The organism is Kushneria avicenniae, assembly GCF_900112585.1.
Taxonomy (GTDB): domain Bacteria; phylum Pseudomonadota; class Gammaproteobacteria; order Pseudomonadales; family Halomonadaceae; genus Kushneria; species Kushneria avicenniae.
The window spans coordinates 114,159-171,295 of the sequence record NZ_FOLY01000005.1; the positions used below are offsets into that span (position 1 = coordinate 114,159).

Below are 57,137 nucleotides of genomic sequence, written 5' to 3' on the forward strand. Positions count from 1 at the left end.
GCGCAGGGGCTGGGGCGCGGCATTTTGACGGCTGCCCCCTGGCTGATGAAGCTGCTATCCATTGCCGGGACGGCGGCGATGTTCATGGTGGGTGGCGGCATTGTGACCCATGGGATACCGGTGCTGCATCACGCCATCGAGGCGCTGACGCTGGCCGAGGGAGAGATCCCGGGCGTCGGCGTCATTTTGCAGCCGATCACGCCGACGCTGATCAATATGCTGGTGGGGCTGGTGCTGGGCGGGGTGATTCTGGGCCTGGTCACGCTGGTGAAAAAAGGGCGCGGCGCCCACTGACATTGCTTCTGGTGACACGATATTCACTGCCCCGGGCGACGGGGCCGGAATCAGGGAGAAAGTGCACATGACCATACCCGACAGCGTTGTCCCCGAGCGCAGCGAGCTGGAGTCCAGCAAGGGGCCGGCCGTGGTGGAGTTCGGAACACCCTGGTGTGGCTACTGCAAGGCAGCGCAGCCGCTGATCGACGACGTGATCGGTCAGGCTGCCGGGGTGTGGCATGTACGCGTCGAAGACGGCAAGGGCAAGCGGCTGGGACGGAGCTATCAGGTCAGGCTCTGGCCGACGCTGATCTTTTTGAAAAACGGCGAGGAAAAAGCCCGCTGCGTGCGGCCCGAATCACGTCAGGCGCTGGAAGCAGCGCTGAAAAGCATTGTTTAAAACGCGCTGAGGCGTTAAACGAGTCACGGTGTCAAACGAGTCGCGCTGACGAACGAGCAATGCGGGATGACCCGACAGTGTCATCACTGACAGCCATGACCTCCTGTCATGGCGCTCCTCCCTGAGTCCTGTCGGGTCGACGCGGTCTGCCTCCCTGCCGCGCCCTTTCTTCCCTTGACGGACACCGCCGGGTGCCCCGGTCAGGTGCCGGGCCAGAGGAACATGATTCCCTTCATCAGCCAGGTCCTTCTGACCGGGCGCCTTCCTGGTACCCTCTCAAGCCACGTTCAATATATCGACGCCGCCATGGGGCCAATAGATGCAGATGCATGGGTCAGCCGGATGCATTTGCGGGACCGTTGTGGAATGCGCCATGGCGGGTCAGGGGCGCTTTTTGACCTCCGGAGCGTGATCCAGCCCCTGACGGCGCGCGACGATGATCGCTTCACTGCGGCTGTGCACTTCCAGCTTGCGATACAGGCCGGCCACGTAGTTGCGTACCGTGCTGTGGGCCAGCGACAGCTCGGCGGCGATGCGCTTGTCGGAGCGTCCCAGACACAGCAGGGCCAGCACGTCATGCTCGCGGGCGCTCAGGGGAGTCGTCTGCGGTGTCTCCGGGGCCGCGGTACGGGGGTGGCGGACGCTGGCGAGTTTGTCGACCAGCGTACGTGTAAACCAGGAGGCATCCTGCATGACGGTATCGATGGCGGCGAAAAGCTCCGCCTCGCTGCGCTTGCGTTCGGTGATGTCCACCATGGTCAGCAGCACCCGATCCTGCTCCTCGATGCTGACCATGGTCGCCGAGATCAGCCAGGTCAGCGGCTCGCCGTGCGGGGCGATCATGTTGCTCTCGAGACCGCTGATGCTCTGACCGGCATCCAGCGCCGTGAGAATGCGCCTGCGAACCGCCGGCGGCAGGGGAACATGATCCTCCAGCGCACCGGTGGCCGGTACGTCGGGCGTGCGGTTCAGCGCGCTGTTGAAGGCTTCGTTGACCTCCAGCAGTGCCAGCGTGTGATGATCTGCCAGCGCCGTAGGCACTGGTGACATGTGAAACAGCGTTGAAAACTGCGCTTCGCTGCGGCGCAGGGCGCTGCGCGCGCGTCGCGCCGGCTCAAGGTCGGTAAAGGTCAGCAGCATGCAGGCCTCATGGCCGACCTCGATGGGTTGACCGGCCACCACCACGCACTTGCTCTCGCCGGTGGTGCCCGGATGCAGCACCGCCTCCATCTGCGGAATCATCAGCCCTTCATCCAGCCGGCGAATGGCCTGCTCCCTTTGATCGGCACCGGCGAAGACGTCCAGCTCATAGATGGAACGCCCGAGCACGGCCTCGCGAGGCAGGCCGGTCATCTCCAGAAAGCCCTCGTTGACGCGCACAAAGCGCTGATCACGCAGCCGACAGATCAGGGCCGGCGCCGGATTGATGCTGAAGGATTTCTCGAAGCGTTCCTCGGCGCTGGCCAGGGCGGTGATGTCCTCGACGATCAAGGCGGCCACGTGCGTGGTCGGGTCGAGACTCAGGACCCGACCGCGGGAGCGATGCACCCGCAGCTGGTCGTCCCTGCCGGACAGCATGATCTCGATGACGACATCATCGAAGGGGGTGCCTGCCAGCAGCTGAGCGACAGGCGATGTCGGAAAATCGTGCGATGACTTCAGGCGCATCTGAAAGCGCTGGCGGTACTCATCGACACTTGCCCCAAGGGCATCAATACGATCGACATCATGCATGGTCAGTGCCGCTCGATTGGCCCAGCGCAGCGTGCCATCGTGATCGAGCAGGATGACGCCCTCTCTCATCTCCTCGATCAGCTGGGACAGAGGCGAGGCGAAAAGGTCATCGAGGCTTGGCAGGTCGGTAATGGCAAGCTGATCGGACATGGCGCTCCCCGGCAAATGAAAGCATTGATGATGCAATGGCGTCGCGATGGTGAACAACACACGATTCGTCGTAATGACCGCTATGCTTGAAACGCCTGCCTGACCGGGCAGGGCACACCATCCTCGGGAGCGGCATGACCATGACAGAACAGGGCGGCGATCTCTGGCAGCATCGACTGAGCGATTTTCGCGACACCGTGGCGCGCGAGCCGATGCCGGGCTGCGGCGCCACGGCGGTGATCAGCGCCGATCTGGGCCTGGCGCTGGTGCTCAAGGGGCTGCATCTGAGCCAGCAGCACGATGCCAGCGCGCCGCGCCGGGCGCTGGTCGAGGAGTGCGAGTCGCTCAAGAAACGTCTCGCGCCGTTGGCTGAAGAGGACATTGCGGCCTTTGAAGCCTTCATGGCCGCCGTGAGTCGTGACGAGAACGATGACGGACGCCGCGACACCCGCCATGAGGCGGCCGAAAACGCCGTCGAGGTGCCATTGAAGACCGCGCAGCTGTGTGATGCGGCACTGGCACTGGCGCATCAGGCCGGTGATCACATCGAGGCGCAGTTTGTCAGCGACGCTGTGGCCGGTGCCCGGCTGATTCACGCCGCGCTGCACAGTGTGCTGCTTAACGTGAGCGCCAATGCCGGGCAGCTCGGCAGCGACGCCGCGCGTGACCGGGCGCTGTACGCCCGTGATGGTCTGGCCCGTCGCGCCGATGCGCTGCTGGCGACCATCACGGCGAACGCCTCGGACTGAGCCTGCTCAGCTCATGGCCCAGGCACGGCGTCGACGCTGGGCCAGCGCCACTGCACCGTCGATCAGTACCAGTACCCCAAGGCTGACGCCCAGCACCGGCAGGGCCAGCCCCAGAAGCACCGAGGCCACGACCACCCCCAGCGCCGCCGGGCGCGGCGCCCGGGACAGCGCCTGAATCAGCGTGACCGGCGTCATGGCGGTGCTGGTACGTGTCGGGCGTCGCCGCCACCACATGGCATAGCCCAGCACCAGCATGATCACCAGCGCACTGGCAAACACCACCAGCACCAGCTGATTGATCACGCCAAACAGCACGCCCATGTGTAGATCGATGCCCCAGCGCGTCAGCTTCGCCGCCAGCGGGAAGGTCTCGAAACGGGTGCGATCGATCACGGCCATGGTGGCCGGGTCGATGGCCGCTTCATCCACCTCGGTAGGCCATTCACGGCCGATCTCGCGCACCTTCCAGGCGTTGCCGGGGCCGGCGGCGGGGATAATCTCGATTTTGCCGGCGTCAAGCCCCTCGTCACGCGCTGCGGAGAGCACCCGATCATAAAGCGCCGGGTCGAAGGCGTGAGGCATCCGGGGCATGTTCTGGCCCGAGTGATCGGCATGCTCGGCATTCGGGCCCAGCTCGGCTGGCGTGGCGCCGCCCAGTTGGGTCGACACCGTCGGCGTCTGCCAGCCGAACATGTGACGCAGCTCGCCGATATTGCCGCCGGCGTATTTGGACCAGGTCAGCCCCGTGGCGGAGAAAAATACAAAGCCGATCAGCGCCCAGGGGCCCAGTCGGCTGTGCCAGCGGCTGGCGCGCTGGCCGTTGTCATTGTGTCCGGCGCGCGAAACGCTGTGCCGGCGCTTGAACCACAGTGCCAGTCCGCCCAGCGCGGCGATCCAGAGCCAGGAGGCGGCCAGCTCGCTGTAGAAGCGTCCCGGTTCGCCCAGCAGCAGGCTGCGGTGGAACTTGTCGATGGTGATACGAAACGCCGAGATCCCGCTGGTGCCATAGACCGGCAGGGCGCCATGTACCTCACCGGTCACCGGGTCGACAAACATCGCCAGATGTTCCCACTGGCCCACGCTCGGGTCCGAGAACATGACCCGGGTGGTCTCGCCCGGGGCGGGAGCCGGACGCACCGCCATGGGCGCTTCATCACGCCCCAGCGCCTGTCGGGCGGCGCGGATCTGATCGGCCAGCGGCAGCGGTGTGCCGCCATCGCTTTCGGTATAAAACTGCTTGTGATAGAGCGCCTGCTCGATCTGCGGAGTGAGGGCGTAGACGATGCCGCTGAGGGCGGCGATCAGCAGAAACGGGCCGACCAGCAGGCCGATGTAGAAATGCAGTCGGGCGATGAAGGCCCAGCCCCACGGTCTGTGACCGGGAGATGCAGCAGTGTCAGGATGTGTCATGAAAGCACCTGTCATGGCCATGAGCGGCGATTCTCATGGCGTGTCCGAACGGCCCCGCCGTATTCAAGCGTCGCGGCGGGACACAATCTGATGATGTGAAATGTCAGACGGACAGGGGCGGGGCGCGCGACAGGGCGTTGGGAAAGTGCGGGTGGCGGGCGTGGCCGGCCCGTCGGGCCGGAACAGGCGCGTGCGCCGGGCCGGCGCGGCTGGGCGGCAGCGCCAGGGTGGTTTCGAGAATCAGCGGCGTATGGGCCAGCAGCGAACAGTAGCCGCACTGGGCCAGATCGAAATGGCCGGCTGGATGGGTCTCGCGCCGCTGGTGCGTGGACGCCTGATGATCGTCATGTGCCTGCTGCTCGGCCATGACATGCCCGGCATGCATGCCCATGCCCTGATGATTCTGTCGAGGCGAAGCGGGCGCGCCGCGATCACGCTCGTGGGCCAGCGCCAGTGTCTGCGACAGCACCGGGGCCAGAAAGATCACCAGCATGGCGGCCAGGGCAAGCCAGGCCGGGAAAGTACTGCGCAGACGAGTCATTAATGAGAAGCGATAGCGCCCGGGGTTGGTACGTTCAGGGCCTGAAACCTTACCGCAAAGCGGCGAGGGATAACATCCTGCAGACAGGCGATGACCTGGGTGACACTGAACGCTGTTGAGGCGTCGTCAATGACGGGCCGGTACGACGGCGCGTGTCACGCGCCCTGATCGATCCGCGAGGTGGTACGCGGGGGCTGAGCGGCAGGTGTCTCTTCGGTCTGAATGGCCTTCAGAGTGACGGGGACATGCAGCGCCACGGCACCGGACTGAACATCAAACGGTTCGTTGGCGGCGCCGGTAATCAGGCGACGACGCTCAAAAGCGAGATCGCTGCGACGACCCAGATAGGTATCGCAGTCGCGGCAGTGCACGGGGTCATCGACCGGGCGCATATGGCCGGCTCGAACGGTCATGCGTCGGCTGCCACAGTGAAAACAGCGGATATTGATGTCTGTGGGCCTCATGAAACACCTCTGTAATTTATTGCTACATGTTATGGGATAACGCTTGCCCTCCCTAGCATGAAATTACCTTTTCATACTTCAAGCTCAGGCCACTGAACCGCTCAATTCATGCTTTTAATGCGAATGCTCAGGGGATGCACCCACCGGCGCCTGCGTGCCTTCACCACCCAGGAGATGACCGTCCGGGGCCGGCACGCCGTTGCGAATCATGGCGGAAAAGCCGGGAGCGGCGTGCCCCCAGTTATCGGCCGCCAGGGCGCGGGAGTTGATGGCGCCACGCGACTTTAGTTCTACAAGGGGGCGGGAAGTGTCCAGGGCGCCAAGGTCATACAGGTAGCCGGGCAGATAGCCCGACAGCAACAGGCGATAGTTGCTCGGCAGGCCCGGGATGATGCGTTTGACCATGTCAAAGACCAGCGTGGTGCAGTTGCTGGTCAGGGTGTTGTAAAAGGCCGGCGCCCGGCGCAGCGCATCGGCCTGGTCGAGATAGGCCAGAAAGAGCTGTCGGGCGTCGTCCTTGGGCAGTGCCACCCGATACAGATAGACACTCTCGCCGCGCACGTTGGAGCGGGTGCGCACGATGTCGCGCTCGTCGGCGGCGATCAGGGCCAGTTCAAACTGCTTGAAAAAACCGCCAACGGCGGAGAAGGCTTCGCCGCGCTGACGGCGAATCTCGACGGAAAACACCAGCTGCCGGCCGTCCTCAAAGCCGAAGCTGACCAGCGTATGGGCGATGGCGGGCCCCATCCAGTAGGAGACGATCAGATCGGTGGAGACCAGTTCGGACAGGTTATAGGTGCGGGTTTCCCAGCGCTCGATATAGTGATCCGGCGTCTGCCACTCGAAGTGGCGCACGTTGTCGATCGTGACCCGATCGCCCTGAACCTCGGCGCGCGGCAGGCGCGCCACATCGTCGGCCCAGTCGCGATCACCCCGCGGAGTAATGGTCTGCCACCACACCAGCAGGACCATCGCGGCGATCAGCCAGAGGCCCGACAAGCGCCGACGGTAACGGCGCACGAGGAAAAGCCTGAGCGTGGCAAGCGCTGCGGCCAGACCGAGAAGCCCCCAGCCGGCCATGACCGCAACCACCACGGCCATGGGGGCCGGCAGTTGATACCACAGGGCCATCACGCCCCACAGGCTGGCCAGCGCCATCGACAGCGCCACGAGCATGCGCCATGTCCAGCGCAGGGCAGGGCGCCACCAGCGTGTTGAGCAGGAAGGCATGGCAGGGCTCCGATCTCTCGAGGGGAAAATTTTTGAGCCGGGCATGAGGTCGGATCCGCTGTCATGCGCCAGGCTTGAGGCGAGAATAACGCATCATTTGAATCCGAGCCTGCCAGGAGAGCGCCATGGCCGTACAGTCCCCCGTTGCCCCGGATATCCGCCGCACCATGATCGCCGCCATCCTGCTGGGCATCGGCTTCATGGCGGCCATCGACGAGATCATCTTCCACCAGCTGCTGGCCTGGCACCATTTCGTTGATACCGGCTCCACAGCGCTGGCGCTGGCCTCCGATGGCATATTGCATACCATGGAGCTGGTGTTTCTGGTAGTGGGCGCCTTTTTGATGATCGAGCTGCATGGGCGTCGTGCCCAGGCGCCCGGCTATCGCGGCCCGGGCTTTCTGCTCGGCATGGGCGGCTTTCAGACCTTTGACGGCATTGTCGACCACAAGATTCTGGGTCTGCATCAGGTGCGCTACGTCGAGCATGTCTGGCTCTATGACATCGCCTGGATCGGTGCGGGGCTGATCATGCTGGCCATCGGCTGGAAGCTTTTACAGCGTGCCCGGCAAGGGCAGGCCACCAGCCAGCAGTAAGGCTTTGAAAAAGAACAGCAGCAAGCGTCTGGAAAAAAGCCGTGATCCATCATTCGAGCCTGCATGACCCCATGGCCATGGGCGCGACCTCTGCGGTCGCGTTCGGCCTGGTTGCGCTGTTATGGCTGAGCTATCTCGGTGGTGTATGGCGCACGCGCCGGCAAAAGCCCTGGCCCTGGTGGCGTACGCTTTTGTTCACCGCCGGCTGTCTCACGCTTGCCGTGGCGTTTGTGCCCGCGCTCATGCACGCCGCCCATCAGGATGTGCGGATGCACATGGTGGTGCATCTGCTGCTGGGCATGTTTGCCCCGCTCGGTCTGGTGTTTGCCGCGCCCATGACGCTACTGCTGCGTAACCTGCCTGCCGGCGGCGGTCGAGCGCTGGTGCGCTTTCTCGGCACCCGGCCGGTGCGCGTACTGACCCACCCCGTCACCGCCGCGATGCTCGACATCGGCGGCATGTATCTGCTCTACATGACGCCGCTCTACGTCATGAGCATGGCAACGCCCTGGCTTTCCAGTCTGCTGCATCTTCACTTTGTGATCTCGGGAACGCTTTTTACCTGGTCGATTGCCGGTCCCGACCCGGCGCCGCACCGCCCGCGCTGGCGCACGCGCATGGCGGTGCTGTGTGTGGCGATGGCTGCGCATGCAACGCTTGGCAAGCTTCTATATGCGTTTGGCTGGCCACGCGGGACCGGTGCCGATATCGAAGAGCTTCAGCAGGCGGCCATGTGGATGTACTACTGGGGCGATCTGTCCGAGGCGGTGCTGGTTGCCGCGCTCATGCTGGTCTGGCTGCGGCGCCGGCGGCGCCTGATGGCTCCCGATGGCAGTACTGTGCACATGAGCGCGACATGATCTGTGCCACAGCGGGTCGATGATAGCCGTAAAAAGGCGTAAACTGCGCCGCAGTTTCCTTACCCCCTCCATGAACTGCACGCCAGCCTGACACTGCGTGTGTGGTCGTGACGTTACCGTGCGGGCCCCGTCTTGCAACTCGACACCCGAAAGCTTGGCTGCGAGCGCGATGAGCGCTGGCTTTTTCATGATCTTGACTGGCAGATCGGCCCGGGCGAACTGTGGCGCGTTGAAGGGCCCAACGGGGCGGGCAAGACCACGCTGCTGCGCATTCTTTCCGGTCAGATGGCGGATTACACCGGGACATTGCTGTGGCATGGCGAACCACTTTCCCACTGTCGCGAGACCTTCATGGCCTCGATGCTTTATATCGGCCATCGTCCCGGGGTCAAAAAGGCGCTCACGCCGCTTGAAAACCTCGACTGGTATCAGGCCATGCGCGCGACAAAAGGACGCGCTCGAACCCGTCGTGACACCTGTTTTCAGGCGCTTGAAGCGGTCGGGCTGGCAGGTTTTGAAGATACCCCGGTGGCGCATCTTTCTGCCGGTCAGCAGCGCCGCGTGGCGCTGGCAAGACTGGCGCTGGGGCACCAGAGCCTCTGGGTTCTTGATGAGCCTTTCACCGCCATCGACCGTGAGGGCGTGCGCCAGCTGGAAACCTGGATGATGACGCACTGCCAGGCGGGTGGCAGTGTGATTGTGACCTCGCACCACGACAGCGGGGAACTTTTCCCTTCTTCAGATGTTCTTAAGAATCTGCGGTTTGATGGTCATGGGGGCGTTCACATTGAGCGATGAACGCACCGCTGCCGGGCGCCTGCCGGGGCTTTGGCAGGGGTTTGCCGCCACGCTGGCCCGCGACTGCCGACTGCGTTTTCGACGTCGCAGCGAGCTGGCCAATCCGCTGATCTTCTTTGCGCTGGTGGTCACGCTCTTTCCGCTGGGACTGGCGCCCGACAGTACGCTGCTGGCCAGCATCGCGCCGGGGCTTTTATGGGTGTCGGCGCTTTTGGCGGTGCTTTTGTCGCTGGACGGGCTGTTTCGTGACGACTTTGATGACGGCACGCTCGAGCAGCTTCTGCTGGCGCCGCAGCCGGCCGGCGTGCTGGTGCTGGCCAAGATCGTGGCGCACTGGCTGACCACCGGCCTGCCGCTGGCACTGATCTCGCCGCTGCTGGCGATCATGCTGTCGCTGCCCGGTCACAGCATGGGCGTTTTGATGATCACGCTGCTGCTGGGCTCGGCCACCCTGAGCCTGATCGGCGCCATCGGCGCGGCCCTGACCGTAGGGCTTCGACGTGGCGGCGTGCTGCTGTCGCTTCTGATCCTGCCGCTGTACACGCCAGTGCTGATCTTCGGGGCCGGCACGGTGCGTCTGGCCATTGAGGGCGCAGTGCTCACACCCTGGCTGGCACTGATGGGCGCCATGCTCGCTCTGTCACTGCTGGCGGCGCCCTGGGCGGCGGGCGCGGCCCTGAAACTCTCGCTGGATGGCTGATTCCTCCTCGATACCGACCTGAACAACGTTGACCGATAACCATGTGGCCCATCATTCATAAACTCGGCTCCCCCAAATGGTTCTACACCATGAGCGGGCGCTGGCTGCCGTTTCTCTGGGGGAGCGGCGCCCTGCTGATCATTGCCGGAAGCGTCTGGGGGCTGGCCTTCGCGCCGCCCGACTATCAGCAGGGCGACAGTTTTCGAATTATTTACGTGCACGTGCCGGCGGCCATTCTGGCTCAGTCGTGTTTTGCCATGATGGCCGTGTGCAGCGTGATCTTTCTGGTCTGGCGCATCAAGCTGGCCGACATGGCCGCCGGCGCCGCGGCGCCCTTCGGCGCGGCGATGACCTTCAGCGCACTGTTTTCCGGTGCCCTCTGGGGCGTGCCCACCTGGGGCACCTGGTGGGTGTGGGACGCGCGACTGACCTCGATGCTGCTGATGCTGTTCATCTATCTGGGCATCATGGCCCTGCGCGGCGCCTTTGCCTCCCGCGATGGCGGCGCCCGGGCGGCGGCCATTCTCACCCTGGTGGGGGTGATCAACCTGCCGATCATCAAGTACTCGGTGGTGTGGTGGAACACGCTGCATCAGGGCGCCACCTTCAGCATCACCGAAAAGCCGGCCATGCCGGCGAGCATGTGGCTGCCGCTGCTGCTCATGGTGCTCGGGTTCTATCTGCTCTTTGCCGCCGTGACGATCGCCCGCACTCGCAACGAGATCATCAGACGCCAGCCAAGCGCCCGCTGGGTGCGCGCACTGGCGCAGGGAGGACGCAATGGCCTTTGATTCGCTGGCCGATTTCTGGGCGATGAACGGCTACGCCGTCTATGTCTGGCCGGCCTTTGCCGTGGTGCTGGGCAGCCTGGTGGCGTTTGCCCTGGCAAGCGTTGTGGAGCAGCGTCGGCTGCTTCGTCACGTGGCCGCACTCGAGCGCCGCGAGGCCCGGCGCCCGGGGCGCACCGCCGCTGCTGACGAGGAAGTGTCATGAAAGCGCACCGTCGACAGCGGCTGATCATCCTCCTCGTGCTGGTGGCCCTGGCAGGTGTGGCCGTCGGCCTGACCCTCTACGCGCTGCGCGCCAACATGAACCTTTTCTACTCGCCCACGCAGATCAGCAGCGGCGAGGCGCCCCAGGGGCGGTCGCTGCGCGCCGGGGGCGTGGTGCGCAATGACAGTGTTCATCGCGACCAGGACACACTGGATGTGACCTTTACCGTGACCGACTTTGAAGCGGACGTGCCGGTGCACTATCGCGGCATCCTGCCGGATCTCTTTCGGGAAGGGCAGGGCGTGGTCATTGTCGGCACGCTCGATGAGCGCGGCTGGCTCCAGGCCAGTGAAGTGCTGGCCAAACACGATGAAAACTACATGCCGCCGGAAGTGGACGGGGCGCTCAAGGCCGCCGAGGCCCGCAGGGCGATCCCCTCCGAGACCGCCGCGGTGGCGGATAGTCGTGCCTCGAAGACGCTTTGAGACGAGAACGTCATGCTGATTCAGACCCTTCCCGAAATCGGGCTCTACGCCATGATGCTGGCGCTGGCCATGGCGCTGGTGCAGGCGGTGGTACCGCTGGCCGGCAGCCTGACCCGTCGCCCGCTGTGGATGAGCTACGCAGTCCCCATGGCCTGGGGGCAGGCGCTTTTCCTGTTGATCGCCTTTGTCTGCCTGGCGCTGGGGTTTTTGTTCAAAGACTTCAGCGTGGCCTACATTGCCGACAACGCCAATTCACGGCTGCCCTGGTATTACCGCCTGAGCGCGGTATGGGGCGGTCATGAAGGTTCGGTGCTGCTGTGGTCGATGCTGCTGGCCTTCTGGGGGCTGGCGGTCAGTATCTTTTCGCGCCATCTGCCGCGCGACATGCTGGCCCGCGTGCTCGCGGTGCTGGGCATGATCAACGCTGGCTTTCTGCTGTTTATCCTGGCGACCTCGAGCCCGTTCGAGCGCCTCCTGCCGGTGCCGCCGGCGGACGGTGCCGATCTCAATCCGCTGCTGCAGGACCCGGGACTGATCATTCATCCGCCGATGCTCTACATGGGCTATGTCGGCTTTTCGGTCGCCTTTGCCTTTGCGCTTGCCGCGCTGATGGGCGGGCGTCTGGATGCGGCCTGGACGCGCTGGGCGCGCCCCTGGACCAATCTGGCCTGGGCCTTTCTGAGTGTGGGCATTGCGCTGGGCAGCTGGTGGGCCTACTACGAGCTGGGCTGGGGGGGCTGGTGGTTCTGGGACCCGGTCGAGAACGCCTCACTGATGCCCTGGCTTGCCGGCACGGCGTTGATGCACTCGCTGGCGGTGACCGAAAAGCGCGGCGGCTTCAAGAGCTGGACGATCCTGCTGGCGATTGTCACCTTCTCGCTGTCGCTGCTGGGGACCTTTCTGGTGCGCTCGGGCGTGCTGACCTCGGTGCATGCCTTCGCCAATGATCCTTCCCGCGGCACCTTCATCCTTATCCTGCTGGGGCTGACGGTGGGCGCTTCGCTGACCCTTTATGCCTTCCGGGCGCCCCGGGTCAAAAGCCCGCTGGGCTTTGGCTGGCGCTCCCGCGATGCGATGCTGCTGCTCAACAACATCCTGCTGCTGGTGATGATGGTGACGGTACTGCTGGGCACGCTCTATCCGCTGATTCTCGACAGTCTGGATCTGGGCAGGATCTCGGTGGGCCCGCCCTATTTCAACGCGCTGATCGTGCCGCTGACGGTGGCGCTGGGACTTTTCATGGGGGTCGGGCCGGTCACACGCTGGAAGCAGATGGCCACGCGCGAGCTGATCAAACGGCTGTGGCTGAGCGCGATCGTCTCGCTGGCCATCGCCCTGGCGATGCCCTGGCTTTATGACGGCGCCTGGTCACTGCCGGTCAGCCTGGGCCTGCTGATAGCGGCGTGGATCGTGGTGCCGCTGGCTCGCGAGCCGTTGACGCTGATGCGTCGCTTCGGTCTGCGCGGGCCGGCCAGGCTCTCGCGCAGCCACTACGGCATGGTGCTGGGCCATATCGGCATGGCGGTGACCATCGTCGGGGTGACGATGGTCTCCAATTACGATCATGCCGATAACGTTCGCATGAGCCTTGGGCACACGGTCGAGGTGGGTGGCTACCGCTTTACCATGACCCAGCTCAACGAGACGCGCGGGCCCAACTACGTCAGCGACCGCGCCACCATCCGGGTCACGCAGGGGGATCGGCTGGTCACGTTGCTGCATCCGGAGAAGCGCTTTTTCGACGTTCGCCGTCAGGCCATGACCGAGACCGCGCTGGATCACGGGATGACCCGCGATCTGTATGTGGCCATGGGCGAGCCGCTCGAGGATGGCGAGTCCTGGGCGATGCGCATTCAGGTCAAACCCTTTGTTCGATGGCTGTGGCTGGGCGCGTTGTTGATGGCCGCGGGTGGCGTGCTGGCCGTCTGCGACAAGCGCTACCGACACCGCAGCCGAATCCGCCATCGCAATCGAACCCGACAGAACCTGGAGGCCCGGTCATGAAAAAACGCTACTGGCTGTTCGTGCCGCTTCTGATCTTCGCGGTGCTGGCGGTGCTGCTCTGGCAGGGGCTGGGGCGCGACCCGTCAAGCCGCGAGTCGGCGCTGCTGGAAAAGCTCTTCCCGGCCTTTTCGCTGACCACGCTGGAAGACTCCGACAAGGCAGTGGATGCCTCATTGCTGAAAGGACAGGTGACGCTGGTCAACGTCTGGGGCGAATGGTGCCCGACCTGCAAGCGCGAGATGCCCCAGCTGCTGGCACTGGCCGAGCGCGGCGTGCATCTGGTCGGGGTGGACTACAAGGACACCCGCGACAATGGGCAGCGCTTTCTTGATGAGTTCGGCAACCCTTTCGCGCTCAATATCTTTGATCCGGAAGGCTCACTGGGCTTTGATCTGGGCGTCTATGGTGCGCCCGAGTCCTTTATTGTCGACGCCAACGGCAACATTCGCTATCACCATACGGGCTATATCAAGCCCGAGGATATTGATGACGTGATCATGCCGGAGATCCAGCGATGGCAGTAATTGCGCGAGGACGGGTAGCGCCCCCCAGGGCGCTGATGCTGGCGCTGGTCGCCACCGTGCTGGTGGTGCTGGCCGGCGTTGTCTGCGCCGATGATCTGCATCACTTTGACGACCCCGCCCTGCAGTCGCGCTATGACGCGCTGACCGAAACGCTGCGCTGTCCCAAGTGTCAGAACCAGGCGATCGGTGATTCCGGCTCGCCGATTGCCGGGGACATGCGCCGCTACGTGGATCGCGCCCTGAGGCGAGGCGACAGCGACGACGATATTCGCGATGCCATGGCCGAGCGCTTCGGGGACTACGTGCTGTATCGCCCGCCCCTTGAGTGGCGCACCGTGGCCCTCTGGGCCGGTCCTGGCGTTGTCGTGTTGCTGGGGCTTCTGGCCATCGCCGCGGTGATTCGCTCGCGTCGCGGCGAGCAGGCGCCGGCGCTGGATGAGAACGAGCGACAGCGGCTCGAGACGCTGCTGTCACGCCATGACCGCCTCGATAATCAGGACAGGAGTGATCAATGACGGCGTTATGGGTGGGCCTGGCCCTGCTTTTGAGTGTGGCCATTGTGTTTTTGCTGTTGCCGCTGTGGCGCAGCCGGGGCCTGCGCGCGGCACAGTCAGCGCTGGAGACGCGTGGTGACGAGACGCGTGACAACGTCACCGTCTTTCGCGAGCGGCTGGCGGCCCTGGATGAGGAGCTTGCCCGCGGCGAGATCGATCAGGCGCGTTATGACACGCGACAGCTCGAGCTGGAGCGCGACCTGCTCGCCGATACCGATGCCCGGGCGCCGAAGGGGCTGAAATCGACCTACAGTGGCCTCTGGCTGACGATCATCGTGGTGGTGGTCGTGGGTTTTGGCTCGCTGTATGCCTACTACCGCGAGGGCAGTCTGAATGACCTGTCGCTCTATCAGGCCCGCGAGCAGGTCGAGCAAAACGGCGGCCAGCCGCAGCAGTTCATCGCCCGTTTCGAGCAGGAGGCGCAGCGCCAGCCGGACAACCCCAACGTCTGGGCCTCGCTCTATCCGCTGTATCGCGACAGCCAGCAGTACGACAGGGCGGACCACGCCCTGACCCGGCTGATCGAGCTCAAGGGGCGCGAGCCGTCGCTGGTCTCCGAGCTTGCCCAGATTCGCTTTGTCGAAAACGACCGGCAGATGAACGATGAGATTCAGGCGCTGGCCGATGAGGTGCTGGCCGATGACCCGCGTCAGCCCACGGTTCATGGGCTTCTGGGTTTTGCCGACTTCAGTGACGGCAACTATCAGGGGGCGATCGACCACTGGCGCATCGCGATTGCCGGCAGCGACAGCGAGGGCAGTCAGCAGGCGCTGCGCCAGGCCATGGCTGCCGCCCGAGCGCGCATGGGCCCGACGGCCGACGGCGCGCCGGTCGAGCAGGACAGCGAGGCTCGCAACGAGCAGGGCGGCCAGCGCTGATCCGGGCCGGTATCAACCTGTGCTCGGCGCGCATCGTTATCGGATCGCAGGCAGGAAAGAAGCGTCTGGCCTGAAACAAGCACCAGGGTCGGGTATCAGCGCGAGGCGAGCTGGCGCACGGTGTCGCCGGTCAGAAGGCGGCGTGCGCCCAGGTAATGACGCTGCCAGTAGTCGCCGGCCAGCGAGCTGATGCGGATGTTCTCGCCGGTGCGCGGTGCCTGGATGAACCTTCCATCGCCCAGATAGACGCCGACGTGGTCGGCGGCGCTGGCGGCCTTGATGCGGAAAAAGACCAGGTCACCGCGCCTGAGGGAATCCGTCGTCACCGGGGTGGCCTGCGACCAGTGATACATGCCGTTGGCGGTGCGCGGCAACTCACCGGAGAGCAGATCACGAAAGGCGTAATAGATCAGCCCGCTGCAGTCGAAACCGGCCTGGGGCGTGGTGCCGCCCCACAGATAGGGCCGGCCGAGCTGGTCGGTCACGGTGTCCATGGCGCGGGCCATCGCCAGCTCTCCCGGGCGGTCGGTCTCGCCGTTGAAGGCGTACTTCTTGTAGTTGAAGTTATCCACACCCGGTGCCACGCCCTCGGGCAGCAGCGAACGCCCCTGCGCCACGGCGCGTTTGCGCTGCTGCTCGGAGATACCAAGTCTTTCGGCGCGCGCCTGCTCGCGCTTGCGCTTGGCCCGCAGCTCGCTGGCGGTGCCGTGCTCCGGCTGGATCAACTGACGGGCGCTGGCCTGGTCGGCCGTCCAGGGCAGGGCGGTGGCCAGTAGCGTCGTGACCAGCAGACCGGCAAACAGCTGGTTCAGGGCGTAACGAGTTGCGCTTTGAGAAGGCATGTCGGGGCTCATGAAATCGATGTCGTGTCGGAAGGTCGACCGCGGCTTGATCAAAAAGACGCTGTCAGGGATCACGGCAGCGACATTGATAACATTGAGTCCGGGGTTCGTAACATGATCGATACGCGCATCGGGGTCTTGCGCCTGCCGTCGCCGGGGTAACCTGGGTTATGGAAGCCCCGCAGGCCCCATGTTCCCGTGGTGGCCTCGATGGCCAACGACTGCGGTGGCATCGAGCGTTTCTGAAAGGTTCAGGCGATGGTCAGAAACTGCCGACGTTTCAATACCCGGAGCAGTGATCCACGGGCGCGAAAAGCGCCGGATACCCCGCATTGAGAGGGGGTGACGTCAGGCAGGATGCCGTCGTGTTGTATTGATCAAGGAGGTCACATGTCAGCTGTCAATGCGCAGCGTCACCATACACTTATGGAAGACCCGTACCCTACGCGCCTGGCGACAGCGCCGGAGCGACCCTGGCTGCCGCGTCAGGAAAATATTCTGCGCGGGCCGGAGGAAGGGCCATTGACGTTGGATCAGCGTGAAGCGTTTCGGCGCAAGGGCTTCGTGTTCATTCCGAACTTTCTCGACGACACCGAGCTTGAAGGCTATCAGCGCGAGCTTGAGGCTCTGCTCGAGCGTGACGACTACCGTGATCAGGACTTCACCATCACCGAGCCGAGCAGCAACGACATTCGCTCGGTCTTTGCCATGCATTTTCTCTCGGAAAGGTTCGGACAACTGGCGCAGTCCCCGAAGCTGGTCAAAAGTGTCGAACAGCTCATCGGGGAAGACGTCTACGTCATGCAGGGGCGCATCAACTACAAGCCCGGTTTTGAAGGCAAGGGCTTTGACTGGCACTCCGATTTCGAGACCTGGCACGCCGAGGACGGCATGCCGCGCATGAATGCCGTCAGCGCCTCGATCGTGCTGACCGACAATCACGAGTTCAACGGCCCCCTGATGCTGATTCCGGGCTCGCACGAGAAGTTTGTGCCGTGTATCGGTGAGACGCCGGCGGACAATTACAAGCGTTCGCTGAAAAAGCAGGAAGCGGGCGTACCGGGGCGCGAAGCGCTGGCCGAACTGGTGGCCGAGCATGGCATCGAGGCCCCCAAGGGTCGCGCCGGGGGCCTGCTGCTGTTTGACTGCAATACGCTGCACGGTTCCAACGCCAACATGTCACCGGATGCGCGCAGCAACATCTTTTTCGTGTTCAATCAGCGCGATAACGTCCTCGATACGCCGTTTGGTGCCAGACATCATCGACCCGACTTTCTGGCCCATACGCCGGACGGTCGCTGGCGCGATCTGACCCTGTAGATCTGCCCGGGACGGTCTGGTCCGTGCTCCGCCCCGTGACACCAGAGGGCAGACAGGACCCGCAGGCGGCAGGGCATTGATCACGCCCTGCCGTTTTTTTATGGCAATAGTTTCGTGATGGCCGTGATAAAGCGTACATTGCATCAATAAAGACGCATGGATCTTCAAGAGGAACAGACCATGGCCTTCCAGCCCGGTTTCACCGATGGGCGCACGTTCGATGCGCCTCTGGGCAAGATTGTCTGTGTCGGGCGCAACTATGCCGCCCACGCTCGCGAGCTCAACAACGATGTGCCCACCGCGCCGCTTCTGTTCATCAAGCCGGCCACCAGCGCCACACCCATGCGCGAGCGCATAAAGGTGCCACGCCATCTGGGCGAGGTGCATTTTGAAATCGAGGTGGCCCTTTTGATCCAGCGGCGACTGTGCCGGGTACGACCGGAGAAGGTGCTGGAGGCCATTGCAGGTGTCGGGCTGGCGCTGGATCTGACCCTGCGCGACGTTCAGTCAAGACTCAAGGACAAGGGCCATCCCTGGGAGCGGGCCAAGGGCTTTGACGGCGCCTGTCCGCTGAGCGAGTTCGTGCCCTTTGATGCCACGCAGATGAATCTGGACGATCTGCGCTTTACCCTGACCATCGACGGCGAGCGCCGTCAGACGGGACACACCGCGCTGATGCTGTTCAAGGCGGCCGAGCTTGTGGCGGACATGTCGCACTCGTTTACGCTCGAGCCCGGGGATGTGATCCTGACCGGCACGCCCGAAGGGGTCGGTGCATTGCCCGAGGGCGCGCGTCTGGTGCTGACCCTGGACGGCCATATCGAAATCGCTGCCCGCAGCTGATTTCATGCTGAAGCGGGCTGGGCGTATACTCGATACCCTGTGCCGGGCCTGACACCCGGCCGCGCTATCCGCGCAACCAGTGTCGCCCGCTCCCGAGGATCCGGGAACGGCGGGGCGATGCTTTTCTGTCGATGTTCATATTTCCCTGACCGTGCGGCATCGCCGCCGAGCGATCGTTATCGACAGCGCTTTCGTTGGTCCCGGGTCGCGCCCCTGACGCGCCCGGCGACCTGTTCGTATTCATTACCATCAAAAGTGATCAGATCATGAGCCAGGAAGACCGGCCGGATAGCCCCTCCACCGCACCGCTTGCCAATGACCGCAGTCACACCCGTCGTCACTCTTCCCCCGTGGTCGACGGCCCCGGCAAGGCCGCCAGCCGCGCCATGCTGCGTGCGGTCGGCTTCAGCGACGAGGATTTCACCAAACCCCAGGTCGGGATCGCCTCGACCTGGAGTCGCGTCACCCCCTGCAACAGCCACATCAACGTGCTGGCCGATGCGGCCAGCGACGGCGCCGACGCTGCCGGCGGCAAGGGCGTGGTGTTCAACACCATCACCATCAGTGACGGCATCGCCAACGGCACCGAGGGCATGAAGTACTCGATGATCTCGCGCGAGGTGATCGCCGACTCCATCGAGACCGTCGCCGGCTGCGAGGGCTTTGACGGCGTGGTCGCCATCGGTGGCTGCGACAAGAACATGCCCGGCTGCATGATGGGACTGGCGCGCCTCGATCGGCCGTCGATCTTCGTTTATGGCGGCACCATCCTGCCGGGCGAGGGCCACACCGACCTCGTCTCGGTGTTCGAGGCGATGGGCGCCCACTCCCAGGGCAACATGGATCTTATCGACGTCAAACGCATCGAAGAGACCGCGATTCCCGGCCCCGGCTCCTGTGGCGGCATGTACACCGCCAACACCATGGCTTCTGCCATCGAGGCGCTGGGCATGAGCCTGCCGAATTCCTCGGCGCAGAATGCCGTGTCGCAGACCAAGCAGGACGACAGCCGCGAAGCCGGCGCTGCCGTGCTCAAGCTGCTCGAGCTCGACATCAAACCGTCTGACATCATGACCCGCAAGGCGTTTGAAAACGCCATCACCGTGGTCATCAGCCTGGGCGGCTCTACCAATGCCGTGCTGCACCTGATGGCGATCGCCAACACCATCGGTGTGGAACTGACGCTGGATGACTTCACTGAAATCGGCAAGCGTGTCCCGGTCGTCGCGGACCTGCGCCCCAGCGGTCACTATATGATGAGCGAGCTGGTCGCCATCGGCGGTATCCAGCCGCTGATGAAGACCCTGCTCGATGCCGGGCTGCTGCACGGCGATTGCCTGACCGTCACCGGCGAGACGCTGGCCGAGAACCTGGCCGACGTCGCGCCCTATCCGGACGGCCAGGAGATCATCAAGCCGCTGGACAACCCGGTGAAGGCCTCCAGCCACCTGCGGGTGCTCTACGGCAACCTGGCGCCGGAAGGCTCGGTCGCCAAGATCACCGGCAAGGAGGGCACCCGTTTTACCGGCAAGGCGCGCGTGTTCAATTCCGAAGAGGAAGCCCAGGCGCGTATCAATGACCTGACCGTGGTCGCCGGTGACGTGCTGGTGATTCGCTATGAAGGGCCGCGCGGTGGTCCGGGCATGCGCGAAATGCTGACGCCGACGTCGGCCATCATGGGCCGTGGTCTGGGCGACAAGGTGGCGCTGATCACCGACGGCCGCTTCTCCGGCGGCAGCCACGGTTTCGTGGTGGGCCACATCACGCCGGAAGCCTTCAACGGCGGGCCGATCGCGCTGGTAGAAGACGGTGATCAGATCACCATTGATGCCGAAAACGACGTCATGACCCTGCACATTGACGAGGCCGAAATGACGCGCCGTCGCGAGGCCTGGCAGCGTCCGAAACCGCGTTACACCCGCGGCGCGATGGCCAAGTACGCCCGCACGGTCAGCTCGGCATCCCTTGGCGCCATCACCGATCTGCCGGACGCCACCGACGATCCGGCCTGATTGATCGGCTGTCGCCATCAAAAAAACGCCCCGGCCATGCCGGGGCGTTTTTGGTGTATCGGCGGTTTAAGCTTGTCAGCGCGCCAGCGGCTGCGTTTTCTCTTCCAGCCAGGTGCGGGTGTCGTCATCAAGCGTGGGGGCCAGACGCTCGAACACTGTGCGGTGATAGTCATCCAGCCAGGCGATCTCGTCATCACGCAGCAGTGAGCGCTCGATCAGGCGGGGATCGATAGGACACAGGGTGAGCGTTTCAAATTCGAGAAACGCCTCAGCATCAATCCCTGTGCCGTCGGTTACTCGGCGATTGGCGACCAGATTTTCGATGCGAATGCCCCACTGGTTCGGGCGATAGAGCCCCGGCTCGATCGAGGTGATCATGCCCTCACGCATGGCGGTCTGGGGTGTGGGCATCGCCCCGCGCGAGATGACCTGTGGGCCTTCATGCACGTTGAGGCAATAGCCCACCCCGTGGCCGGTGCCGTGGCCGTAATCGAGGCCGGCTGCCCACAGCGGTGCCCGGGCGATGGCATCCAGTCGCGGTGCTTCGATGCCTTCCGGGAAGCGGGTGCGCGATAGCGCCATCATGCCCTTGAGCACACGGGTGTAGTCGGCCTTCTGGGCCGCTGTCGGCTCGCCGACCGGAATGACCCGGGTGATATCGGTGGTGCCGTCCAGATACTGGGCACCGGAGTCGATCAGCAGCAATCCCTGACCTTCGATATTTGAGTGCGCCGCCTCGGTGGCGCGGTAATGCGGCAGGGCGCCATTGGCGTTGAAACCGGCAATGGTGGGAAAGCTGCGCGAGATGAAGTGCTTCTCCCGCGTGCGCTCGGCGGTCAGACGCGCGTCGATGGTCAGCTCATCAAGGGCATCGCCGCTGGCCAGCGTCATATCGAGCCAGCACAGGAAACGACACAGCGCGGCGCCGTCGCGGGCCATGGCGGCACGGACGTGATCGATCTCTGACGCGCTCTTGCACGCCTTGGCAAGCGTGGTCGGCTGAAAGGATTCCACCCGCGTGATGTGTGCCGGCAGGGCCTGAATCAGCGCGAGCGTGACCCGGGCCGGGTCGATCAGAAGCCGCGTGGCCTCGGGTAGACGAGCCAGATGATCGCGGATGTCGGCATAGTCATGCAGCACGACGCCGTCGTCGGCCAGTGTCTCGTGAAGGGCGTCCGATACCTTGTCCTGGTCGATAAAGAGCCGGGTATGGTGGGCATCCACCAGCGCATGGGCCAGAAACACCGGGTTGTAGTCCACGTCGCTGCCGCGCAGATTGAACAGCCAGGCAATGTCATCCAGCGTCGAGATCAGGTGCGTGTCAGCGTTGGCCTCATTCATGGCCTGATAGAGCCGGGTCAGGCGCTCGGCACGCGTCTGGTCGACAAAGGCTTCGTCATGGGCCGTTATCGTTTCCTGGGGCAGAGCAGGGCGATCGACCCATATCTCCTCGAGCAGATCCCGATCGCTTTTGATCGTCACGCGCTCTCCCAGACGGGCTTTGAAGGCGCGATAGGCCGCCAGCGGCAGCACTGTACCATCAAGCCCAAGCGTCGTGGGTCCGGGGTAGTTAACGTCGAGCCAATCGACCGGCGCCAGAATCTGCTGGCCCTGATCGACCTTCATCATCTCGATGCCGCTGCCCCTGAGCTCCTGCTCGGCCTGCACCCAGTAGCGACTGTCGACCCAAAGCCCTGCAAAGTCATGGGTGACCAGCAGCGTGCCCACCGAGCCGGTGAAGCCGGTCAGCCATTCGCGTCCCTGCCAGTGACCGGGCAGATACTCCGACAGATGCGGGTCGGAGGAGGGCACCAGCCAGGCATCGAGATTGCGCTGCGTCATGATCTGTCGCAGGGCATGAACGCGCTGGTCCGGGGTGTCGATGGCATGGGTCATTGCGGCGTCTCCGAAGGGGCGGTGTCACTCTGGTGATGGTGGGCCAGCAGCCGGCGGATGGGGCTGATCAATACCATGAGTATGACCGCCCCGATCAGCAGCGCCAGTGCGCAGCGCCCGAAAAGTTCGGGTAACTGGGTGACATGTTCGGGGCTGACATGGCCGCCGATCAGCCCGGCGATCAGGTTGCCCAGCGCCGTGGCGGCAAACCAGATGCCCATGATCTGGCCGCGCATGGACATCGGTGCCAATTCGGTCATGGTCGACAGCCCTACCGGGCTCAGGCAGAGCTCACCCAGCGTCAGCAGCAACAGGCTCGCGACCACCCATAATGGCGAGACCAGTTCGGCGCCGCCGATCACCTGCCAGGCGGCCATCATCATCAGGCCAAAGCCTGCGGCCGCAAACACGAGCCCGGCGCTGAACTTGGCAACGCTTGACGGTTCGAAGCCGCGTCGTGCCATGGCCGGCCACAGCCAGCCAAACAGCGGTGCCAGCACGATGATGAACAGCGGATTGAGCGACTGAAACCAGAGCACCGGAATCTCGAAGCCCAGTACCTGACGATTGGTGTAATCCGAAGCAAACAGATTATAGGAGGTGGGCTGTTGCTCGAACGAGGCCCAGAACAGCGCCGCTGCCATGAACAGGATCAGACAGACCACGACACGGGCCTGCTCGTGGCGATTGAGGCCGTTGAAAAACATCAGATAGAGGAACCAGCCCAGCACACACAGCCCCACCACATAGCTCATGGTGGTGGCGATGGCGACCGGGTTGAAGGTAATCACACCGGTCAGGCCGAGCGCAGTGAGCAGGGCAACCAGCAGCAGACATACCGTGACGCCGGTGCCGACATGGCGGCGCTGATTGACGGGCGCGTCCCAGCTCGACTGGCGTCCGTGCTCCCGGTCAAAGCGCTTCATGGCCGGAATGGCCGTGAGGCGGAAAATGATCAGCGCGATCAGCATGCCGAGGCCGCCGGCGCCAAAGCCCCAGTGCCAGCCGCCGCTTTCCATGGCAAGACCCGTGATAAGCGGGGCAATGACGGCACCAAGATTGATCCCCATGTAGAAAATCGAGAAGCCGCCGTCGCGGCGGGCGTCGCCCTCTTCATAAAGGGTGCCGACCATGACCGAGATACAGGTCTTGAAAATCCCCGAGCCCAGCACGAGCAGAATCAGCCCGATATAAAACATGGGCGCGCCCCACAGCGCCGACAGCGCGATGGACAGATGGCCCAGCGCGATCAGAACCGAGCCGTACCAGACTGCGCGGCGCTGGCCCAACCAGTTGTCGGCCAGCCAGCCGCCCGGCAGCGTGCTTAGATAGATCATGCCGCCGAAGATGCCCACGATGGCAGCTGCAGTTTCGCGGGGAATGCCCAGCCCGCCGTCGGCCAGCGCTGCCGCCATGTAGAGCACCAGCAGCGGGCGAATGCCGTAAAACGAAAAGCGTTCCCACATTTCGGTGAAAAAGAGCGGTCCCAGCGGACGGGGATGGCCGAAGAAACCGCGATCGGAGGAAGTTGCCATAAACGATATCCAGCAGATAAGGCACAAGACCGGAAAGGCAGAGGGTGCCGGTGATTAACGTCGTGCACCATACGAGCCGGCGACAAGGGGTGCAATTCCCCGTTGTGATCACCCTATGGCACCGCGGCGGGCATATCGCTTTTTCAGGCGCGTGACAAACAGGATTGGGTAAGTCGCGCCGCGCTTTCCTATACTTTATCTGAATCAACTTTTCAGGGATGAGTCATGAACGTACACAAGGGATTCTGGTGTGCCGGCGCGATGGTGCTGGCGATGAGCGGTCTGGGGCAGGTGGCGCAGGCAGGATCGGTGGAAGAGTCTGCCGATGTGCCCCAGGCTGACCGCGAGCTGGTCAACAAATGCCACGAAGCGGCCATGAACAGCAAGGACGGCGATACCTTTGAAAGTTCCCAGCTGCTGATGGATCAGCAAAACGCCGGGGATTACGAAGAGGGCGAGGAGCTGCTGCTTCACATCAATATGCTGGGCCACGGTACGACCATCTACAATGTCAGCTGCAACGTGGATGAGCAGGGCAACGTGACCTATGAGGAGTATCAGAAGGCCGGGACACCGGCAGGCTCCACGCGCTGACCCAGTTGATGCTGGAGTCAGTCATGTCAAAAAGGCCCTGTTCGGGGCCTTTCTGCTGTCAGGAGAGCATATGCCGGAGAGCACGTGATGCTGTCACTGTGTGAGGACACTGCCTTTACCATCGACACGCCCGTCGGCGTGATCAGTGATACGCACGGTCTGCTGCGCGATGAGGCGCTCAGGGCGGTCGAGGGCTGTGCGCTGATCCTGCATCTGGGCGATGTCGGTGACCCGGCCATTCTCGAGCGACTGGCCGAGCGAGCCCCCCTGATCGCGGTACGTGGCAATATCGATCGGGAAACGTGGTGCGAGGCGCTGCCGATGCGTCGCGATATCGTGGTCAACGGCTGGCGACTGCATCTGGTGCACGATATTGCCGACTTCAACCCGGATACGATGTGTGACGCCGTGCTGCACGGGCACTCCCACAAGCCGCGCCAGCAGTGGGTCGAGAAAGAATCGGGGGACAGGCGGCTTTATTTCAATCCGGGCAGTGCCGGCAAGCGTCGTTTCAGACTTCCGATCACTGCCGGCAGGCTGGGTGCCGGCGAGCACCGGCTGTGCAGCGGCGTGATGCATTTCGTGCTGGCGAGCTGATGCCCGGCGCTCGCCGGGCATCAGGGATCGGTCGTATGAGCGAATCGCGTTACATCGGCGGAACGGTACCGTCGAGCCCAACGATCACAATTTTCGCCTGCACGGGCGAGGCAGACAGATCACCGCCCACAAAGACGGCTTCGCCTTTCTTGATATCGTCCATGGTGGCTTTCTGAACGGCCACCACCGGCACATCCCGAGGCACCATGATCTGCTTTTGGCCGTCACCGTAATCCACGGTCAGCGTCATCATGCCCTGGTCGCCGCTGCCGGCTGTTGTATCGTTGTCGGCCTGGCTGACGGTGCCATTGGTCATGGTGGAGCCACCGCCGGCGCCGCCCATTTTACCGCTGTCGGCCTGGTTGACGGTGCCATTGGTCATGGTGGAACCACCGCCGGCGCCGCCCATTTTACCGCTGTCGGCCTGGCTGACGGTGCCGTTGGTCATGGTCGAGCCACCACCAGACCCACCCATCTTCCCGCCTGACGAACCGCTCTGGTCATGGCCGCGCGGGGTATCCCACGGATAGTCGCCCTCACCGGTGCCCTTCATGGATTCCGGAAAGACGACCACTTCCAGCGCTCTGGAGGGCTGGCCGTTTTCACCCGGCGCGTTGGCGGTGCCGATGAAGGTGCCTTCCTTGATCGCATCAAGGCTCGAGGGCGTGACGCCGGCCAGGCGGGTGTCATCACTCAGGCGCACCTCATGGGTCTGGCCGTCGCCGGTCGATTCGACGCTGAAGCCATGATCGCTGACGGCGGTGATGGTGCCGCGCAGGTGCTCGGGCGCCTTGCCTTGTTGATCGTTTGCCAGGGCCGTGCCTGCCGAGAGGGCACCCGCCAGCGCAACGGCCGAGGCCAGCAGGGTGGGGCGGGCGATGTTGAACAGATTCATGCATAACCTCCATGTCGGATGAAAGGCGGGTCGGCATCGTAACGCCGGCGTCCCGTGTGTCCTTCAGTTCAGCCTGGCATCAGCTTTTGTCAAACAGGAGAGAAAAAGACACGACCAAAGCATCAGGCGCTCGGGCTAGATGCCCGCATACCAGGTGTAACCGCGATCCTCCCAGTAGCCACCCTTGCCGCCTTGGATATCATCAAAATGCGCCACCAGTGTGATGCCCTTGAGATACTTGGCCATCTTGTAGCCGAGCTGTCGCTCCACCCGCAGGCGCAGCGGCGCGCCGTTGCCCACCGGCAGCGGTTCTCCGTTGAGCGAGTGCGCCAGCAGGGTCTGCGGATGAAAGGCCGCGACCATGTCGATGCTTTCGTAATAGTTGTGCTCGCCATCGAGCTGATCCATGCAGTGAAAGACCACATAGCGCGCCGAGGGTCGGACACCGGCCTGTTCCAGAATGTCGCCCAGTACCGGACCGGACCACTGGCCGATGGCGCTCCAGCCCTCCACGCAGTCATGGCGGGTAATCTGGGTGCGTGCCGGCATCGATCGGAGCGTGTCCAGCGAAAGCGCCAGTGGGGTATTGACCAGGCCGCCGACCGTGAGGCGCCAGTCGGCAAAATCGTTGGCGGCCAGATTTCGATACAGTGCGGTCTGTGGATCTACCGTGCCGTTGGGGCGAAAGACCGGCGAGATCATCGAGGCCGGGTATTCGACCGCCAGTGATTCACGCCCGGCCAGCAGCCGCTGCGCCTTCAGATTGAGCGTCTCGGCGCTGCCGAGCAGCGAGATAACGGCATCGTTTTCGGACAGCCGGTCGCAGCCGGCCAGACCCAGCGCGGCAGCTCCCAGCAGGGAGCGCTGCAGCAGGGTACGGCGCGTAAGGGTACGGCGCGTAAGGGTACGGCGAGTCAGGGAGATATCCGACGGCGGGCGACGACTCATGACGGGGACTCCGGCTCGGAAGATGATGATCGGCGAGGGACGCGTCCGGTGATCATGCCGCGCAGCTGGCGCAGCGGATGGGACAGCAGCACCATCGCTACGTGGACCACGGCAAACAGCACCAGTGAAAAGGCGGTGATGAAGTGAATCGAGCGGGCACTCTGGCGTCCGCCGAACAGATCCAGCAGCCAGGGGGCGGCGGCGTTGATGGTAGGAGACATGCACAGACCGGTCACGATCATCAGCGGCAGCGCCACAAACACCACGCTCAGATAGCTCAGCTTCTGCAGGCTGTTGTACTTGCCCGAGTGGGCATGAAAGCGCAGCTTCAGATGGTTGATGATATCCCGGCCCAGTCCGCGCCAGTCACGTCCGCTCAGCCAGAAGTTGCGCCGAAAGTGGCCGGTCCACAGGGCATACAGGGCAAAGAGCGCGCCGCTGATGGCAAACAGCCAGGCAAAGAAGAAGTGCCATACCCGGCCCATGCTCAGAAACTGATAGCTCGGCAGTGTCACCCAGGCGGGGAAACCGCGCACGCTCTCGCCTGAATAGCCCAGAACGCCGGTGGTGGTGAACTGCCACGGACCCAGGGCGGTGACGCCGTGGACACTGCCATCCGCGCCGCGCATGGCATACATCTCGAGCCAGGGCGCGTCGAAGTGGGAGGCGCTGCCCCAGTACAGCGCCGGATGAGCGTTGAAGATCTGCAGGCCGCTGAGCAGCAGGACGATCATGCACCAGAGATTGATCCAGTGCCAGGCGCGCACCGGGAGGCGGTGACGCAGCCGGCGTGAACGGCCGTGATCAGGTGTGTGTTCGGGCATACCCATACCCCGGAAGAAGTGGCGTACTGCAGTATGGGTCGACATCGACACGTTCAGCCAGTCGTGGCGGGCGGGCAGGAGGTAGTACGCCGCTTGAAAAAACCAACGCCGCCTGAAATGGCGGCGTTGTACAACAGTGATGCCCGCTTGAGCGGGTGCACTCGAAAACTATTGGCTCGGGTCGCCGGCGCGCCAGGCCATTGATGACACAAACGAGGACGAGCCGCTGATCAGGGCTTCGGTGACACCGCACTCGGCGCACCAGGTCTGGCTTTTCGCCTGGCCCAGGCGAGCGTTGGTGGTACGAATCGACTGACTATCGTTATCGATGTAGATGCACTCAAGCGGCGTATCGCGCGGCGGCGCCTGCTCGGTCATCAGGGTATAGCCGCCTTCGCGGACGACGTTGCGATAATCGCTGGAAATACCTGCCATGGTTCTACTCCTTGAAACATGTCCTGGGTGCTACAGACCGACTCGCCTTCAATGGCAATAACGGCTATTACTTATACAATCATTCTACGCAAGCGTACGCCATAACATACGTTGTGCCATGGACAACTCGCCATTGGTCATAGAACAACGCGCTACTGGTCAAGGATAGCGGGCCCTGCGTGCACCGCGCGCATAATCGTCTATATTTTTATCCAGTATCGACACGCCCGTTCACGGAGAGAACCGCATGACGAATCGCACGGAAGACCCGAGTCATAACGATCAGGCCAGTAACCTCGAAAAGGACCCCAACGACTGGGCCACCGGCGACGAAAGCATGACCGGTGCGCAGGCCTCCTATCTGCGTACGCTGTGCGAGGAAGCCGGCGTCGATTTTGACGAGAACCTCAGCAAGGCCGATGCCTCTAAAATGATCGACGAGCTTCAGCACAGGACCGGGCGCGGCGAAGACCACTGATCCTGTTGCCATATCATCAAGGGTATTTGAAACATCAAGGCGCCTGCGGGCGCTTTTTTCGTGCCCGCCCGATTCCCTGACGCGCTCGTGCTAAAGTCGTAGGGCTGGCGTATGATTGATGGGTGGCCGGGGCAACGGCCCGGCCCCTTCAACAATCCAGAACAATGAGCTTCGAGTCCGCCGTGTCCCTACTTGCCCGTCTCAATATCGACAAGTTCCTTCTCTATCTTGTCTGCACCGTCGTACTGGCCTCGCTACTGCCGATTTCAGGCCGCTACGCCGAGTGGTTCTCCATTGCCACCACCATCGCCATCGGTCTGCTGTTTTTCCTGCATGGCGCGCGGCTGTCGCCCAGAACGGTCGTGCAGGGCATGACCCACTGGCGTCTGCATCTGGTGATCTTTCTGACCACCTTTGCGCTCTTTCCGCTGCTGGGACTGGCCATCGGGCTGCTGTCCCCGGCGTTGCTGTCCCCGGCGCTTTATACCGGTATCCTGTTTTTATGCGTGCTGCCCTCGACCGTGCAGTCCTCGATTGCCTTTACCTCGATCGGCGGCGGTAACGTGGCCGCGGCGATCTGCTCGGCCACGGCGTCCAACATTCTGGGCATGTTCATCACGCCGATACTTCTGGGACTGGTGCTCAGCGTCAACGCCGATGCCGGTACCGGCCCGTCGCTGGGGGCGATCGGCAATATCCTCATGCAGCTGCTGGCGCCCTTTTTGCTGGGCCAGCTCCTGCAGCCCTGGATCGGGCAGTGGGTGCGCGAGCACAAGGCGCCGCTGGCGATCGTCGATCGCGGCTCGATTCTGATGGTGGTCTATCTGGCCTTCAGCGAAGCGATCGTCGGCGGGTTGTGGCAGCAGGTCGACGGGGTCAGCATCGCGACCATGATCGTGGTGGACTGCGTGCTGCTGGCGGTGGTACTGCTGATCACGCGCACCGTCAGCCGGCTGATGGGCTTTGCCCGAGAGGATGAGGTCGCCATCGTCTTCTGCGGCTCCAAGAAGACGCTGGCCTCGGGCGTGCCGATGGCCAACGTGCTGTTTCCGGCCGCACAGGTCGGCAGTGCGCTGCTACCCTTGATGCTGTTTCACCAGATACAGCTGTTTGTGTGCGCCATGCTGGCGCGACGCTATGCCACGCGCCGTGCGGCGATCGCCGAGGCCCGAACGTCGTCTTCGAGTGCCTGAATGGCGCTCGCATGTGAGACTGTTTGATCACTGACCATCGATCCAGGGAGAGAGCACGTGAATAAAAGCGTTTTCATTACCGGTGCGACATCAGGATTTGGCCGTGCTGCCGCCCGCCGCTTTGCCGAGGCCGGTTTTTCGCTGGTGCTGACCGGTCGCCGTCGTGAGCGCCTGGAGGAGTTGAAAAGCGAGCTTTCGGGCAAGGTGGCCGTGCATGTCATCGAGCTGGATGTGCGCGATGAAGCCGCGGTGAAAAAGGCCGTGGATGAACTGCCAGACGAATTTGCTTCTGTCCATGTCCTGCTCAATAACGCCGGTCTTGCCTTGGCGCCGGAGCCGGCCCAGGATGTGGCGCTGGAGGACTGGCACACCATGATCGACACCAACGTGAAGGGGCTGGTCAACGTCACCCACGCGCTGCTGCCGACCCTGATCGAGCTCGGTGCCGGCACCAGCATCATCAATGTGGGCTCCACCGCCGGCAAGTGGCCCTACAAGGGCAGCCACGTCTATGGCGCCACCAAGGCGTTTGTCGAGCAGTTCAGCTATAACCTGCGCTGTGACCTGCACGGCACGGGCGTGCGGGTGACCGATATCGCCCCCGGCATGGCCGAGACCGAATTTACTCTGGTGCGCACGAAAGGCGATCAGGCGGCCTCCGATCAGCTCTACGGCAATACCACGCCGATGACGGCCGAGGACATCGCCGAGCAGATGTTCTACGTCGCCACGCTGCCCGCACATCTCAACATCAACTTCCTTGAGATTCAGCCCGTGCGTCAGGTCTGGGCCGGAATGGCAGTGGATCGCGACGAATAAGCAAACCGCGATGACACCATGAACGCGACGCGCCGGTCACTGGACCGGCGCTGTCGTATCAGGGCTTGCCAGGTATGGGCATCAGGCACGCCCGGTGCTCGATTCGTAGTGTTCATCAATGATCTGCCCGTCGGAGAGGGTAGGCAGCTCTCCCTCCCGGGCCGGCGCCTCGTCATCGCTCATGCGGGTCACCCGAAAGCCGATCAGGGCGTAGAGCGTGGCTATCCCCAGGTTGATCAGATTGAAAAAGGCAAACGGTGCGTAACTCAGCGTGGCCACGCCGAGCGTTGCTGCCATGTAGGCGCCACAGCTGTTCCACGGGATCAGCGGTGAGGTGATCGTGCCGGAGTCTTCCAGCGCCCGCGACAGATTGACCGGCTTGAGCCGGCGACGCTGAAATTCGGCCTTGTAGATGCGCCCGGGCAGTACCACCGAAAGATACTGATCGCCGGTGATGATGTTGGTGGCAAGTCCGGTCGCCAGCGTCGAGATGATTAATGATGAGGTGCTGCGCGCCACGCGCAAAAGGCCACTGACCGCCCGCTCCAGCAACCCCAGCCGCTCGATGACGCCGCCAAAGGTCATCGCCGAGAGAATCAGCCAGACCGTGATCAGCATGCTGTCCATGCCGCCGTTGGTCAAAAGCGCATCGATCGCATCATTGCCGGTATGGGCGCTGTAGCCGTCGTAGAGCGCAATCCAGCTGCCTTTCAAAAGCGCCATGGCGTATCCCAGCGAGGGTGTGTCGGCAAGACCCACTATCGCCTCGCGCTGAAAGATCAGGGCAAACACCACCCCCAGCATGGCGCCGATGAAGATGGTGGGAAACGCCGGCATCTGCTTCCACGCCATCACCAGCAGTGCCAGCAGCGGCAGCAGCAACCAGCCGCTCAGGGTAAAGTGATCGCTCAGGGTCTGCTGAATATCGAGGATGCGCTCGGGCGTGGCTGCCTGTTCCGGCCCGCCCAGTCCCAGCGCCAGAAAGAGAATCAGCGCCAGAATGAGACTGGGCGTGGTGGTCCAGAGCATGTGGCGAATATGGGCAAAGAGCTCCGCCTCGGCCGAGGCGGGCGCAAGGTTGGTGGTGTCAGAGAGCGGCGACATCTTGTCACCGAAATAGCCGCCGGAAATGATGGCGCCGGCCGTGATGGCACTCGAAAGCCCGAGCCCGTTGGCAATGCCGATCAACCCGATGCCGATGGTGCCGGCTACCGTCCAGGAACTGCCCACCGAGACCGAGACCAGCGCGCACAGCAGGCAGGCGGTAGCGTAAAAGTAATGGGGCGATAAAATCTCGAGCCCGTAGTAGATCATCGTGGGCACCACGCCGCCCATCGTCCAGGTGCCGATCATGGCGCCCACCGACAGCAGAATCAGAATTGCCCCCAGCGAGAGGTGAATGCCGCGGTTGATGCCTTCCTCGATGGCCTGCCACTGGTGACCGTTTTTCAGGCCCACCACGGCGGCCAGCATGGCGCCCAGGATCAGCGCGATCTGGGTCGGACCGCTGGAGGCGTCGGCGCCAAAGAGCGTCACGCTCAGGGCCAGCATGATGATCACGGCGACGATGGGAAAAAGTGCATCCAGCATGCCGGGCGGACGAGGCGTCCCGGCAGGATGCGTGGGGGAGGGTGTAGAAGCCATTGCCTTTCTCGTTGCTGCCAGACCAGAACACGCCCCCACCGAAGCCTCGATGGGGGCGCGATCACAATGGGCGCGGATTATTCCAGAATCGCGAGCGTTTGTCCGCGATCACGCCTCATTGACCGGCCGCGTTGCCCCGACCGAGGGTCGGGGCAGCGTCACGCTAGTCCACCATCGGCAGCAGGGCCGTGAGGCTTTCACGGGCATCGCCGTAGAACATCCGGCTGTTCTCCTTGTAAAACAGCGGATTCTCGATGCCGGAATAGCCGGTGCCCTGACCGCGCTTGGAAATGAACACCTGCTTGGCTTCCCAGACCTTGAGTACCGGCATGCCGGCGATCGGGCTGTTGGGATCTTCCTGCGCGGCCGGATTGACGATGTCGTTGGAGCCGATGACGATCACCACGTCGGTCGAGGCGAAATCGTCGTTGATCTCGTCCATCTCCAGCACGATGTCGTAGGGCACACGGGCTTCGGCCAGCAGTACGTTCATGTGGCCCGGCAGACGTCCGGCGACCGGGTGAATGGCAAAGCGCACCTCCTTGCCGGCCGCGCGCAGCTTGCGCACCAGATCGCTGACGGCGGTCTGCGCCTGAGCCACCGCCATGCCGTAGCCCGGCACGATGATGACGCTGTCGGCATCATTCAGAGCACTTGCCACCCCATTGGCATCGATGGCGATCTGCTCGCCTTCGATCTCCGCCGCCGGGCCCTGGGTGCCGCCAAAGCCACCAAGGATGACGTTGACGAAGTTGCGGTTCATCGCCTTGCACATGATGTAGGAGAGAATCGCCCCCGAGGAGCCCACCAGCGCGCCGGTCACGATCAAAAGATCATTGGAGAGCGTGAAGCCGATGGCCGCCGCCGCCCAGCCGGAGTAGCTGTTGAGCATCGAGACCACGACCGGCATGTCGGCACCGCCAATGCCCATGATCAGGTGATAGCCGATGAAAAACGCCAGGGCGGCCAGCACCAGCAGCGTCCAGAAGCCGGCGCCGTTGAGATAGAGGATGGCCAGCAGCAGAGAAAGCACGGCAGCGCCGGCGTTGAGCCAATGGCCACCGGGGAACTGACGCGGTTTGCCATCCACCTTGCCGGCCAGCTTGCCAAAGGCGATCACCGAACCGGTAAACGTCACCGCACCGATGAAGATGCCCAGCACCACCTCGACCTGCAGAAACGCCAGCTCATCCGGCGCCTTGTGCGCCACCAGGGCGGCAAACGCCGAGAAGTCCTGCATGACGCCATCGGCGGCGCGGGCGGCCAGCACCCGGCGACGCTCCAGATCGGCACTCCAGGCCACAAAGACGGCCGCCAGACCCACGAAGCTGTGCAGCGCCGCTACCAGCTGAGGCATTTCGGTCATCTCGACTCGACGTGCCAGGCGGGCGCCGATCACCGCGCCGATGATGATCATCGGAATCATCAGCCAGTAGCCGCCGATACCGGGGCCGAAGGCGGTGAAAAAGACGGCCACGGCCATGCCGATAATGCCGTACCAGACAGCGCGCTTGGCCTTTTCCTGATTGCTCAGACCGCCCAGTGACAGGATAAAAAGAACACTTGCCGCGATCGCCGCGGCCGCTACGAATCCTTGACTCAACATGTTGTTTTCCGGCCGCTCAGGATTTTTGGAACATGGCGAGCATCCGGCGTGTCACCAGGAAGCCACCCACGATATTGATGGTCGCGATCAGCACCGAAATCGCTGCCAGAATGCTGACGATCACGCTGCCGGAACCGATCTGCAGCACCGCCCCCAGCACGATGATGCCGGAGATCGCATTGGTGACCGCCATCAGCGGCGTATGCAGCGAGTGACTGACCTTCCAGATCACCTGGAAGCCGATGAAGCAGGCCAGCACGAAGACGATGAAATGCTGCATGAACGACGCTGGTGCGACCTCACCGAGCAGCAGCATCAATGCACCGCCGATGGCCAGCATGCCCACCTGGCGTTTGGTCTGCGACTTGAACGTGGCGGCATCAGACGCGCGCTTTTCTTCTGCGGTGGGCTCCTTCTCCTTCGGTTTGGGGCTGGATGCCCCGATCGCCTTCACCTTCGGCGGCGGTGGCGGGAAGGTGATCTCGCCCTGATGGGTGACGGTCGCACCGCGAATCACGTCATCGTCCATGTTGTGATTGATCACGCCATCCTTCTCCGGCGTCAGATCGGTCAGCATGTGGCGAATGTTGGTGGCGTACAAAAGCGAGGACTGGGTCGCCATGCGCGAGGGATAGTCGGTATAGCCAACCACGATCACGCCGTTATCACTCACCACGCGCTCGTCGGCGCGGGTCAGATCGCAGTTGCCGCCCTTCTCGGCGGCGAGATCGATGACCACCGAGCCGGGCTTCATCAACGCGACCATGTCCTCGAGCCACAGCTTCGGCGCGGGCCTGCCGGGAATCAGCGCGGTGGTAATGACGATGTCGACGTCCGCGGCCTGCTCGCGGAAGCACTCGAGCTGCTTTTCACGGAACTCGGGGCTCGAGGGTGCGGCGTAGCCACCGCTTTCCGAGCCGTCCTGGTCGTTGTCGAAATCGAGAAACAGGAATTCGGCCCCCATCGACTCGATCTGCTCGGAGACTTCCGGGCGCACGTCAAAGGCGCGCACCACAGCACCCAGGCTCGTGGCGGTGCCGATGGCGGCAAGGCCTGCCACGCCGGCGCCGATGACCAGCACCTTGGCCGGTGGCACCTTGCCTGCGGCGGTGACCTGACCGGTAAAGAAGCGGCCAAAGTTGTTGCCTGCCTCGATCACCGCACGGTAGCCGGCGATATTGGCCATGGAGGAGAGCGCATCCATCTTCTGCGCCCGCGAGATGCGCGGCACCATGTCCATGGCAATGACGGTGGCCCCCGTCGCCTGACACTTTTTCAGCATGGCCTCGTTCTGGGCGGGCCAGAAAAACGAGATCAGGGTCTGGCCCTTGTGCAGGCGCTCGGCCTCCGACTCGGAAGGCTCGCGTACCTTGATGACCACCTCGGCATCGCGCCAGAGCGTGGCGGCATCATCCACCACGCTGACGCCGGCCTCGCGATAGGCCTCATCGGCAAAGCCGGCACCGATGCCCGCGCCGGTTTCCACCAGGCACTCATGTCCCAGCTTCTGCAGCTGCTTCGCGCTCTCCGGGGTCAGCGCGACCCGCGCCTCGCCCCGAGCGCTTTCCTTTGGTGCGCCTATCTTCACTCGTGTTCTCCCCTGATGATGACGCCGGGCCACGCACTTTCATTATCGGCGTTGATAAAGGGCCCGCCTGTCGTGACAGCAGATCGCGTGACAGCGACCGCCCCCCTGCTCAAACCGATTAGGCTCGCATGGCAATTACCAAAAAGCCGTTCGACCTTTGGTTAATAAACGAAGGGCGAGTCGTCGAGTGAACAATCGACGTCGTTTCCACGGCAGGAATGACGCGTTGACGGCACAGAGGACCGGGTCGGGGCGGCATCTGTCACGTGCAAAGGGCAGAACGGCACAGGTAGGGCTGCTGAATAAAAAGACTGCTGAATGGACAGGGCGGCGTCATGGACAGGACGGCGGCAGGGAGAAGATGGCGATAACGAAAGGACGTTGGAAAGCGGGCGTCCCGCCCGGACATCAATATCCGGACGGGCGGTGCAGAGATACAGGCGGCGTGTCTATTCCAGGTAGGTGTAGCCCTCAAGGCCGGCTTCAAGCTCTTCGAGAAACATTTCGCGCTCGCGGCCCGAGATATCGCTGCGCAGCAGCTGGCGCTGGAAGCGACTGCGCAGGCGATCCGGATCGAAGTTCACGTAGCGCAGCACGTTGGCGACGCTATCACCGACGATGGGCGTGCCCAGCTGCCACTCGCCATTGTCGTTCAGGCTGACGTCGATGGAGTCGGTATCGCCGAACAGGTTGTGCAGATCGCCCAGAATCTCCTGATAGGCGCCGACCAGAAACAGCCCCAGCAGGCGCTCCTCGCCGGCCTTCCACTCCGGTAGCGGCAGGGTGCTCTCCACGCCCTGGCCGTCGACGTAGCGTTCGATGCGCCCGTCGCTGTCGCAGGTGATGTCCTGAATCACACCACGGCGGGTCGGCGGCTGATCCAGATTGGACAGCGGCAGCACCGGGAAGATCTGATCGATGCCCCAGACGTCGGGCAGGGACTGGAACAGCGAGAAGTTGACGAACAGCTTGTCGGCCAGCTTTTCATCAAGTTCGTCGAGAATCTCGCGATGGGCCCGGTTGCGACCGTCGAGTCGGACGCGCAGACGCTTGCAGGCGGCGGTGAAGATCGCCTCGGCCTCGGCGCGAATCGCCAGGCTGGCGCTGCCCAGCACGAAGCGATCCTGAACGTCGACCATGGCCTGATACAGATCGTGGTAGTACTCGACCAGCAGACGCGGCTCGGCCGGTTCGGCCAGCCAGTCCCAGGTCTGCCACAGCACGTCAAGATGGGTGTCGCCGTCGTGATGGCCGCGCTCGGGCAGACTGACCTCGTGGCGCTCCTCATCGATCACGTTGGTGATCAGCACCGCATGGTGGGCGGTCAGCGCCCGGCCTGACTCGGAAATGATGTCCGGATGTGGCAGGTCCATGCTCTGGCACAGCTGCGAGAAGGCGCCGACCACGTTGTTGGCGTATTCGGCCATGGAGTAGTTGGTCGAGCAGTAGCTGCGCGAGCGGGTGCCTTCATAGTCCACGCCCAGGCCGCCACCGACATCCACCACGGCGACCGGGGCGCCGACGTCGCGCAGGCTCTTGTAGAACTGGGTGCATTCGCGCAGGCCGCGCTGGATGTCACGAATGTTGGCGATCTGCGAGCCGAGATGGAAATGCACCAGCTGCAGGGAGTCCAGCCGGCCACGCGCGCGCAGATGATCGACCACGTGCTGAATCTGGCGAGCGGTCAGACCGAACTTGGACTTGTCGCCGCCGGTGCTCTCCCAGTTGCCCTTGCCGACCGAGGAGAGTCGCGCGCGAACGCCGATACGCGGCATGACGCCAAGGCGTTCGGCCTCCTCCATGATCAGCTCCAGCTCGGCCTGCTTTTCCACCACCAGAAAGACGCGGTGGCCGAGTTTTTCGCCCATCAGCGCCAGGCGTACGTATTCGCGGTCCTTGTAGCCGTTGCAGACGATCGTCGAGGTAGTCTCCGAAGAGAGCGCCAGTACGGCAAGCAGCTCCGGCTTGCTGCCGGCTTCCAGCCCCACCCGGCCACGGCCGCGTTCGGGCGTGGCCAGAAGCTCTTCCACCACGCGGCGCTGCTGGTTGACCTTGATCGGATAGACCGCCGTATAGCGGCCCTCGTACTCGAGCTCGTCGATGGCCATGTCAAAGGCCTGACACAGCTGCTCGACCCGGTCATGAAGAATATCGGTAAAGCGCACCAGCGTCGGCAGACGCAGTCCGGCCTCCTGCAGCTTCTGCACCAGCCCCTTCAGGGGCAGGGAGGGGCTTTGCTGGCTGTCGGCGTCGCCAAACGGGCGCACCACGGCCAGACCGTCTTCGCTGACATCAAAGTAGCCGCTCCCCCACTGATCGATATTATAGGTGCGGCGGGCTTCGGACTGGGCGTGAGTATGGGCGGTGACGGGTGACGCGTTGGACATGGGCAGGCTCCGGTCAGCAGTGGCCGCAAACGACATCCTGTGGGTCAGACAGGGTAGTCATACGGGACAGGGGCAGCCAGTGCTGCCCGGCGCGCATTCTAACGCCTTTGTCCTGCCAGGGGCAGATGGGCGGGGTAGAGGATATCAGTATGCTCTGACGGATATCGGGCGTATCCGGCCGGGGATGAAGACGATACCGGCGGGTGCCGGTATCGCAGGGCCGGACTCAGGGCAGCGCGGCCGGGGGATGGTCGATGCGCGCCTTCAGAATCTGTCGATACTGGGCCGGGTCCTTGGGCGTCAGGGCATGAGCGGGCGGATCGACATAAACCACCAGCAGCCGGGAGAGCCAGTAGCGCAGGGCGGTCAGTGCCAGCATGGCAGGCCAGACCCGGCGCTCCTGATCGGTGAAGAGGCGCTCGCGGGCGTAGGCCTCGATAATGGCGTCGTAGCGCGCCTTGATCAGCAGGCCCTGCTCGTCGCTGCACCAGTCGTTGATCACGATGGCCAGATCAAACAGCAGATCGCCGGTGCAGCCGTTGTAGAAATCGATCACGCCGCCGAGCTGATCGCCTTCGTAAAGGGTGTTGTCACGAAAGAGGTCGCCATGCAGGGCGCCCTGGGGCAGTACGACGTCCCGCAGGCGGCAGTCGAGCGTGTCGATGCTGTCACGGATCAGGCGCTGGTCATCGCTGCCCAGATAGCTCATGACCCGGGAGTGAACGGCGTGTATCCAGCGCAGATCGCGCGGATTGGGGCGGCTGCCCTGAAACCCCTGAGAGATATGGTGCATCCGGCCCAGCACGTCACCGATGGCACGGCACTGGGCGATGCTCGGCGCTTCCGGGTGGCTGCCGGGCATGCGGGGGAACAGCAGCGCCGGGCGACCGGCCAGCTGCTGAAGGGCCACGCCGCGCTGGTCAAACAGCGGTCCCGGCACCGGCAGCTGATGCTGATCCAGCCAGGCCAGAAGATCGACGAAAAAGGGCAGCTCTTCCTGCTCACCCTGTTCAAACAGGGTGAGTATCAGCGCCTGCCGATCGGTCGTGACGAGAAAGGTGCTGTTTTCGGTGCCGCCCGCCACGCCCTCGAGCGTCTGCAGGGTGCCGACATCGTAACCTTCCAGAAAATGAGCGACCTGTTCATCGCTCAAGGGAGTAAAAACCGCCATGTTGCTCCTGGCGCGCTGTGGAGGCGCTCACCGTGCTGGGTAACAAACGCCGCGTCCCGGCGTCGGGACGGCGACCATGAGATGTCCAGGGTTCGATCGCGGATCGTCCCGCGCCCTGGCAGACATCGCGCAGCGCGGAAGTCTATCACCGAAATGCCATATTCTGCCTGCAATGGTGACAGGCGTTTCTTCAGGTCGACTCCCGGGTCCATGCCGGCGGCACGATCTCGGTATCCGCGCTCTGGCGGCGGAAGTTGCCGTCGCCGTCACCGTCCAGCAGCACCCGGCGCTGGCCGTTGTCGATGATTTCGATGGCATAAAGCCTGCCGTCAACGCGATATTCTCGTACGGTGCGCTCGCCGTCCTGTCGGGTCGTGATCTCGCCCTGCGAGGCGGCCAGCGCCGCGGTAGACATGACACCTGGCGCCAGCAGTGCGATCAGCACCAGGGCCGGCAGCATTCGTCCAGTCACCATGATGACCTCCAGTAAGGGGTGTCCTGAGTGTTGCATAGTGTAAAGCCCACGAGGGCAAATAGCAGCCTTCCGACGTTGCGGTCGGGACGATGCTGTCAACACTGACGGCGCCGCAAGGCTTGCGTATCATGAGGCCATATTCGAGTCATTTGCTGGAGCTTCCATGGCCGCTGCCCCGATCGTCCTTGTGGACGGTTCTGCCTACCTGTACCGCGCCTTTCATGCCCTGCCGCCCCTGTCGACCTCGACCGGCGAGCCGACCGGTGCCGTGCGCGGCGTCGTCTCCATGCTCAAAAGCCTCATCCGTCAGTATCCCGAAAGTCCCATGGCGGTGGTCTTTGATGCGAAGGGCAAGACCTTTCGCGATGAGCTCTTTGAACAGTACAAGGCTCATCGCCCGCCGATGCCCGATGAACTGCGCGCCCAGGTCGCGCCGCTGCACGAGTGCGTGCGGGCGCTTGGCCTGCCGCTTTTGTGCATCGAGGGCGTCGAGGCTGATGATGTGATCGGGACGCTGGCGCGCATGGCCACCGAGGCCGGACGCGATGCGATCATCTCGACCGGCGACAAGGACATGGCACAGCTGGTCAATGAACACATCACCATGGTCAACACCATGAAGGATGAAACGCTGGATGTGGCCGGTGTCGAAGAGAAGTTCGGTATTCCGCCGCATCTGATCATCGACTATCTGGCCCTGATGGGCGACAGCGTCGACAACATCCCTGGCGTGCCGGGGGTCGGGCAGAAGACCGCACTGGCGCTTCTGACCGGCATGGGCGGTGGGCTCGACACCATTTATGGTGATCTCGAACGGGTGAAGACGCTGACCTTTCGCGGCGCTAAATCGATGCCCAAAAAGCTCGAGGACAATCGCGAACAGGCCTTTCTCTCCTACAGGCTTGCCACCATTCGTACCGACTGCGAGCTGCCGGTCGGTCTGGATGGACTGGACATTGCTCACCCCGATCGCGAGGCCCTGCTGTCGCTCTATCAGCGCCTGGAGTTCAAGGGTTGGCTCAACGAGCTGCTGGAAGGCGGCAGTACCGGCGAGCCTTCTCCCGACGTGCCGGCCGGCGAAGGCGATCTCGACAGCGGCGATGCCACTGAAGACACCTCGGCCATGACGAGCGAGCAGCGCGACTATCGCGCCGTATTCGAGCAGGACGATTTCGATCACTGGATCGAGCGGTTAAAACGAAGCGACGCCTTCTGCTTCGATCTGGAAACCACCAGCCTCAACTATATGGACGCCGAGATCGTCGGTATCGGTCTTGGTATCACGCCGGGTGAGGCGGTTTATGTGCCGGTGGCGCACGACTATCTCGATGCGCCGGATCAACTGGATCGCAACGCTGTGCTGGCGGCGCTCAAGCCGCTATTGGAAGACGCTTCGATCGGCAAGATCGGCCAGAACCTGAAATACGATATCGAGGTGCTGGCGCGCTATGACATTGGCGTGGAAGGGGCGCTGATGGACACCATGCTTGAATCCTACGTGCTCAACTCCACCGCCACGCGTCATGACATGGATTCGCTGGCCCAGGCCTATCTGGGGCATCGCACCATCTCGTTCGAGGAGATTGCCGGCAAGGGGGCCAAACAGCTGACCTTCAATCAGGTCGCGCTTGAGCAGGCGGTGGAATATGCCTGCGAGGACATTGATGTCACCCTGCGCCTGCATGCTCATCTGCGCCCGCGACTGGCGCAGGAGGGGCGTCTGGCCGAAGTCATCGACACGCTCGAGCTGCCGCTGATTGCCGTGCTGACACGCATGGAGCGCACCGGCGTGGCAGTGGATACCCGGCTTCTGGGCGAGCAGAGCCGATCACTGGGTGAGCGCATGACCGAGCTTGAGCGAGATGCGTTCGAACTGGCCGGGCGCGAGTTCAATCTTGGTTCTCCCAAGCAGCTCGGCGAGATTCTGTTCGAGGAGCAGAAGATTCCGGTTATCAAGAAAACCCCCAAGGGGGCGCCGTCGACGGCCGAAGCCGTGCTCGAAGAGCTGGCACTGGATTATCCGCTGCCGAAGGTCATCATGGAGCATCGCGGGCTATCCAAGCTCAAGTCGACCTACACCGACAAACTGCCGCAACTGATCAACGCCACGACCGGGCGTATTCATACCAGCTACCATCAGGCCGTCACGGCAACCGGGCGGTTGTCGTCCAGCGATCCCAATCTGCAGAACATTCCGATTCGAAGCGACATTGGCCGCCGTATTCGTACCGCCTTCGTGGCCACGCCCGGCTATCAGCTGGTCGCTGCGGACTACTCGCAGATCGAGCTGCGCATCATGGCGCATCTTTCCGGTGACGAGAGTCTGCTCACGGCCTTTACCGAGGACCGCGACATTCATACCGCGACCGCCGCCGAAGTCTTTGGCACTTCGCTTGAAAAGGTCACAAGTGATCAGCGCCGCAGCGCCAAGGCGATCAACTTCGGACTGATCTACGGCATGAGCGCCTGGGGGCTGGCGCGTCAGCTGCGGGTCGAGCAGCGCGATGCCAAAACCTGGATCGAGCGCTACTTTGATCGCTACCCGGGTGTGGCGCGCTACATGGAGCGCATTCGCGCCGAGGCGGCCGAGAAGGGGTACGTTGAAACCGTGTTCGGGCGGCGGTTGTATGTGCCTGAAATCAGCTCGCGCAATCATGCCCGTCGTCAGGCGGCCGAGCGTACCGCCATCAACGCGCCGATGCAGGGCACGGCAGCCGATATCATCAAACGCGCCATGATCGATGTGGATACCTGGCTGCGTAGCGGTGAATTTGACGCCAAAATGGTCATGCAGGTGCATGACGAACTGATCTTTGAGGTGCGTCGTGAACAGGTCGAGGCCTTCAAGGCCGAGGTGGTCACGCGCATGCAGGGGGCCGGCCAGCTCGACGTGTCGCTGATTGTCGAGGCCGGCCACGGTGACAACTGGGAAGAGGCGCACTGATGCCGGATTCGGCAGGGAGTCCCACATGATGATCAGACAGGCCATGGCCGCGACACTGCTCGCGGCGGGTCTGGCCGGATGCACCGGTCAGGGGGCGTCGCCTCAGGAGGCCTCCGACAGTGACGCCGTGCTTGAGCAGGCCTCGCTCAGTTTTGACGGCCATCGGGTCAGCGGCAGCGGTGGCTGCAACCGGATATCTGGTCCGGCACACGTCGACAACGGCCGGCTGATCGTCGGGCATCTGGCCTCGACCCGCATGGCCTGCCCCGGGCAGCAAAACGGCGATCAGGCCCTGATCGATTTTCTGGAAAGCGAGCCGCGTCTGATTCAGGGCGATAACGATGTGTGGCGCCTTGAAGGCGAGTCGCAGCAGATGGTCATCGAACGGGTACCCATGCAGTAGGGCGCCCGCATGGATCAGCCCATCGGCGCCGTATCTTCGGCGGCGCCGTCTTCAAGCATGTGGCTCAGATCGAGCTGAATGTAGGTTTCGTCGAACTGCGCTTCGCGATAAAGGCGGTCGTAATCGAGGATTTCCAGCATGCGGCGCTGCTTTTTGACCATGCCGTCACGGGCCAGCTCGCCGAGCATGCGGCTGACGTGCACGCTGGTCAGTCCCAGCAGGCTCGCCATGAGCTTCTGATTCATGGGGAATTCAAAGCGCTGGTCCATGTCGGGGCTGGTGTGCTTCAACCGCAGATACATTTCGATGATGAAGTGGGCGATCTTCATCCGGGCGCTGCAGTGCATGAGGCTTGCCACGCGCTCGGTCATCAGCGCCTGGTCGCGCGAGGCGGTGGCAAAAAACGCTGCCGACAGCGCCCGCGACTGCTGACAGGCGTCCAGAATATAGCGATAGGGAAAGGCGCAGACGGTGCCATCGGTCATCATGCGGACATCGGTCAGATGGCGGCCGAAGGTAAAGTCGCGCAGCCCGATGATATCGCCCGGGGTAAAGATCTCGACAACCTTCATCTCGCCCATCAGCGAGATCTTGTAGGCGTAGGCCCAGCCTTCCTGCAGCGTATAGAGGGTCTGCGTGCGTTCGCGAAAATGCCACAGGCTCTCGTGGCGCCTGACGGCTCTGGCGTCGTTTTCCAGATGCCCCAGTATTGCCTTCTCATGGTCGCTGAGTGAAATCAGATTGCTGAAGTTTTCAACGATACAGCCATGCCCCATCGTTATCTCCCGCGGTGTCGGCCCTCGTGTGAATGGTGCTCTACCAGCGCCGCCTCTCGCCATCACGAGAGAAACGGGCTTATTGTTATGAGCCTGCCCGGTCATTAGGGTGTATTTATTAGCATTTCTAATTTCAGAGCGTACCCTGAGCATGGCGCATGTCACCGGGCTTCACCACTTTCGAGGTGCCAGGGTGCGATGAAATGATCACCTGGGCGCAATTTTAGCCGCCGACGGACAGGGACAATCGTCGCACGCTCTGCCAGACTGGCCTGCCACCCCATTGGCGTGGCACATTCGCCGGTCGACAGCATGCTGTCCATCCCCGTGCGGGGCATCATGGCGCGCAGGCAGGTACAAACCGCGCGTCGTAGTTCAATGACTGCTGGAGTAGTAAAAGGCAATGACCAGACAACAGATTGGTGTCATGGGAATGGCAGTAATGGGGCGCAATCTGGCGCTCAACATCGAAAGCCGTGGCTATACGGTGTCGATCTATAACCGTTCCTCTGAGAAAACCGACGAAGTGCTGGCGGAAAATCCCGACAGCAAGCTGGTCCCGTTTTACGATATCGAGACGTTCGTCGCGTCTCTGGAAAAGCCGCGCCGCATCCTTTTGATGGTCGCGGCCGGTGAGGCTACCGACCGGACCATCGAGTCGCTGAAGCCGTATCTGGACCAGGGCGATATCCTGATCGACGGGGGCAACACCTACTACCCGGATACCATTCGTCGTAACCGCGAGCTTTCCGAGGCGGGTCTGAACTTTATCGGCACCGGCGTTTCCGGTGGTGAAGAGGGCGCGCTCAAGGGGCCCTCGATCATGCCCAGCGGCCAGCGTGAAGCCTATGACATGGTGGCGCCGATTCTTGAAAAGATCGCCGCGCGCGCCGAAGACGGTGAGCCCTGCGTCAACTATGTCGGGCCCGACGGTGCCGGTCACTACGTCAAGATGGTGCACAACGGCATCGAATACGGCGACATGCAGCTCATCAGCGAAGCCTACGCCATCCTCAAGGACGGTCTGGGACTCTCCAACGACGAGCTGGCCGATGTCTTCTCCGAGTGGAACGAGGGCGAGCTCGACAGCTACCTGATCGACATCACTGCCCGCATCTTCAGAAAGCGTGACGAGAGCGGCGAGTACGTGGTCGACACGATTCTCGACTCGGCCGGCCAGAAGGGCACCGGCAAATGGACCAGCAAGAGCGCGCTGGATCTGGGTGTGCCGCTGCCGCTGATCACCGAATCCGTCTTTGCCCGCTTTATCTCCTCTCTCAAGGAAGAGCGCGTGGCGGCATCGAAGGTTCTCAAGGGGCCGGCCGACAAGCCCTTTGAAGGCGATCGCGCCGAGTTCATCGAGAAGGTGCGTCAGGCCCTTTATTTCAGCAAGATCGCCTCCTACGCCCAGGGCTTTGCCCAGATGCGTTCGGCAAGCGACCACTACGACTGGAACCTCGACTACGGCCAGGTGGCCAAGCTCTTCCGCGCCGGCTGCATCATCCGTGCCCGTTTCCTGCAGAAGATCACCGATGCCTACCAAGAGACGCCGGATCTGTCGAATCTCCTGATGGCGCCGTACTTCTCCGACATCGCCGATCGCTACCAGCAGTCGCTGCGCGACGTGATCAGCCATGCGGTGCAAAACGGCATTCCGGTCCCGACTTTCTCGTCTGCCGTGGCCTACTACGACAGCTATCGCGCCGAGAAGCTGCCGGCCAATCTGGTTCAGGCCCAGCGTGACTTCTTCGGTGCCCACACTTACAAGCGCCTTGATCGCGACGGCGTATTTCACACCGAGTGGCTCGAAAAGTAAGCGTCGCCGCCATTTGATGCACCAAAACCCCGCGCCCGGCGCGGGGTTTTTTCGTATCGGGCCTCGGGATGGCGCCGCCAGAGCTGTTGCCGTTCTGTCGATGGGAACTGGCATGCTTATTGCTGGCTGAAGATAACGATTCATCTTCAGGGAGCCATGCCATGAGCAGTTCTACCGTTGCGACCTCTACCGTGGCCTCAAGGGCCCTTGCCGCGCGCTGGTATCAGCTGATAGCGGCCGTGGTATGCATGATGGCCATTTCGAGCCCGCAGTATGTCTGGACCCTGTTTACCGGGCCGCTGACCGAGCGTCTGGACGTGCCGCTGTCTCGACTCCAGATCACCTTTTCGCTGCTGATCGTGTTGCAAACCTTCCTTGCGCCGCTGCAGGGCTTTCTGGTGGACCGCTTTGGCGTGCGTCGGCTGGTGGCTGTCGGTGCCCTGGCAACCGGGGTCAGCTGGGTGCTGGCGGCGCAGACCACCACGCTTGCCGGGCTGTATCTGACCTACGGCGTGCTGGGCGGACTGGGCACGGGAATCGTCTACATCGGCACGGTAGGGCTGATGGTGCGCTGGTTTCCGGATCGACGTGGATTGGCCGTGGGCGCGGTGGCGGCCGGCTACGGTTTCGGGGCCATGCTGACCACGCTACCGATCAGCGTACGCCTTGATGGCACCGGGCTTGAAGCCACGTTGACCCTTTTTGGTATCGGCATTGCGCTTGTCGGCATGAGTGCTGCGATGTGTCTGAAAATGCCGCCGGCCGAGCTGGCAGGCCGGCGCCCGGCCTCGAAGGTGCAGACCGCCAGATCCCCGCAGACCCGTCCGGCACAGATGCTTAAACATCCGATCTTCTGGCTAATGTTTGTGATGTTCACGATGATGTCGACCTCGGGGCTCATGGTGATCTCTCAGATGTCGAGCTTTGCCGCCGATTTTGGCGTGGCCGGCGTGACTGTCATGGGCATGGCCGCCGTGCCGCTGGCACTGACGCTTGATCGCGTCTGCAACGGCGTGACCCGTCCGCTGTTTGGCTGGATCTCTGATCGCTGGGGGCGTGAGAACACCATGGCGCTGGCCTTCATTCTTGAAGGGGTCGCCATGATGGTCTGGCTGGCCACCAGCAGTAACCCGGTACTGTTTGTACTGCTGTCGGGCATTGTCTTTCTGGGCTGGGGCGAAATCTTTTCGCTGTTTCCGGCCACGCTGACCGATACCTTTGGCACTCGCCATGCCACCACCAATTATGGTTTTCTCTACATGGCTCAGGGGATTGGCTCGATCATTGGCGGGCCGGCGGCGGCACTGTTATATGAAACGAGCGGCAGCTGGCTGCCGGTGTTCTCGGTTGCCATCAGCTTTGATATTGCTACCGGTCTGGTGGCGCTGATGCTGCTCAAACCCCTGCGTCAACGCTGGCTGTCTGCGACCTCTCCAGTGCGCCAGCCATAATGCTTCAGCGCTTCGATCAACGCCATGCCGCCACCGGGCAGGGTGGCGGTATCACGCACTATCACACTGCGTTCGCGTACCGCCCAGGGGGCGTCGATATGCACCAGCGCCAGCGTCATGAGCTGGCGGTGACGCAGTGCGGCGGATTCGGGAATGACGCCAATGCCGACGTTTGATGCCACCAGCCGACAGATTGCCTCGAAGCTGGCGACCTGCACCCGCAGCTTCAACTGTGCGCCAACGCCCTGAAACCGGCGGGTCAGAAACTGCATGAGGCTGCTGGTATCCGGCAGGCCCACGTGAAAATCCTCCACCATGTCCTCCAGTACCACGCTCTGGCGCTGCGCCAGCGGATGATCGGGCGCGGTAATCAATACCAGCCGGTCGGTGCTGAAGTGATAGCGTTCAAGCTCGAGAGTGCTGACCGGCCCGGCCACGATCCCCATGTCGGCGCTGCCCTGCTCCACGCCGCGGATGACCTCATGATTGAGGCGCTCGCGCAGGTCGATGGTCAGATGCGGCCGTGCGGCCAGGAAATTACCCAGCACGGCGGGCATCAGTTCGGTGACGGCGGTGGTGTTGGCCAGAATGCGCAGGTGGCCGGTGTGGTCATCGTCGCCGGCCATGTCCTGCATGAGGTGATCGATCTGGCGCAGCATGCGCCGGGCATGGGTCAGAAGTCGCTGGCCGGCCCGGGTCAGCTCCATGCCGCGCGCGCTTCGGTAAAACAGCCGCTTGCCCAGGCGCGCCTCGAGCTGCTGAATACGGGCGCTGGCGGCAGCCGTGGAGAGGCAGGCGCGGCGGGCGCCCTGGGTCAGACTGGGCGCCTCGGCCACGTGCACGAAAAGGCGCAGATCGGTCAGGTCAAAGGACATGGCATTGGCCGGAGCAGAATCGCCGGTCAGGCCGGCATGACAGGGCGTTCGGCTGAGACTAACGCAGGGTCAGGCAAAGTCCAATTCTCCAGAAGCGCGAAAACAGGCAGGCTCAGACTCTCTACAGGGAGAGGCGTTACCATGACGGAGGCTGCCATTACACACGTTGCCGGACCGCTGGAAGGTACGAAGGTCATCAGTCTGGAACATGCCATTGCCGCGCCGTTCTGCTCGCGCCAGCTGGCGGATCTGGGCGCAGAGGTGATCAAGATCGAGCGCCCCGGCACGGGGGATTTTGCCCGCCACTATGACCGCCGCACTCGCGGACTGGCCTCTCACTTTGTCTGGACCAACCGCGGCAAGAAAAGCCTGACGCTGGATGTGAAGGCTGACGAGGGCGCCGACGTTCTGTTTGAGCTGTTAAACGATGCCGACGTTTTGATCCAGAATCTGAGTCCGGGGGCGAGTGCGCGGCTGGGGCTGTCGTTCGAGGCGCTTCACGAGCGCTTTCCGCGTCTGATTGTCTGCGATATTTCCGGCTATGGCAGTGACGGCCCCTACACGACCAAAAAGGCCTACGACCTGCTGATCCAGAGCGAGGCGGGGCTGGTATCGCAGACCGGAACAAGGGACACGCCGGTCAAGGCCGGCATATCGATCGCCGATATCGCCGCCGGCATGTACGCCTACAGCAATATTCTCGCTGCGCTGCTGCTGCGAGGGCGTACCGGGGAGGGTAGTCATATCGATGTCTCGATGCTCGAGGCGACCGTGGAGTGGATGGGCTATCCGCTCTATTACGCCTTCGAGGGCGCCGAGCCGCCGCCGCGTGCCGGCGCGTCGCATTCGACCATCTACCCCTACGGCCCCTTTCCCGCCGGTGACGGCCAGTCCGTGATGCTGGGGCTGCAGAACGAGCGCGAATGGCAGGTGTTCTGCCGCGAGGTGCTCAGGCGGCCGGCGCTGATGGATGACGTGCGCTTTGCCACCAATGCCGATCGCAGCGAGGCGCGACAGGCGCTGGATGGCGTCATCAATGACGTCTTCTCGACGCTGTCGGCAGATGAGGTTGTGGCCCGGCTGGATCAGGCCGGCATCGCCAATGCCCATGTCAACGACATGGCCGGCGTGTGGGCCCATCCGCAGCTGGCCGCCCGGCAGCGTTTTCGTGAGGTGGCCTCGCCCGTAGGGCCGCTGCCGGCGCTGCTGCCGCCCGGTCAGGGCCGGGCGTTTGATACCATCATGGGCGCCATACCGGCGCTGGGTGAACATACCCGAGAGATCCTGATCTCACTGGGACACGACGAGACAACCATCGCCGACTGGCGAGACAGGGGAGTGGTGTAGATGACAGCTTCAAACGATGCGGTAAGCCGTATCAGGACGGCGCGTTCGACGCTTTTCGTTCCTGCGACCCGGCCCGACCGCATCGCGAAGGCGCTGACCAGCGAGGCGGATCTGGTGATTGTGGATCTGGAGGACGCGGTGGCGCCTGAGGACAAGGCGGCAGCGCGAGAGGCGCTGGAGCAGTGTCTGGATGAGATGCCGCAGGCCTCGCTGTGCGTGCGCATCAATGCCCCCGGCAGCGAGCATTTCGATGCCGATCTGGACCTGTGCGCCCGGCTGGCGGGCGTGACGGCGCTCATGGTATCCAAGGCCGAATTCGCCACGCCGCTCAAGCAGGCCGCCGCGCTCGGTCGTCCCCTGTGGCCGCTGATCGAAAGCGCCGCCGGGCTTGACTGGATCAACGAGCTGGCGGCCGTGGAGGGCGTCGAGCGGCTGAGTTTCGGTGCGCTGGATCTGGCGCTGGATCTGGCGCTGGAAAGCGGCACGCCCGGGGCGGAAGCCATATTGGATCAGGCGCGCTATCAGCTGGTGCTGCACTCGCGTCTGGCCGGGCTGGCCCCGCCGATGGCCGGCGTATCACCCGTGCTCGACGATGACGCGTTGCTCCATGACATGGCGCTGCGGGCCCGTCAGATGGGCTTTGGTGGCATGCTCTGCATTCATCCGTGCCAGCTTGGTCCGGTGCATCGCGTCTTTACCCCTGATGCCGAGCAGCTGGCGTGGGCGCAGAAAATTGTCACGGCGGCCCAGACTCAGGGCGGCGCCTTTCGCGTCGACGGAGAGATGGTGGATGCCCCGGTGATCGAGCGCGCCCGGCGGCTGCTGGCACGCGCCGACCGGCCATCACGGGGCACCGGGGCCTGATGGGTCGGTCACCTGCTGGCAGGCCCTTTGGGTCAGTCTGCTGCCTTCAGGCCGGGTTCGATGGTCTGCGGCGCTTTTTCAGTGTCATACCCGTGGCGGCCAGCCGGGCGATGGTTGCGGCCAGCCAAGGCGGCATGCAGTAGAGAAACACTCCCAGCGATAGATAGACCAGCGGCGTGGTCATGGGGGCGCTGGCGGAAAGGCAGAAGATTCGGCCGCGAAAGTACCTCAGCCCTTCGATCAGGTTGAGCCGGCACAGGACAGCATCAGCCCCATGAGCATCAGCACATGGGGCTGTCGAAAGGGCCAGGGCGACACCAGCGCCATGCCTGACCCTGACCGCGACGGTTGATTCCCGGGCATGAGGGCGCCCGCAGGGGGCCGGATGGCCTACGGGTGGGGTTTGCCCTCACGCCAGTAGCCCATGGCGGAGACCTGTCGTTTGGGGACGGCCAGCTCATCGATCAGATAGCGACGAATGTTGAGACAGACCTTGGATTCGGACGCAATCCAGGCATAAAAGCTGTCGCTGGATTCGGGCACGGACGCCTCCCAGAGGATCTCTTCATCGATATCGATGGCAGGCTCGACGCCGGCATCGGATGACGCCGTCGAAGATTGCCTGAGAGGCAGGGTGCGCACGGCCTGGCAAAGCCCCTCGCCGTGACAGCACCGCGTCTCCTCCCGGGGCAGCCAGACGGCGTCGATCCACTGCGGAATACAGCGACAGTCCGCTTTCAGGGGCACCTCGAGCAGCGCCTGTACCCGGGGTTTGGGCGCATCGGCAAAACGCTCGTCAAGCTCCTCGATAATCCCCATGACGGCGGGCAGGGCGGTTTCATCCGCGACCAGCAGCAGATGCTCGATATTGGCAGGTGGTCGCCACTCGCAGCCGATGGCCTTGCCGGTGTAGTGGATGCAGGGAGCATTGATCGAGAGGGCATCCCCCGGGCGGGCCCGGCTTGCCCAGCGTGAGGCGGGGCCGGTATCGCCATGCAGCACAAACTCGATATCCAGCTCCTTTTGTTCCGGGCGGACCGCGCGAATCGTATAGGTTCGCATGGGCGGACGCTGTTCGGGTGCCATGTTTTTATAGGCGCTGTACCAGTCCTCGCCGTCGGCAAATCGGGCCGCCATGCCGGCGGTGCTGCCCTCATCCGATGGCGGAAAAAAGAGCTTCACTCTCTGATCCGGCGCAAACGTCGTGGCGATATCCAGATCACCGGCCGTGAAGGTGAAATTCACCATGGACGGCGAGATCTGCTCTCGTCGTTTGAGCGTCATGTCAAAAAGCCGATAGGCCGTCGTTGCTGGCATGTTGGTAACACCTGGGAGTAGGAGGCTGCGTCGCTCGGAGAAGAATAATAATATTTCTCATTTGTGTTCAAGACGTCGGCCAGGAAAAGTGACGCTGTTCTGAATCCTGTCACATCATCGCTTGCATCATTGGATCCGCCGGGCACCGTCACCCGGCGGCGCTTTTCGGGCTTCAGGATGGCTCATTGGACAGCTCGATCGCGTTGAGTTCGGTCTGGCAGGCCGTCATGGCCTGGGCGATATAGCGTCCGGCCATGCGCTCGGAAACCCCCAGCCGCTCGCCGATTTCACGCTGGGTCAGCCCCTCCATCCGGTGCCAGATCAGCGCCTGACGCTGACGTGTGGGCAGCGTCGACAGCGCCTCGCTCAGGCGGTGGACACACTGCTGCTTGCACAGCTCGGTCTCGGGGCAGGCCCGCGGGCACACCAGCATTGGTGTGAAGGATTCGATGGCGATCAGGTGATTGGCGTAGCGGCGGTGATGGTCGGTGAGCAGATTGCGTGCGATGCGAAACAGATAGGCCCGCGGATTATCGAGCGCCGGGGTGTCGCTGGCCCTGATCAGGCGCAGATAGACCTCGTGACAAATATCCGCCGCCTGCTCGTGGCAGGGGAGCTGGCGCTTGAGAAAGCTCATCAGCTGCTGATGATATTCACGGTAGAGCGAGTCGATGGTCGCTGCGTGCATCGTGTAAACCCACTGTCCATATCAAGAATGCCGGATAACCACGCTCGGTGGTTATCCGGTACGGGTCGTGGCCATGGCTGGCAGGTGGCCTGCGCTTCAGGGCTCGCCGGTCATTCCCGCCGTGTCTGTCACCCCTGAAGTGCTCGTCAGGCACCCGGGGCGCTTTTGATCCTGTGGACGGTACCCGGCGATCGGGTTGATCAGCTCGCCGGCGAATTGCAGATTCCCGGCCGGGTCGGCCAGATCGATCATCTGACGGTTGTTGCGAAGCTGTAGCCGGTTGAGGCATGAGAGCGTGAAGGTCGGCGCGAACAGGTCATATCGCGCAAACTTCTCTGCAAGCTCCGGGTGGCGGCGCTGATAATCGACAACACAGGCCCCGACCCGTTCCCAGAACGTCTGCGCCTCCAGGGTATTGGTCTCGACCAGAATCTGCGCCAGAAAGCGGAAGAAACAGTCGAACAGGTCAGTGAAGATGGACAGGATGCGCAGATGCTCCGGCACGGCAACGGCAATGCGACGCGCTGTTTCGGGCAGCGACTGGCCGTTGTCGAAAATGGCGGTCTCCTCGCCGATGTCCTTGAGAATTGCCCCCACCGGCACGTGATCCTCAAGCTTCAGGATCAGATTCTCACCGTGGGGCATGAAGACCAGGTCGTGGGCGTAGAAGCAGTGCAGCAGCGGTGTCATGTAGGCGGCGAGATAGCGGTCGATCCACGTCGCCGCGTCGAGCCCGGAGGCCTTGATCAGCGCCGGCAGCAGCGGGCGGTCTTCGGCATCACGGTGCAGCAGCGCCGCCATGGTCATCAGCCGCTGATGATCGGCCACCTGCTCACAGGGGCTTTCGCGCCACAGGCAGGCGAGCATCTTCTGATAAGGGCTGTGCTTGTCGCAGGCCGCCTCGAAGCCGGCGTGGTGATAGCCGAGCGTGGCCACTTCGCGCAGCATGCCAAAGCCACGGGCCTGCAGTTCAGGATCATTGTGGATCACCCCCTGAACCCAGCTGTTGATAGCCGGCGTGCCGTGCATGTAGTGCGGCGAGAGCCCGCGCATGAAGCCCATGTTGAGAATGGAGAGCGCGAACTTGACGTAGCGGCGCTGCGGACGCGAGGCGTTGAACCAGGTGCGGATTGACTGCTGCGGCTGGTAATCGTCGTCGCCCTCGCCCAGCAGTACGATGCGCTGCTGGGCGACCTCGCCGGCGAAGGTGATGGCGAGCTTGTGGCGCCACTGCCACGGATGCACCGGCATGAAGTAGTAGTCGGCGGGGTCAAGCGCCAGCGCTTCCAGCCGGGCCGTGAATCGATCTCGTGTGGCGTCATCCAGCTCTTCGCACAGCAGGGTCTCGATATCGAGCCCGTCGATGGCGCTGTAGTCGGTACAGGCCCGGGCGACGCCCAGCCACAACGGACGCACGAGCGCTCCGGCTTCCGGGGCATAGCGGTGATAGTCCTGGGCGTCGAAGCCGATGCGGCCGCTGTTGGCAATGAAGCACGGGTGCCCCTCGCTCATGGCCGCCTCCAGCGTCTGAAAGTCGGCCAGCGCCAGAGTCTCGGCCTCGGGCAGGTCGCGTCCCAGCTTGTAGGCCATACCGGCCAGCGTACTGGCGATCTCCTCCAGATAGGTCGGCAGGTTGTCGGGATCGATCCCGAGGCGTTCGCGAAACTCGAGCAGAAAGGCCTCGACTGACAGTGGCTTCAGCTCGGCAGCGGCGCCGTTTGTGTCCTGCGCGATTTTCTCCAGTGACGTCTTGTCGATCCACCACTGATCGAGTGCCAGCCGGCGTGCCCGGAAGCGATACTGTACTGATGTCGTTTCGAGACGGTACTCACCCCATCCCGCAGCGTCCGGTGCAACGGCCTGCTCCGGGATCAGCAGGCGTTCGTGGGCAAGCTCGGCAATCGCCTTGATCAGCAGATCCCGGTTGGCACGCGCCCAGCGCCCTGGCTCGAGATGACCGCAGGCCTGATCAGCGCTCATGCGCTGATGGCGGCGGTCAGTGGCTTCGAAGTCGGTTCGTGTATGGAACGCCAGATGCGCGGTTTTGTCACCAATCTGGATTTCACGGTCGTAGACGAAGCCGGCACGGCGATTGAGTGGATGAATCCGGGCGTTGGCAACGTCAGGTTCGACCACGATGCGCTGCGTGGATGGGTCGCTGAACAGAAAAGCGACGATGGTATCGATCACGGCCTGGCTGAAGCCATGGATCGGGGTGTCGGAGGTCGTCCCCAACGGCGCGACCAGAAAATGCATGCCGCGATCGCCAGGTTGTACCGTGTACTGTTCGCCGACCGGATCATGGCGCGGGTCGTAGCATTCGACCAGAAACGCGGGCTGACCGTCATGAAGCCCCAGCCAGGCCTGCGCGGCGGTGCTCTCCTCCATGTCGCGATAAAAGCGGCCGACCCTGTCACGGCTGTCATCGGTCATGCCCCAGAAGCGGGCGTCGGGCTGACTCACCCAGGCATGAACGGTGTCAAGATCCTGTTCGAGGTCGAGCGGTCGCAGCGACAGCGTACCAATACCGGACCAGTCACGATGAAAGCGCGCCTCGAAGGCGCCGGTGTGGCCGGAGCGGGTGGCAGACATTCTGCGCTGACCGGCGTGAAATAGTGAGGTGGAAAAAGAGTTCATCGAAGGCTCTCCTTGTCTGTAAAAGTCACTACGCCGATGGCGTCAGGCGTCCGTCAGGCGTCCGTTGGGCGTCGTTCGGCGCTGGCACGCTCGGGCGTAAAAACGGTGTTGTCCGGGGTGCCGAACGACTGAAACGTGAAGCTTTGTTCGACCGGGTAGACTTCGCGCCCGGTCAGTTCCCGGATGATGCAGGCGTTGCGATAGCACGCCATGCCCAGATCCGGGGCCACCAGCCCGTGAGTGTGCAGTTCGGCGTTTTGAACAAAGAGATCGTTGTGGGTGTTGATGCTGTAGTAGCGCCCGACGACATACCGACCGGCGTCGTCCCGGTGGATGCGGTGCTCGATCGGGGCCAGAAAGTCCGGCAGCCGGGGCGTATAGCCAGTGGCCAGGATCAGCCCCTGGGTCTGGTGAGTGAAGCGTTGTGCCTGCTCGGTATGGCTGAAGGTCAGCTCGAAGCGTCGACGCCCGGGGTTGTAATGGCACTGCTCAAGCGCAGCGCAGGTCAAAAGATGGGTATCCACCGGGCCATTGAGGCTCATGGTGTAGAGCCGGTCGTAGATGGCATTGATCAGATCGAGATTGATGCCCTTGTAGAGTCCTTTCTGTTCGCGGATCAGGCGGTCGCGGGTCGATTGTGGCAGGGCATGGAAATAGTCGATGTAGTCCGGCGAGGTCATCTCGAGGGTGAGCTTGCCGTACTCCAGCGGGAAAAAGCGTGGCGAGCGGGTCACCCAGTTGAGGGTGTAGCCGTGCTCGTCAATGCCTTCGAGCAGATCCAGATAGATTTCTGCAGCGCTCTGGCCGCTGCCGACAAGCGTGATGGCGGGCATCGCCTGCAGCGCGGCCTTGTGCTCCAGATACTCGGAGGCATGCACCAGGCGATCGCGATCGTTGCCGCAGCAGGCAGGAATCATCGGCTCCGTGCCGGTGCCGAGCACCAGCCTGCGAGCCCGATGCAGACGCGTTTCACCACTGATCGTGTCGCGGCTGTGGACGTGATAGCAGCCCTCCGCCTCGTTGTACTCGACGCGTTCCACATCGCGATTGAAGCGCAGCGTTCTGAGTTGGGTGGTGACCCATTGGCAGTACTGGTTGTACTCGTTGCGCAGCAGGAAGAAATGTTCGCGGATATAAAAGTTGTAAAGCCGGCCCTGGGATTTCAGATAGTTGAGAAAGCTGAAACGGCTGGTGGGATCGGCCAGCGTGACCAGATCGGCCATGAACGGTGTCTGCAGCGTGGCATCTTCCAGCAGCAGACCGGGGTGCCAGTTGAAGCTCGAGCGCCGCTCGAGAAACAGACCGTCGAGATCGTCGATGGGGTCGGTCAGACAGGCCAGGCCGAGATTGAACGGCCCCAGCCCGATGGCGATGAAATCGTGAATGCGACTCTGCATGGAAGTGTCTCTGGTTTGTTGAATCAACGCGCAAATGGCATGGCCTGCCGCACTCAGGTGCGGCCGGCGTCCGCGAACGTGGCCATGACCGAGGGGGCGACTTCGCTGTCGTATCCGGCGGCGTTGCTGGCGGTCTCGAGGTGGCCATGGTCGGCGACAAATGCCTCACCATGCGCCACGATCCGCTCGATCAGCCGGCGCATGTCTTCGATTTGCGTCTGCGGGTTGAGCAGGGTGAATTTGAGATAGAAGCATTCGTCGACTCGAGTGCCGGCAACCACGCCTTCACCGCGCCGCGAAAGGGTGTGACGAACGTGGTGGTTGATCGCTTCGATGGTCGCGTCATCGCGGATACCGGCGGGGCGGTAGCGAAATACCAGGGTGCTTAGCGCGGGCGCTGTCAGCACGTCGATATCATCGCGCTCTTGCAGCAGAGCGTAAGTGCGCCGCGTCAGCGCGATCACGTCGTCGAGATAGCCACCCAGTGTGGCGGCTCCCAGCGTGCGCAGGGTCAGCCAGAGCTTGAGGGCATCGAAGCGCCGCGTGGTCTGCAGGCTTTTATTGACCAGATCGGGGGTACCCTGGTCGGCCTGGTCCCGTGGGTTGAGGTAGTCGGCATGATAGGTGACGTGGCCGAGCTGGCGGCGGTCGCGCACCAGACAGGCGCTGCAGCTGACCGGCTGGAAGAAGGTCTTGTGGTAGTCAACGCTGACCGAGTCGGCCTGTTCGATGCCGGCCAGCCAGTGGCGATAGCGCCGCGACAGTAGCAGGCCACCCCCGTAAGCGGCATCCACGTGCAGCCATATGCCCCTTGACCGGCACAGTTCGGCGATGCCGGGGATTGGATCGATGCTGCCGAAATCGGTGGTGCCGGCGGTCGCGACCACGGCGAAGGGCAGCAGCGCATCACGATGACAGTCCTCCAGGCGCGCGCGTAGTGCTTCAAGACTCATGCGCTTGTCATCGTCACACGGTACCGGAATCACGGCATCGTAGCCCAGTCCAAGCAGGGAGGCGGCCTTCTGCACGCTGAAGTGGCTCACCTCGGAGGTGAGAATGCGCAGCCTGCGATAATCGGCGGGCAACCCATGGTGGCGATTGCCGGCGTGACCGGGCAGCTCGGCGCAGGCCGCGTCGCGGGCAATCATCAGCGCCATCAGGTTGGACTGCGTCC

The 57,137-nt window shown here is 63.1% G+C and carries 54 protein-coding genes (2 of these 54 cut by a window edge); 28 read left to right on the plus strand and 26 right to left on the minus strand.

What is annotated here, in order from left to right; translation table 11 throughout:
- Positions 1-294, plus strand: partial view of a DUF808 domain-containing protein gene (locus BM079_RS12205; protein ID WP_090134497.1) — the end only. 630 nt of this gene lie to the left of the window's left edge; the window shows 294 of its 924 coding nt (coding positions 631-924); its start codon lies beyond the left edge, outside the window; it ends in the stop codon at positions 292-294.
- A 67-nt stretch (positions 295-361) separates the two neighbouring features.
- Complete coding sequence (locus BM079_RS12210) at positions 362-676, plus strand: thioredoxin family protein (RefSeq protein WP_090134499.1); 315 nt, start codon at positions 362-364, stop codon at positions 674-676.
- A gap of 381 nt (positions 677-1,057) precedes the next feature.
- Here the strand turns inward: BM079_RS12210 and BM079_RS12215 are convergent, their stop codons facing one another.
- On the minus strand, positions 1,058-2,560 hold the full coding sequence (locus tag BM079_RS12215; protein WP_090134501.1) for a helix-turn-helix transcriptional regulator: 1,503 nt from the start codon (positions 2,558-2,560) through the stop codon (positions 1,058-1,060).
- 134 nt (positions 2,561-2,694) lie between these two features.
- Between BM079_RS12215 and BM079_RS12220 the strand changes: the two genes are divergently transcribed.
- Positions 2,695-3,309, plus strand: a complete 615-nt coding sequence (locus BM079_RS12220; RefSeq protein ID WP_245743021.1) for a cyclodeaminase/cyclohydrolase family protein — start codon at positions 2,695-2,697, stop codon at positions 3,307-3,309.
- 6 nt (positions 3,310-3,315) lie between these two features.
- Here BM079_RS12220 and BM079_RS12225 read toward each other — a convergent pair whose 3' ends face one another.
- The 4 genes from BM079_RS12225 to BM079_RS12240 form a co-directional block, all read right to left on the minus strand.
- A complete protein-coding gene (locus tag BM079_RS12225) occupies positions 3,316-4,719 on the minus strand; it encodes a PepSY-associated TM helix domain-containing protein (protein ID WP_217639686.1) in 1,404 nt (467 codons plus the stop codon).
- Positions 4,720-4,822: 103 nt separating this feature from the next.
- On the minus strand, positions 4,823-5,260 hold the full coding sequence (locus BM079_RS12230) for a DUF2946 domain-containing protein (protein WP_090134503.1): 438 nt from the start codon (positions 5,258-5,260) through the stop codon (positions 4,823-4,825).
- 155 nt (positions 5,261-5,415) lie between these two features.
- Positions 5,416-5,724, minus strand: coding sequence for a hypothetical protein (locus BM079_RS12235; RefSeq protein ID WP_139215305.1), 309 nt, complete (start codon positions 5,722-5,724; stop codon positions 5,416-5,418).
- A gap of 114 nt (positions 5,725-5,838) precedes the next feature.
- A complete protein-coding gene (locus tag BM079_RS12240) occupies positions 5,839-6,954 on the minus strand; it encodes an Lnb N-terminal periplasmic domain-containing protein (protein WP_090134507.1) in 1,116 nt (371 codons plus the stop codon).
- Positions 6,955-7,079: 125 nt separating this feature from the next.
- Between BM079_RS12240 and BM079_RS12245 the strand changes: the two genes are divergently transcribed.
- The 11 genes from BM079_RS12245 (at position 7,080) to ccmI (ending at position 15,346) form a co-directional block, all read left to right on the plus strand.
- Complete coding sequence (locus BM079_RS12245; protein ID WP_090134509.1) at positions 7,080-7,550, plus strand: DUF2243 domain-containing protein; 471 nt, start codon at positions 7,080-7,082, stop codon at positions 7,548-7,550.
- A gap of 41 nt (positions 7,551-7,591) precedes the next feature.
- Positions 7,592-8,410: a cytochrome c oxidase assembly protein gene (locus BM079_RS12250; protein ID WP_245743022.1), complete on the plus strand. Its 819-nt coding sequence runs from the start codon at positions 7,592-7,594 to the stop codon at positions 8,408-8,410.
- 132 nt (positions 8,411-8,542) lie between these two features.
- Positions 8,543-9,208 carry a cytochrome c biogenesis heme-transporting ATPase CcmA gene (gene ccmA / locus BM079_RS12255; protein ID WP_090134512.1) on the plus strand — a complete coding sequence of 222 codons (666 nt, stop codon included), beginning with the start codon at positions 8,543-8,545 and terminating at the stop codon, positions 9,206-9,208.
- Positions 9,198-9,908 carry a heme exporter protein CcmB gene (gene ccmB / locus BM079_RS12260; protein ID WP_245743024.1) on the plus strand — a complete coding sequence of 237 codons (711 nt, stop codon included), beginning with the start codon at positions 9,198-9,200 and terminating at the stop codon, positions 9,906-9,908. The genes ccmA and ccmB overlap by 11 nt, the downstream gene beginning before the upstream one ends.
- Positions 9,909-9,949: 41 nt before the next feature.
- Entirely contained in the window at positions 9,950-10,699 is a 750-nt protein-coding gene (locus BM079_RS12265; RefSeq protein WP_090134516.1) for a heme ABC transporter permease, read from the plus strand.
- Positions 10,689-10,901 carry a heme exporter protein CcmD gene (gene ccmD / locus BM079_RS12270; RefSeq protein ID WP_217639687.1) on the plus strand — a complete coding sequence of 71 codons (213 nt, stop codon included), beginning with the start codon at positions 10,689-10,691 and terminating at the stop codon, positions 10,899-10,901. The genes BM079_RS12265 and ccmD overlap by 11 nt, the downstream gene beginning before the upstream one ends.
- A complete protein-coding gene (ccmE, locus tag BM079_RS12275) occupies positions 10,898-11,386 on the plus strand; it encodes a cytochrome c maturation protein CcmE (RefSeq protein ID WP_090134518.1) in 489 nt (162 codons plus the stop codon). Before ccmD ends, ccmE begins: the two co-directional genes overlap by 4 nt.
- A 12-nt stretch (positions 11,387-11,398) precedes the next feature.
- A complete protein-coding gene (locus BM079_RS12280; protein ID WP_090134520.1) occupies positions 11,399-13,390 on the plus strand; it encodes a heme lyase CcmF/NrfE family subunit in 1,992 nt (663 codons plus the stop codon).
- Complete coding sequence (locus tag BM079_RS12285) at positions 13,387-13,914, plus strand: DsbE family thiol:disulfide interchange protein (protein ID WP_090134522.1); 528 nt, start codon at positions 13,387-13,389, stop codon at positions 13,912-13,914. Before BM079_RS12280 ends, BM079_RS12285 begins: the two co-directional genes overlap by 4 nt.
- Positions 13,905-14,429: a cytochrome c-type biogenesis protein gene (locus BM079_RS12290; RefSeq protein ID WP_090134525.1), complete on the plus strand. Its 525-nt coding sequence runs from the start codon at positions 13,905-13,907 to the stop codon at positions 14,427-14,429. The genes BM079_RS12285 and BM079_RS12290 overlap by 10 nt, the downstream gene beginning before the upstream one ends.
- Positions 14,426-15,346: a c-type cytochrome biogenesis protein CcmI gene (gene ccmI / locus BM079_RS12295; protein WP_090134527.1), complete on the plus strand. Its 921-nt coding sequence runs from the start codon at positions 14,426-14,428 to the stop codon at positions 15,344-15,346. Before BM079_RS12290 ends, ccmI begins: the two co-directional genes overlap by 4 nt.
- Positions 15,347-15,441: 95 nt before the next feature.
- On the opposite strand, the gene BM079_RS12300 is transcribed toward ccmI, so the two are convergent.
- Positions 15,442-16,188: a C40 family peptidase gene (locus tag BM079_RS12300; protein ID WP_217639688.1), complete on the minus strand. Its 747-nt coding sequence runs from the start codon at positions 16,186-16,188 to the stop codon at positions 15,442-15,444.
- 390 nt (positions 16,189-16,578) lie between these two features.
- Here BM079_RS12300 and BM079_RS12305 point away from each other — a divergent pair, with 390 nt between their 5' ends.
- The 3 genes from BM079_RS12305 (at position 16,579) to ilvD (ending at position 20,363) form a co-directional block, all read left to right on the plus strand.
- Positions 16,579-17,508 (plus strand): phytanoyl-CoA dioxygenase family protein, encoded by a 930-nt coding sequence (locus BM079_RS12305; RefSeq protein WP_245743026.1) that lies wholly within the window; start codon positions 16,579-16,581, stop codon positions 17,506-17,508.
- A 180-nt stretch (positions 17,509-17,688) separates the two neighbouring features.
- Positions 17,689-18,351: a fumarylacetoacetate hydrolase family protein gene (locus BM079_RS12310; RefSeq protein ID WP_090135000.1), complete on the plus strand. Its 663-nt coding sequence runs from the start codon at positions 17,689-17,691 to the stop codon at positions 18,349-18,351.
- A 266-nt stretch (positions 18,352-18,617) separates the two neighbouring features.
- A complete protein-coding gene (gene ilvD / locus BM079_RS12315; RefSeq protein ID WP_090135001.1) occupies positions 18,618-20,363 on the plus strand; it encodes a dihydroxy-acid dehydratase in 1,746 nt (581 codons plus the stop codon).
- 75 nt (positions 20,364-20,438) lie between these two features.
- Here ilvD and BM079_RS12320 read toward each other — a convergent pair whose 3' ends face one another.
- Together BM079_RS12320 and BM079_RS12325 are read right to left on the minus strand one after the other, a co-directional pair.
- Positions 20,439-22,259: an aminopeptidase P family protein gene (locus BM079_RS12320; protein WP_090134535.1), complete on the minus strand. Its 1,821-nt coding sequence runs from the start codon at positions 22,257-22,259 to the stop codon at positions 20,439-20,441.
- Positions 22,256-23,794, minus strand: a complete 1,539-nt coding sequence (locus tag BM079_RS12325) for a peptide MFS transporter (RefSeq protein WP_090134537.1) — start codon at positions 23,792-23,794, stop codon at positions 22,256-22,258. Before BM079_RS12325 ends, BM079_RS12320 begins: the two co-directional genes overlap by 4 nt.
- A gap of 225 nt (positions 23,795-24,019) precedes the next feature.
- Between BM079_RS12325 and BM079_RS12330 the strand changes: the two genes are divergently transcribed.
- Positions 24,020-24,388, plus strand: coding sequence for a hypothetical protein (locus BM079_RS12330; RefSeq protein WP_090134539.1), 369 nt, complete (start codon positions 24,020-24,022; stop codon positions 24,386-24,388).
- Positions 24,389-24,475: 87 nt separating this feature from the next.
- Positions 24,476-24,985 (plus strand): metallophosphoesterase family protein, encoded by a 510-nt coding sequence (locus tag BM079_RS12335; RefSeq protein ID WP_090134542.1) that lies wholly within the window; start codon positions 24,476-24,478, stop codon positions 24,983-24,985.
- A 49-nt stretch (positions 24,986-25,034) separates the two neighbouring features.
- Here the strand turns inward: BM079_RS12335 and BM079_RS12340 are convergent, their stop codons facing one another.
- From BM079_RS12340 to BM079_RS12355, 4 genes are all read right to left on the minus strand, one after another.
- Positions 25,035-25,880: a hypothetical protein gene (locus tag BM079_RS12340; RefSeq protein WP_090134544.1), complete on the minus strand. Its 846-nt coding sequence runs from the start codon at positions 25,878-25,880 to the stop codon at positions 25,035-25,037.
- 135 nt (positions 25,881-26,015) lie between these two features.
- On the minus strand, positions 26,016-26,828 hold the full coding sequence (locus tag BM079_RS12345) for a molybdopterin-binding protein (RefSeq protein ID WP_090134546.1): 813 nt from the start codon (positions 26,826-26,828) through the stop codon (positions 26,016-26,018).
- The gene (locus tag BM079_RS12350) at positions 26,825-27,652 is read right to left on the minus strand and encodes a cytochrome b/b6 domain-containing protein (protein WP_245743028.1); all 828 of its coding nucleotides are present in this window, start codon (positions 27,650-27,652) and stop codon (positions 26,825-26,827) included. The genes BM079_RS12345 and BM079_RS12350 overlap by 4 nt, the downstream gene beginning before the upstream one ends.
- A gap of 168 nt (positions 27,653-27,820) precedes the next feature.
- Positions 27,821-28,087 carry a hypothetical protein gene (locus BM079_RS12355; protein ID WP_090134551.1) on the minus strand — a complete coding sequence of 89 codons (267 nt, stop codon included), beginning with the start codon at positions 28,085-28,087 and terminating at the stop codon, positions 27,821-27,823.
- Between the two features lie 247 nt (positions 28,088-28,334).
- On the opposite strand from BM079_RS12355, the gene BM079_RS12360 reads away from it, so the two are divergent.
- The 3 genes from BM079_RS12360 to BM079_RS12370 all read left to right on the plus strand — a co-directional run bounded on the left by BM079_RS12360 (position 28,335) and on the right by BM079_RS12370 (position 30,577).
- The gene (locus BM079_RS12360; RefSeq protein WP_090134554.1) at positions 28,335-28,565 is read left to right on the plus strand and encodes a DUF3072 domain-containing protein; all 231 of its coding nucleotides are present in this window, start codon (positions 28,335-28,337) and stop codon (positions 28,563-28,565) included.
- A gap of 182 nt (positions 28,566-28,747) precedes the next feature.
- Entirely contained in the window at positions 28,748-29,758 is a 1,011-nt protein-coding gene (locus BM079_RS12365) for a bile acid:sodium symporter family protein (protein ID WP_217639689.1), read from the plus strand.
- Between the two features lie 57 nt (positions 29,759-29,815).
- Positions 29,816-30,577, plus strand: coding sequence for an SDR family NAD(P)-dependent oxidoreductase (locus tag BM079_RS12370; RefSeq protein WP_090134558.1), 762 nt, complete (start codon positions 29,816-29,818; stop codon positions 30,575-30,577).
- An 81-nt stretch (positions 30,578-30,658) separates the two neighbouring features.
- Here BM079_RS12370 and nhaC read toward each other — a convergent pair whose 3' ends face one another.
- The 6 genes from nhaC to BM079_RS12400 form a co-directional block, all read right to left on the minus strand.
- Positions 30,659-32,221 carry a Na+/H+ antiporter NhaC gene (gene nhaC / locus BM079_RS12375; protein WP_090134561.1) on the minus strand — a complete coding sequence of 521 codons (1,563 nt, stop codon included), beginning with the start codon at positions 32,219-32,221 and terminating at the stop codon, positions 30,659-30,661.
- Positions 32,222-32,384: 163 nt separating this feature from the next.
- A complete protein-coding gene (locus BM079_RS12380) occupies positions 32,385-33,827 on the minus strand; it encodes an NAD(P)(+) transhydrogenase (Re/Si-specific) subunit beta (RefSeq protein ID WP_090134564.1) in 1,443 nt (480 codons plus the stop codon).
- Between the two features lie 16 nt (positions 33,828-33,843).
- Positions 33,844-35,415 carry a Re/Si-specific NAD(P)(+) transhydrogenase subunit alpha gene (locus tag BM079_RS12385; protein WP_090134566.1) on the minus strand — a complete coding sequence of 524 codons (1,572 nt, stop codon included), beginning with the start codon at positions 35,413-35,415 and terminating at the stop codon, positions 33,844-33,846.
- A 449-nt stretch (positions 35,416-35,864) separates the two neighbouring features.
- The gene (speA, locus tag BM079_RS12390) at positions 35,865-37,802 is read right to left on the minus strand and encodes a biosynthetic arginine decarboxylase (protein ID WP_090134568.1); all 1,938 of its coding nucleotides are present in this window, start codon (positions 37,800-37,802) and stop codon (positions 35,865-35,867) included.
- Positions 37,803-38,028: 226 nt separating this feature from the next.
- Entirely contained in the window at positions 38,029-38,973 is a 945-nt protein-coding gene (locus BM079_RS12395) for a homoserine kinase (protein WP_090134570.1), read from the minus strand.
- Between the two features lie 190 nt (positions 38,974-39,163).
- A complete protein-coding gene (locus BM079_RS12400) occupies positions 39,164-39,448 on the minus strand; it encodes a DUF2782 domain-containing protein (protein WP_090134572.1) in 285 nt (94 codons plus the stop codon).
- Positions 39,449-39,611: 163 nt separating this feature from the next.
- On the opposite strand from BM079_RS12400, the gene polA reads away from it, so the two are divergent.
- Both polA and BM079_RS12410 read left to right on the plus strand, forming a co-directional pair.
- On the plus strand, positions 39,612-42,392 hold the full coding sequence (gene polA / locus BM079_RS12405) for a DNA polymerase I (protein WP_090134574.1): 2,781 nt from the start codon (positions 39,612-39,614) through the stop codon (positions 42,390-42,392).
- Between the two features lie 25 nt (positions 42,393-42,417).
- A complete protein-coding gene (locus BM079_RS12410) occupies positions 42,418-42,795 on the plus strand; it encodes an META domain-containing protein (protein ID WP_090134576.1) in 378 nt (125 codons plus the stop codon).
- Between the two features lie 14 nt (positions 42,796-42,809).
- On the opposite strand, the gene BM079_RS12415 is transcribed toward BM079_RS12410, so the two are convergent.
- Positions 42,810-43,571: a Crp/Fnr family transcriptional regulator gene (locus BM079_RS12415; protein WP_175489686.1), complete on the minus strand. Its 762-nt coding sequence runs from the start codon at positions 43,569-43,571 to the stop codon at positions 42,810-42,812.
- 403 nt (positions 43,572-43,974) lie between these two features.
- Here BM079_RS12415 and gndA point away from each other — a divergent pair, with 403 nt between their 5' ends.
- The gene (gene gndA / locus BM079_RS12420; RefSeq protein WP_090134580.1) at positions 43,975-45,387 is read left to right on the plus strand and encodes an NADP-dependent phosphogluconate dehydrogenase; all 1,413 of its coding nucleotides are present in this window, start codon (positions 43,975-43,977) and stop codon (positions 45,385-45,387) included.
- 161 nt (positions 45,388-45,548) lie between these two features.
- The gene (gene oxlT / locus BM079_RS12425; RefSeq protein ID WP_090134582.1) at positions 45,549-46,838 is read left to right on the plus strand and encodes an oxalate/formate MFS antiporter; all 1,290 of its coding nucleotides are present in this window, start codon (positions 45,549-45,551) and stop codon (positions 46,836-46,838) included.
- On the opposite strand, the gene BM079_RS12430 is transcribed toward oxlT, so the two are convergent.
- A complete protein-coding gene (locus BM079_RS12430; RefSeq protein ID WP_090134585.1) occupies positions 46,796-47,713 on the minus strand; it encodes a LysR family transcriptional regulator in 918 nt (305 codons plus the stop codon). The genes oxlT and BM079_RS12430 overlap by 43 nt on opposite strands.
- A 141-nt stretch (positions 47,714-47,854) precedes the next feature.
- Between BM079_RS12430 and BM079_RS12435 the strand changes: the two genes are divergently transcribed.
- Positions 47,855-49,060: a CaiB/BaiF CoA transferase family protein gene (locus tag BM079_RS12435; protein ID WP_090134588.1), complete on the plus strand. Its 1,206-nt coding sequence runs from the start codon at positions 47,855-47,857 to the stop codon at positions 49,058-49,060.
- Complete coding sequence (locus BM079_RS12440) at positions 49,061-49,924, plus strand: HpcH/HpaI aldolase/citrate lyase family protein (RefSeq protein WP_090134590.1); 864 nt, start codon at positions 49,061-49,063, stop codon at positions 49,922-49,924. It abuts the gene before it with no gap.
- A 46-nt stretch (positions 49,925-49,970) separates the two neighbouring features.
- On the opposite strand, the gene BM079_RS16740 is transcribed toward BM079_RS12440, so the two are convergent.
- The 6 genes from BM079_RS16740 to BM079_RS12465 form a co-directional block, all read right to left on the minus strand.
- Positions 49,971-50,108, minus strand: a complete 138-nt coding sequence (locus BM079_RS16740; RefSeq protein ID WP_175489687.1) for a hypothetical protein — start codon at positions 50,106-50,108, stop codon at positions 49,971-49,973.
- A 206-nt stretch (positions 50,109-50,314) separates the two neighbouring features.
- Entirely contained in the window at positions 50,315-51,241 is a 927-nt protein-coding gene (locus BM079_RS12445; RefSeq protein WP_090134592.1) for a siderophore-interacting protein, read from the minus strand.
- A gap of 172 nt (positions 51,242-51,413) precedes the next feature.
- Complete coding sequence (locus BM079_RS12450; RefSeq protein WP_090134594.1) at positions 51,414-51,929, minus strand: RNA polymerase sigma factor; 516 nt, start codon at positions 51,927-51,929, stop codon at positions 51,414-51,416.
- A gap of 96 nt (positions 51,930-52,025) precedes the next feature.
- The gene (locus BM079_RS12455; protein WP_281243961.1) at positions 52,026-54,566 is read right to left on the minus strand and encodes a GNAT family N-acetyltransferase; all 2,541 of its coding nucleotides are present in this window, start codon (positions 54,564-54,566) and stop codon (positions 52,026-52,028) included.
- Positions 54,567-54,619: 53 nt separating this feature from the next.
- Complete coding sequence (locus BM079_RS12460; RefSeq protein ID WP_090134596.1) at positions 54,620-55,963, minus strand: lysine N(6)-hydroxylase/L-ornithine N(5)-oxygenase family protein; 1,344 nt, start codon at positions 55,961-55,963, stop codon at positions 54,620-54,622.
- Between the two features lie 53 nt (positions 55,964-56,016).
- On the minus strand, positions 56,017-57,137 hold the 3' portion of the coding sequence (locus tag BM079_RS12465) for a pyridoxal phosphate-dependent decarboxylase family protein (RefSeq protein WP_245743030.1). Its footprint extends 502 nt past the window's final position; the window shows 1,121 of its 1,623 coding nt (coding positions 503-1,623); the start codon falls outside the window, past its right edge — the gene reads right to left on this strand; it ends in the stop codon at positions 56,017-56,019.

Coding starts and splice junctions, on each gene's coding strand:
- BM079_RS12210 (WP_090134499.1), top strand. CDS start 362: ATGACCATACCCGACAGCGTTGTCCCCGAGCGCAGCGAGCTGGAGTCC.
- BM079_RS12215 (WP_090134501.1), bottom strand. CDS start 2,560: ATGTCCGATCAGCTTGCCATTACCGACCTGCCAAGCCTCGATGACCTT.
- BM079_RS12220 (WP_245743021.1), top strand. CDS start 2,695: ATGACCATGACAGAACAGGGCGGCGATCTCTGGCAGCATCGACTGAGC.
- BM079_RS12225 (WP_217639686.1), bottom strand. CDS start 4,719: ATGACACATCCTGACACTGCTGCATCTCCCGGTCACAGACCGTGGGGC.
- BM079_RS12230 (WP_090134503.1), bottom strand. CDS start 5,260: ATGACTCGTCTGCGCAGTACTTTCCCGGCCTGGCTTGCCCTGGCCGCC.
- BM079_RS12235 (WP_139215305.1), bottom strand. CDS start 5,724: ATGAGGCCCACAGACATCAATATCCGCTGTTTTCACTGTGGCAGCCGA.
- BM079_RS12240 (WP_090134507.1), bottom strand. CDS start 6,954: ATGCCTTCCTGCTCAACACGCTGGTGGCGCCCTGCCCTGCGCTGGACA.
- BM079_RS12245 (WP_090134509.1), top strand. CDS start 7,080: ATGGCCGTACAGTCCCCCGTTGCCCCGGATATCCGCCGCACCATGATC.
- BM079_RS12265 (WP_090134516.1), top strand. CDS start 9,950: ATGTGGCCCATCATTCATAAACTCGGCTCCCCCAAATGGTTCTACACC.
- ccmD (WP_217639687.1), top strand. CDS start 10,689: ATGGCCTTTGATTCGCTGGCCGATTTCTGGGCGATGAACGGCTACGCC.
- ccmE (WP_090134518.1), top strand. CDS start 10,898: ATGAAAGCGCACCGTCGACAGCGGCTGATCATCCTCCTCGTGCTGGTG.
- BM079_RS12280 (WP_090134520.1), top strand. CDS start 11,399: ATGCTGATTCAGACCCTTCCCGAAATCGGGCTCTACGCCATGATGCTG.
- BM079_RS12285 (WP_090134522.1), top strand. CDS start 13,387: ATGAAAAAACGCTACTGGCTGTTCGTGCCGCTTCTGATCTTCGCGGTG.
- BM079_RS12290 (WP_090134525.1), top strand. CDS start 13,905: ATGGCAGTAATTGCGCGAGGACGGGTAGCGCCCCCCAGGGCGCTGATG.
- ccmI (WP_090134527.1), top strand. CDS start 14,426: ATGACGGCGTTATGGGTGGGCCTGGCCCTGCTTTTGAGTGTGGCCATT.
- BM079_RS12300 (WP_217639688.1), bottom strand. CDS start 16,188: ATGCCTTCTCAAAGCGCAACTCGTTACGCCCTGAACCAGCTGTTTGCC.
- BM079_RS12305 (WP_245743026.1), top strand. CDS start 16,579: ATGTCAGCTGTCAATGCGCAGCGTCACCATACACTTATGGAAGACCCG.
- BM079_RS12310 (WP_090135000.1), top strand. CDS start 17,689: ATGGCCTTCCAGCCCGGTTTCACCGATGGGCGCACGTTCGATGCGCCT.
- ilvD (WP_090135001.1), top strand. CDS start 18,618: ATGAGCCAGGAAGACCGGCCGGATAGCCCCTCCACCGCACCGCTTGCC.
- BM079_RS12320 (WP_090134535.1), bottom strand. CDS start 22,259: ATGACCCATGCCATCGACACCCCGGACCAGCGCGTTCATGCCCTGCGA.
- BM079_RS12325 (WP_090134537.1), bottom strand. CDS start 23,794: ATGGCAACTTCCTCCGATCGCGGTTTCTTCGGCCATCCCCGTCCGCTG.
- BM079_RS12330 (WP_090134539.1), top strand. CDS start 24,020: ATGAACGTACACAAGGGATTCTGGTGTGCCGGCGCGATGGTGCTGGCG.
- BM079_RS12335 (WP_090134542.1), top strand. CDS start 24,476: ATGCTGTCACTGTGTGAGGACACTGCCTTTACCATCGACACGCCCGTC.
- BM079_RS12340 (WP_090134544.1), bottom strand. CDS start 25,880: ATGAATCTGTTCAACATCGCCCGCCCCACCCTGCTGGCCTCGGCCGTT.
- BM079_RS12345 (WP_090134546.1), bottom strand. CDS start 26,828: ATGAGTCGTCGCCCGCCGTCGGATATCTCCCTGACTCGCCGTACCCTT.
- BM079_RS12350 (WP_245743028.1), bottom strand. CDS start 27,652: ATGCCCGAACACACACCTGATCACGGCCGTTCACGCCGGCTGCGTCAC.
- BM079_RS12355 (WP_090134551.1), bottom strand. CDS start 28,087: ATGGCAGGTATTTCCAGCGATTATCGCAACGTCGTCCGCGAAGGCGGC.
- BM079_RS12360 (WP_090134554.1), top strand. CDS start 28,335: ATGACGAATCGCACGGAAGACCCGAGTCATAACGATCAGGCCAGTAAC.
- nhaC (WP_090134561.1), bottom strand. CDS start 32,221: ATGGCTTCTACACCCTCCCCCACGCATCCTGCCGGGACGCCTCGTCCG.
- BM079_RS12380 (WP_090134564.1), bottom strand. CDS start 33,827: ATGTTGAGTCAAGGATTCGTAGCGGCCGCGGCGATCGCGGCAAGTGTT.
- speA (WP_090134568.1), bottom strand. CDS start 37,802: ATGTCCAACGCGTCACCCGTCACCGCCCATACTCACGCCCAGTCCGAA.
- BM079_RS12395 (WP_090134570.1), bottom strand. CDS start 38,973: ATGGCGGTTTTTACTCCCTTGAGCGATGAACAGGTCGCTCATTTTCTG.
- BM079_RS12400 (WP_090134572.1), bottom strand. CDS start 39,448: ATGGTGACTGGACGAATGCTGCCGGCCCTGGTGCTGATCGCACTGCTG.
- polA (WP_090134574.1), top strand. CDS start 39,612: ATGGCCGCTGCCCCGATCGTCCTTGTGGACGGTTCTGCCTACCTGTAC.
- BM079_RS12410 (WP_090134576.1), top strand. CDS start 42,418: ATGATGATCAGACAGGCCATGGCCGCGACACTGCTCGCGGCGGGTCTG.
- BM079_RS12415 (WP_175489686.1), bottom strand. CDS start 43,571: ATGGGGCATGGCTGTATCGTTGAAAACTTCAGCAATCTGATTTCACTC.
- gndA (WP_090134580.1), top strand. CDS start 43,975: ATGACCAGACAACAGATTGGTGTCATGGGAATGGCAGTAATGGGGCGC.
- oxlT (WP_090134582.1), top strand. CDS start 45,549: ATGAGCAGTTCTACCGTTGCGACCTCTACCGTGGCCTCAAGGGCCCTT.
- BM079_RS12430 (WP_090134585.1), bottom strand. CDS start 47,713: ATGTCCTTTGACCTGACCGATCTGCGCCTTTTCGTGCACGTGGCCGAG.
- BM079_RS12435 (WP_090134588.1), top strand. CDS start 47,855: ATGACGGAGGCTGCCATTACACACGTTGCCGGACCGCTGGAAGGTACG.
- BM079_RS12440 (WP_090134590.1), top strand. CDS start 49,061: ATGACAGCTTCAAACGATGCGGTAAGCCGTATCAGGACGGCGCGTTCG.
- BM079_RS16740 (WP_175489687.1), bottom strand. CDS start 50,108: ATGACCACGCCGCTGGTCTATCTATCGCTGGGAGTGTTTCTCTACTGC.
- BM079_RS12445 (WP_090134592.1), bottom strand. CDS start 51,241: ATGCCAGCAACGACGGCCTATCGGCTTTTTGACATGACGCTCAAACGA.
- BM079_RS12450 (WP_090134594.1), bottom strand. CDS start 51,929: ATGCACGCAGCGACCATCGACTCGCTCTACCGTGAATATCATCAGCAG.
- BM079_RS12455 (WP_281243961.1), bottom strand. CDS start 54,566: ATGAACTCTTTTTCCACCTCACTATTTCACGCCGGTCAGCGCAGAATG.
- BM079_RS12460 (WP_090134596.1), bottom strand. CDS start 55,963: ATGCAGAGTCGCATTCACGATTTCATCGCCATCGGGCTGGGGCCGTTC.